The organism is Neptunicoccus cionae (assembly GCF_002860325.1).
Lineage (GTDB): Bacteria > Pseudomonadota > Alphaproteobacteria > Rhodobacterales > Rhodobacteraceae > Amylibacter > Amylibacter lutimaris.
In genome coordinates this window covers 170,554-228,224 of the sequence record NZ_PKOJ01000001.1, presented here as the reverse complement: position 1 = coordinate 228,224, position 57,671 = coordinate 170,554, and the positions used below count along the sequence as shown (strand labels likewise).

52 protein-coding genes (1 of these 52 running past the window's edge) are annotated in these 57,671 nt (G+C 55.1%); 29 read left to right on the top strand and 23 right to left on the bottom strand.

What is annotated here, in order from left to right:
* Positions 1–140: 140 nt before the first annotated feature.
* From hemJ to C0U40_RS01050, 7 genes are all read left to right on the top strand, one after another.
* Complete coding sequence (hemJ, locus tag C0U40_RS01080; protein ID WP_101653914.1) at positions 141–593, top strand: protoporphyrinogen oxidase HemJ; 453 nt, start codon at positions 141–143, stop codon at positions 591–593.
* A 141-nt stretch (positions 594–734) separates the two neighbouring features.
* On the top strand, positions 735–2,006 hold the full coding sequence (gene rho / locus C0U40_RS01075) for a transcription termination factor Rho (protein WP_101653913.1): 1,272 nt from the start codon (positions 735–737) through the stop codon (positions 2,004–2,006).
* 57 nt (positions 2,007–2,063) lie between these two features.
* Complete coding sequence (gene mnmE, locus C0U40_RS01070; RefSeq protein ID WP_101653912.1) at positions 2,064–3,341, top strand: tRNA uridine-5-carboxymethylaminomethyl(34) synthesis GTPase MnmE; 1,278 nt, start codon at positions 2,064–2,066, stop codon at positions 3,339–3,341.
* Between the two features lie 15 nt (positions 3,342–3,356).
* Entirely contained in the window at positions 3,357–5,234 is a 1,878-nt protein-coding gene (gene mnmG / locus C0U40_RS01065; RefSeq protein ID WP_101653911.1) for a tRNA uridine-5-carboxymethylaminomethyl(34) synthesis enzyme MnmG, read from the top strand.
* Positions 5,231–5,869, top strand: a complete 639-nt coding sequence (rsmG, locus tag C0U40_RS01060; protein ID WP_101653910.1) for a 16S rRNA (guanine(527)-N(7))-methyltransferase RsmG — start codon at positions 5,231–5,233, stop codon at positions 5,867–5,869. Before mnmG ends, rsmG begins: the two co-directional genes overlap by 4 nt.
* Positions 5,856–6,674: a ParA family protein gene (locus tag C0U40_RS01055; protein WP_286134725.1), complete on the top strand. Its 819-nt coding sequence runs from the start codon at positions 5,856–5,858 to the stop codon at positions 6,672–6,674. The genes rsmG and C0U40_RS01055 overlap by 14 nt, the downstream gene beginning before the upstream one ends.
* Positions 6,675–6,692: 18 nt before the next feature.
* Positions 6,693–7,601, top strand: a complete 909-nt coding sequence (locus tag C0U40_RS01050; RefSeq protein ID WP_101653908.1) for a ParB/RepB/Spo0J family partition protein — start codon at positions 6,693–6,695, stop codon at positions 7,599–7,601.
* Here the strand turns inward: C0U40_RS01050 and C0U40_RS01045 are convergent.
* From C0U40_RS01045 to rph, 4 genes are read right to left on the bottom strand one after another with little or no spacing between them, the layout of a single operon-like run.
* Positions 7,576–7,929, bottom strand: a complete 354-nt coding sequence (locus tag C0U40_RS01045) for a YbaN family protein (protein WP_101653907.1) — start codon at positions 7,927–7,929, stop codon at positions 7,576–7,578. The genes C0U40_RS01050 and C0U40_RS01045 overlap by 26 nt on opposite strands.
* Complete coding sequence (hemW, locus tag C0U40_RS01040) at positions 7,929–9,101, bottom strand: radical SAM family heme chaperone HemW (RefSeq protein WP_101653906.1); 1,173 nt, start codon at positions 9,099–9,101, stop codon at positions 7,929–7,931. Before hemW ends, C0U40_RS01045 begins: the two co-directional genes overlap by 1 nt.
* A complete protein-coding gene (gene rdgB / locus C0U40_RS01035; RefSeq protein WP_101653905.1) occupies positions 9,091–9,702 on the bottom strand; it encodes an RdgB/HAM1 family non-canonical purine NTP pyrophosphatase in 612 nt (203 codons plus the stop codon). The genes hemW and rdgB overlap by 11 nt, the downstream gene beginning before the upstream one ends.
* Before the next feature lie 3 nt (positions 9,703–9,705).
* Positions 9,706–10,419 (bottom strand): ribonuclease PH, encoded by a 714-nt coding sequence (gene rph, locus C0U40_RS01030; RefSeq protein WP_069298460.1) that lies wholly within the window; start codon positions 10,417–10,419, stop codon positions 9,706–9,708.
* Between the two features lie 122 nt (positions 10,420–10,541).
* Between rph and hrcA the strand changes: the two genes are divergently transcribed.
* Genes hrcA through C0U40_RS01015 form a run of 3 tightly spaced genes read left to right on the top strand, consistent with a single transcriptional unit; the run spans position 10,542 to position 12,629 of the window.
* Positions 10,542–11,612, top strand: coding sequence for a heat-inducible transcriptional repressor HrcA (gene hrcA / locus C0U40_RS01025; RefSeq protein ID WP_286134724.1), 1,071 nt, complete (start codon positions 10,542–10,544; stop codon positions 11,610–11,612).
* Entirely contained in the window at positions 11,613–12,233 is a 621-nt protein-coding gene (grpE, locus tag C0U40_RS01020; protein WP_101653903.1) for a nucleotide exchange factor GrpE, read from the top strand. It abuts the gene before it with no gap.
* A 3-nt stretch (positions 12,234–12,236) separates the two neighbouring features.
* A complete protein-coding gene (locus C0U40_RS01015) occupies positions 12,237–12,629 on the top strand; it encodes a glyoxalase superfamily protein (RefSeq protein WP_101653902.1) in 393 nt (130 codons plus the stop codon).
* Positions 12,630–12,636: 7 nt separating this feature from the next.
* Here C0U40_RS01015 and mutS read toward each other — a convergent pair whose 3' ends face one another.
* On the bottom strand, positions 12,637–15,258 hold the full coding sequence (mutS, locus tag C0U40_RS01010) for a DNA mismatch repair protein MutS (RefSeq protein WP_101653901.1): 2,622 nt from the start codon (positions 15,256–15,258) through the stop codon (positions 12,637–12,639).
* A 170-nt stretch (positions 15,259–15,428) separates the two neighbouring features.
* Here mutS and C0U40_RS01005 point away from each other — a divergent pair, with 170 nt between their 5' ends.
* Positions 15,429–17,690 carry an NADP-dependent malic enzyme gene (locus C0U40_RS01005; protein WP_101653900.1) on the top strand — a complete coding sequence of 754 codons (2,262 nt, stop codon included), beginning with the start codon at positions 15,429–15,431 and terminating at the stop codon, positions 17,688–17,690.
* 109 nt (positions 17,691–17,799) lie between these two features.
* Here the strand turns inward: C0U40_RS01005 and dnaJ are convergent, their stop codons facing one another.
* Together dnaJ and dnaK are read right to left on the bottom strand one after the other, a co-directional pair.
* Complete coding sequence (dnaJ, locus tag C0U40_RS01000; protein WP_101653899.1) at positions 17,800–18,954, bottom strand: molecular chaperone DnaJ; 1,155 nt, start codon at positions 18,952–18,954, stop codon at positions 17,800–17,802.
* A 69-nt stretch (positions 18,955–19,023) separates the two neighbouring features.
* On the bottom strand, positions 19,024–20,952 hold the full coding sequence (dnaK, locus tag C0U40_RS00995) for a molecular chaperone DnaK (RefSeq protein ID WP_101653898.1): 1,929 nt from the start codon (positions 20,950–20,952) through the stop codon (positions 19,024–19,026).
* 210 nt (positions 20,953–21,162) lie between these two features.
* Between dnaK and C0U40_RS00990 the strand changes: the two genes are divergently transcribed.
* Entirely contained in the window at positions 21,163–21,774 is a 612-nt protein-coding gene (locus tag C0U40_RS00990) for an alpha-ketoglutarate-dependent dioxygenase AlkB family protein (protein ID WP_101653897.1), read from the top strand.
* Position 21,775: 1 nt separating this feature from the next.
* On the opposite strand, the gene C0U40_RS00985 is transcribed toward C0U40_RS00990, so the two are convergent.
* Positions 21,776–22,600, bottom strand: coding sequence for an ABC transporter permease (locus C0U40_RS00985; RefSeq protein ID WP_286134723.1), 825 nt, complete (start codon positions 22,598–22,600; stop codon positions 21,776–21,778).
* Between the two features lie 121 nt (positions 22,601–22,721).
* Here C0U40_RS00985 and cysQ point away from each other — a divergent pair, with 121 nt between their 5' ends.
* The 8 genes from cysQ to C0U40_RS00945 all read left to right on the top strand — a co-directional run bounded on the left by cysQ (position 22,722) and on the right by C0U40_RS00945 (position 32,034).
* Positions 22,722–23,519: a 3'(2'),5'-bisphosphate nucleotidase CysQ gene (gene cysQ / locus C0U40_RS00980; protein WP_101654756.1), complete on the top strand. Its 798-nt coding sequence runs from the start codon at positions 22,722–22,724 to the stop codon at positions 23,517–23,519.
* Between the two features lie 3 nt (positions 23,520–23,522).
* Positions 23,523–24,308, top strand: a complete 786-nt coding sequence (locus tag C0U40_RS00975; protein ID WP_101653896.1) for a 3-deoxy-manno-octulosonate cytidylyltransferase — start codon at positions 23,523–23,525, stop codon at positions 24,306–24,308.
* Complete coding sequence (locus C0U40_RS00970) at positions 24,305–25,549, top strand: glycosyltransferase family 2 protein (RefSeq protein ID WP_101653895.1); 1,245 nt, start codon at positions 24,305–24,307, stop codon at positions 25,547–25,549. Before C0U40_RS00975 ends, C0U40_RS00970 begins: the two co-directional genes overlap by 4 nt.
* 115 nt (positions 25,550–25,664) lie before the next feature.
* Complete coding sequence (gene galU, locus C0U40_RS00965; RefSeq protein WP_101653894.1) at positions 25,665–26,558, top strand: UTP--glucose-1-phosphate uridylyltransferase GalU; 894 nt, start codon at positions 25,665–25,667, stop codon at positions 26,556–26,558.
* 70 nt (positions 26,559–26,628) lie between these two features.
* A complete protein-coding gene (locus tag C0U40_RS00960; RefSeq protein WP_101653893.1) occupies positions 26,629–27,855 on the top strand; it encodes a glycosyltransferase family 4 protein in 1,227 nt (408 codons plus the stop codon).
* A 16-nt stretch (positions 27,856–27,871) separates the two neighbouring features.
* Positions 27,872–28,882 carry a glycosyltransferase family 2 protein gene (locus C0U40_RS00955; protein WP_101653892.1) on the top strand — a complete coding sequence of 337 codons (1,011 nt, stop codon included), beginning with the start codon at positions 27,872–27,874 and terminating at the stop codon, positions 28,880–28,882.
* Between the two features lie 2 nt (positions 28,883–28,884).
* On the top strand, positions 28,885–30,579 hold the full coding sequence (locus tag C0U40_RS00950) for a DUF5927 domain-containing protein (protein ID WP_101653891.1): 1,695 nt from the start codon (positions 28,885–28,887) through the stop codon (positions 30,577–30,579).
* Entirely contained in the window at positions 30,580–32,034 is a 1,455-nt protein-coding gene (locus C0U40_RS00945; RefSeq protein ID WP_101653890.1) for a sulfotransferase family 2 domain-containing protein, read from the top strand.
* 9 nt (positions 32,035–32,043) lie between these two features.
* On the opposite strand, the gene C0U40_RS00940 is transcribed toward C0U40_RS00945, so the two are convergent.
* The 6 genes from C0U40_RS00940 to C0U40_RS00915 all read right to left on the bottom strand — a co-directional run bounded on the left by C0U40_RS00940 (position 32,044) and on the right by C0U40_RS00915 (position 35,862).
* On the bottom strand, positions 32,044–32,508 hold the full coding sequence (locus tag C0U40_RS00940; RefSeq protein WP_101653889.1) for a PTS sugar transporter subunit IIA: 465 nt from the start codon (positions 32,506–32,508) through the stop codon (positions 32,044–32,046).
* Positions 32,509–32,535: 27 nt separating this feature from the next.
* The gene (gene hpf / locus C0U40_RS00935) at positions 32,536–33,105 is read right to left on the bottom strand and encodes a ribosome hibernation-promoting factor, HPF/YfiA family (protein ID WP_101653888.1); all 570 of its coding nucleotides are present in this window, start codon (positions 33,103–33,105) and stop codon (positions 32,536–32,538) included.
* 243 nt (positions 33,106–33,348) lie between these two features.
* A complete protein-coding gene (lptB, locus tag C0U40_RS00930) occupies positions 33,349–34,101 on the bottom strand; it encodes an LPS export ABC transporter ATP-binding protein (protein WP_101653887.1) in 753 nt (250 codons plus the stop codon).
* On the bottom strand, positions 34,098–34,592 hold the full coding sequence (locus C0U40_RS00925; protein ID WP_101653886.1) for an LptA/OstA family protein: 495 nt from the start codon (positions 34,590–34,592) through the stop codon (positions 34,098–34,100). Before C0U40_RS00925 ends, lptB begins: the two co-directional genes overlap by 4 nt.
* Positions 34,593–34,606: 14 nt before the next feature.
* Positions 34,607–35,146 carry an LPS export ABC transporter periplasmic protein LptC gene (gene lptC, locus C0U40_RS00920; RefSeq protein ID WP_145991874.1) on the bottom strand — a complete coding sequence of 180 codons (540 nt, stop codon included), beginning with the start codon at positions 35,144–35,146 and terminating at the stop codon, positions 34,607–34,609.
* 104 nt (positions 35,147–35,250) lie between these two features.
* Complete coding sequence (locus C0U40_RS00915; RefSeq protein WP_101653884.1) at positions 35,251–35,862, bottom strand: ribonuclease D; 612 nt, start codon at positions 35,860–35,862, stop codon at positions 35,251–35,253.
* A 173-nt stretch (positions 35,863–36,035) separates the two neighbouring features.
* Here C0U40_RS00915 and C0U40_RS00910 point away from each other — a divergent pair, with 173 nt between their 5' ends.
* The 4 genes from C0U40_RS00910 to modC all read left to right on the top strand — a co-directional run bounded on the left by C0U40_RS00910 (position 36,036) and on the right by modC (position 39,066).
* A complete protein-coding gene (locus C0U40_RS00910; RefSeq protein WP_286134722.1) occupies positions 36,036–36,419 on the top strand; it encodes a winged helix-turn-helix domain-containing protein in 384 nt (127 codons plus the stop codon).
* A gap of 68 nt (positions 36,420–36,487) precedes the next feature.
* A complete protein-coding gene (modA, locus tag C0U40_RS00905; RefSeq protein WP_101653882.1) occupies positions 36,488–37,273 on the top strand; it encodes a molybdate ABC transporter substrate-binding protein in 786 nt (261 codons plus the stop codon).
* Positions 37,274–37,282: 9 nt separating this feature from the next.
* A complete protein-coding gene (gene modB, locus C0U40_RS00900) occupies positions 37,283–37,975 on the top strand; it encodes a molybdate ABC transporter permease subunit (RefSeq protein WP_101653881.1) in 693 nt (230 codons plus the stop codon).
* A complete protein-coding gene (gene modC / locus C0U40_RS00895; RefSeq protein WP_101653880.1) occupies positions 37,972–39,066 on the top strand; it encodes a molybdenum ABC transporter ATP-binding protein in 1,095 nt (364 codons plus the stop codon). The genes modB and modC overlap by 4 nt, the downstream gene beginning before the upstream one ends.
* 62 nt (positions 39,067–39,128) lie before the next feature.
* Here modC and C0U40_RS00890 read toward each other — a convergent pair whose 3' ends face one another.
* From C0U40_RS00890 to ectA, 4 genes are all read right to left on the bottom strand, one after another.
* A complete protein-coding gene (locus tag C0U40_RS00890) occupies positions 39,129–40,586 on the bottom strand; it encodes an aspartate kinase (RefSeq protein ID WP_101653879.1) in 1,458 nt (485 codons plus the stop codon).
* A gap of 128 nt (positions 40,587–40,714) precedes the next feature.
* Positions 40,715–41,098, bottom strand: coding sequence for an ectoine synthase (locus tag C0U40_RS00885; protein WP_101653878.1), 384 nt, complete (start codon positions 41,096–41,098; stop codon positions 40,715–40,717).
* A 5-nt stretch (positions 41,099–41,103) separates the two neighbouring features.
* On the bottom strand, positions 41,104–42,402 hold the full coding sequence (ectB, locus tag C0U40_RS00880; RefSeq protein ID WP_101653877.1) for a diaminobutyrate--2-oxoglutarate transaminase: 1,299 nt from the start codon (positions 42,400–42,402) through the stop codon (positions 41,104–41,106).
* Positions 42,403–42,449: 47 nt separating this feature from the next.
* Positions 42,450–42,980, bottom strand: coding sequence for a diaminobutyrate acetyltransferase (gene ectA, locus C0U40_RS00875; protein ID WP_286134801.1), 531 nt, complete (start codon positions 42,978–42,980; stop codon positions 42,450–42,452).
* A gap of 263 nt (positions 42,981–43,243) precedes the next feature.
* Between ectA and C0U40_RS00870 the strand changes: the two genes are divergently transcribed.
* Entirely contained in the window at positions 43,244–43,744 is a 501-nt protein-coding gene (locus tag C0U40_RS00870; protein WP_101653875.1) for a MarR family winged helix-turn-helix transcriptional regulator, read from the top strand.
* A gap of 21 nt (positions 43,745–43,765) precedes the next feature.
* On the opposite strand, the gene C0U40_RS00865 is transcribed toward C0U40_RS00870, so the two are convergent.
* Entirely contained in the window at positions 43,766–44,194 is a 429-nt protein-coding gene (locus C0U40_RS00865; protein WP_101653874.1) for a phasin family protein, read from the bottom strand.
* A gap of 104 nt (positions 44,195–44,298) precedes the next feature.
* Entirely contained in the window at positions 44,299–44,982 is a 684-nt protein-coding gene (locus C0U40_RS00860; protein WP_180957584.1) for an arylesterase, read from the bottom strand.
* Between C0U40_RS00860 and C0U40_RS00855 the strand changes: the two genes are divergently transcribed.
* The 3 genes from C0U40_RS00855 (at position 44,981) to C0U40_RS00845 (ending at position 48,977) form a co-directional block, all read left to right on the top strand.
* Complete coding sequence (locus C0U40_RS00855; RefSeq protein WP_101653873.1) at positions 44,981–45,679, top strand: ABC transporter ATP-binding protein; 699 nt, start codon at positions 44,981–44,983, stop codon at positions 45,677–45,679. The genes C0U40_RS00860 and C0U40_RS00855 overlap by 2 nt on opposite strands.
* Positions 45,676–48,192: an ABC transporter permease gene (locus C0U40_RS00850; RefSeq protein WP_101653872.1), complete on the top strand. Its 2,517-nt coding sequence runs from the start codon at positions 45,676–45,678 to the stop codon at positions 48,190–48,192. The genes C0U40_RS00855 and C0U40_RS00850 overlap by 4 nt, the downstream gene beginning before the upstream one ends.
* A gap of 197 nt (positions 48,193–48,389) precedes the next feature.
* On the top strand, positions 48,390–48,977 hold the full coding sequence (locus C0U40_RS00845; protein WP_286134721.1) for a lytic transglycosylase domain-containing protein: 588 nt from the start codon (positions 48,390–48,392) through the stop codon (positions 48,975–48,977).
* 32 nt (positions 48,978–49,009) lie between these two features.
* Here C0U40_RS00845 and C0U40_RS00840 read toward each other — a convergent pair whose 3' ends face one another.
* Entirely contained in the window at positions 49,010–49,696 is a 687-nt protein-coding gene (locus C0U40_RS00840; RefSeq protein WP_101653871.1) for an Hpt domain-containing protein, read from the bottom strand.
* Between the two features lie 337 nt (positions 49,697–50,033).
* Between C0U40_RS00840 and C0U40_RS00835 the strand changes: the two genes are divergently transcribed.
* Positions 50,034–50,645 carry a response regulator gene (locus C0U40_RS00835; RefSeq protein ID WP_101653870.1) on the top strand — a complete coding sequence of 204 codons (612 nt, stop codon included), beginning with the start codon at positions 50,034–50,036 and terminating at the stop codon, positions 50,643–50,645.
* 111 nt (positions 50,646–50,756) lie between these two features.
* Here the strand turns inward: C0U40_RS00835 and C0U40_RS00830 are convergent, their stop codons facing one another.
* The gene (locus tag C0U40_RS00830) at positions 50,757–56,498 is read right to left on the bottom strand and encodes a DUF11 domain-containing protein (protein WP_101653869.1); all 5,742 of its coding nucleotides are present in this window, start codon (positions 56,496–56,498) and stop codon (positions 50,757–50,759) included.
* A gap of 92 nt (positions 56,499–56,590) precedes the next feature.
* Positions 56,591–57,671, bottom strand: partial view of a hypothetical protein gene (locus tag C0U40_RS00825; protein ID WP_286134720.1) — the end only. The gene runs 1,565 nt beyond the window's last position; only the last 1,081 of its 2,646 coding nucleotides appear in the window; its start codon lies off the right edge, out of view; it ends in the stop codon at positions 56,591–56,593.

The following is a 57,671-nucleotide window of genomic DNA, read 5'->3' as shown; positions in this document are numbered from 1 at the left end:
AGAAATTTAATCCACAGGTTTCGGGATTACCTACTCCATAAACATCTTCTTTAAATATTATATATTTATTGAGTGTGTATCGAACCGGTGTGTAAAACCACTCTGTCCCGTGAAACTTAAAATTGGCTTAAGAAAAGATAATGACTGATCTTCTGGCGACGGTTTACCCGTGGGTGAAAACCCTTCATATCTTATCCGTGATCAGCTGGATGGCGGGCCTGCTGTATCTTCCCCGACTGTTTGTGAACCACGTGGAACACGGACCTGTCGGATCAGAGACGAGTGAAGTCTTCAAAGGCATGGAAGTCAGGCTTTTGCGGATGATTATGAATCCGGCAATGATTGCCACATGGGTTTTTGGCCTGATGTTGGCATTTACGCCGGGAATAGTGGATTGGGGTTCATTTTACCCTTGGGTGAAAGCCGCGATGGTTCTGGGAATGACCCATTATCATCACTGGCTTGGTAAACGGCGGAAGGAGTTCGCAGAAGACCGGAATACACGCAACGCACGATCCTACCGGATCATGAACGAACTGCCGACCGTGCTGATGATTGTCATCGTCACAATGATCGTCGTTCGACCGTTTTAAGGGAAAATTGACACAGCACCGGTTTTCCCATACAAGGCCGGAAAACAGCCTGGTTTCCCCAACCGCTTTATAGGCTGCAACCCCACAGAACACAGAAGTTTCACGCATACCGGACCGGTGGGCGTCATAAGGATATTTCACATGGAACCGGAAAAAGTTTCCCTGTCCGAACTCAAGGCGATGAGCCCGGCTAACCTGCTGAAACAGGCAGAAGAGCTGGAGATCGAAAACGCGTCCACCATGCGCAAGGGCGACATGATGTTCGCCATTCTCAAGGAAATGGCCGAAGACGGTGCCGAGATTTCCGGCGACGGTGTATTGGAACTGATGCAGGACGGTTTCGGCTTTCTTCGTTCCCCTGAATCCAACTATCTGCCCGGTCCGGAAGACATTTATGTAAGCCCCGATCAGATCCGCAAACATTCCCTGCGGACAGGAGATACAGTGGAAGGGGTCATTAAGGCACCGGACGAAAGCGAACGCTATTTCGCGCTGACAAAAGTGACCACGATCAACTTTAGCGATCCCGAGAACGCCAAACATAAGGTGCATTTCGACAACCTGACGCCGCTTTACCCTGAAGAGCGTCTGAAAATGGAAGTCGAAGACCCTACAATCAAGGATAAGACACCTCGTGTGATTGATCTGGTTGCGCCAATCGGGAAGGGGCAACGTTCCCTGATTGTGGCACCGCCGCGCACGGGTAAGACGATGATCCTGCAAAACATCGCAGCCAGCATCGAAAAAAACCATCCGGAATGTTATCTGATCGTGCTTCTGATCGACGAGCGGCCGGAAGAGGTTACCGACATGCAGCGTTCTGTTAAGGGTGAGGTTGTATCCTCCACTTTTGATGAACCGGCTGCACGCCACGTTGCTGTGTCAGAAATGGTGATCGAGAAGGCAAAACGTCTGGTCGAGCATAAGCGGGACGTTGTTATCCTTCTGGACAGTATCACACGCCTTGGGCGCGCGTTTAACACGGTTGTACCGTCCTCTGGTAAGGTTCTGACCGGTGGTGTGGATGCGAACGCCCTGCAACGCCCAAAACGCTTCTTCGGGGCGGCCCGTAACATTGAAGAGGGCGGCTCTCTGACGATCATCGCGACTGCATTGATCGACACAGGTTCCCGTATGGACGAAGTTATCTTTGAGGAATTCAAAGGGACGGGTAACAGCGAACTGGTTCTGGATCGTAAAATCGCAGACAAGCGGGTCTATCCGGCTATCGACATTCTGAAGTCTGGTACACGGAAAGAGGAACTTCTGGTGGATAAAGGGGATCTGACGAAAACGTTCGTTTTGCGCCGTATTCTGAACCCGATGGGTACCACAGATGCGATTGAATTCCTGCTTGGGAAAATGAAGCAGACGAAGTCAAACTCGGAATTCTTCGACTCCATGAATACCTAACCATCACTGGCGAAGCCGGCTTCGCCATAATTAGCCTTTTGATTCAAAGGTTTATTTATGTCAGATACGATCTATGCCCTTGCCACAGCGCGGGGAAAGGCCGGCGTTTCCGTGATTCGAATATCAGGAGACGCCGCTTTTACTGCTGCAAAAGAGCTTTGTAGTTCTTTGCCTCAAAACCGTGGCCTGCGTCTTTTGAAGTCGGCGGATGGCGTTGTATTGGATCAAGCTCTGGTTCTGGTTTTTGAAAAAGGCGCCAGCTTTACCGGGGAGCCTGTCGTCGAATTTCAATGTCACGGAAGCCCTGCCGTTGTTGAAGCGGTTCAGGAAGCCTTGTCAAAATCGGGCGCTCGTTTGGCCGAGCCGGGAGAATTCACCCGCAGAGCCCTTGAGAACGAGCAACTGGATCTTAGTCAGGTTGAAGGGCTCAGCGATCTGATCGAGGCAGAGACCGAAGCCCAGAGGCGGCAAGCCTTTGCGCTGATGGATGGCGGGTTAACAGAAAAGGTCGAGAGGTGGCGCAGGGATCTGATCCGTGCTGCGGCATTGATTGAGGCAACCATCGATTTTGCTGATGAGGATGTACCTGTAGACGTCAGCCCCGAAGTAGGGGAGCTAATCGAATCGGTCAAGGTTGATCTGGAGCAAGAGATTGCCGGAAGTTTTGTGGCAGAGAGAGTGCGCGACGGATTTGAAGTTGCCATTGTCGGCCCGCCGAATATCGGAAAATCCACGCTTTTAAACGCACTGGCAGGGCGTCAGGCTGCGATTACGTCAGAAATTGCGGGAACGACTCGGGACGTGATCGAGGTGCGTATGAACCTTGAGGGCATTCCTGTGACGGTGCTGGATACCGCTGGTTTGCGAGAAACCGCCGATACAATTGAAGCTCTGGGTGTGGAGCTCGCCCGAAAAAGAGCAGATGCCGCAGACCTGCGCATCTTCCTTACAGAAGACGGGGAAGGCAAGGGTTTTGGTGTTGAAATACAAGGCGATGACCTCGTTCTTTTTGGAAAATCCGATGCAGGTCGCGTGGATGGAATCTCTGGTAAAACCGGCGCAGGGCTGGACCGGATGATCCGTCATATCACGACGGTTCTTGGCTCCCGCGTGGCTATTACCCGTTCTGCCGTCCGCCAGCGGCACCGTATTGCGATGGAGTCGGCGACGCTGTATATGAAAGCAGCGCAAGAGCTGATTGCGACAGATGGCGAGAGCGAATTGATCGCGATGGAGTTGCATGCGGCGACCCACGCGATGAATGCGATTATTGGTCGCGTAGGTGTTGAAGATCTTTTAGACGAAATTTTCGCCAGTTTCTGCTTAGGGAAATAGGCGCGAGCAACGGGAATGTTTCACGTGAAACAATGTGATTTTGATGTTGTGGTAATTGGTGGCGGCCATGCAGGGGCAGAGGCTGCCCAGGCGGCGTGGCGTATGGGTGCGCGTACAGCGCTGGTAACCCATAGCTTCAAGAAGATCGGAGAAATGTCCTGTAATCCGGCCATTGGCGGATTGGGTAAGGGCCACCTTGTACGAGAAATAGACGCTCTCGACGGAGTGATGGGACGGGTTGCAGATCAGGCCGGGATTCAGTTCCGGCTTTTGAATCGTCGGAAAGGGCCGGCGGTACAAGGGCCCAGAACTCAAGCGGACCGCGCCCTGTATCGGGCTGCGATGCAGCGGGAGTTTGAAGCGCGGGACGGGCTGGAAGTTATCGAATCAGAAGTCACAGATTTCATTGTAAAGGGCGACGCTGTCCGCGGTGTGGTTCTTCGCGACGGGAGCGAAATCAATGCGGCCGCTGTAATCCTTACGACTGGTACGTTTCTGCGCGGCGTTATTCATATCGGTGATGTCTCAAAACCTGGCGGGCGGATGGGCGACCAACCGTCCCTCGATCTTGCGAATCGGATGGATAGCTTTGAGTTGCCGATGGGGCGGCTCAAAACCGGAACTCCTCCACGACTTGACGGGCGTACCATCAATTGGGACGGGCTGGAAACGCAACCGGCTGATGATGATCCAAGCCTGTTTTCTTTCCTTTCCAAAAAGGCGGTAGCTCAGCAGATTTCCTGCGGGATCACCCATACGAACCCTCGCACCCACGAGATTATCGAGAAAAATCTCGAACGATCCGCGATGTATGGAGGACATATTGATGGGGTAGGGCCACGGTATTGCCCGTCCATCGAAGACAAGATTGTACGCTTCGGTGAAAAGGACAGTCACCAGATATTCCTTGAACCGGAAGGTTTGAATGATCCGACGATCTACCCGAATGGCATTTCTACATCCCTGCCAGTTGATGTGCAGGAAGCTTATGTCACTTCGATCGCAGGTCTGGAAAAGGTTAAAATCCTTCAGCCCGGTTATGCAATTGAATACGATTACGTCGATCCCAGAGCGTTGGACTCCACGTTGCAGGTGCGTTCGGTACCGGGCCTGTTTCTGGCGGGACAAATTAATGGTACCACAGGATATGAAGAAGCGGCTGCCCAAGGGCTTGTGGCTGGCGTCAATGCAGCGCGTGCGGCACAGCAAGCGGAGCCTGTTCACTTCAGCAGGTCTGAAAGCTACATCGGCGTTATGATTGACGACCTTACCACCAGAGGCGTGACGGAACCCTATCGTATGTTTACATCGCGGGCGGAATACCGGCTTTCCCTTCGGGCGGATAACGCGGACCAGCGCCTCACACCTAAAGGTATTGATTTAGGTTGCGTCGGGGCCGAGCGTGGCGAGGTATTCGACCGGAAGATGGAACAGTTGAATGCAGCGCGAAACGAACTTACGAACCGGACAGCCACACCGAACGAGGTTGCCAAATCCGGCATCAAGATAAATCAGGACGGGGTGCGCCGAAACGGGCTGGAGCTCTTGTCCTACAAGGATGTATCGCTCGCAACGCTTTCCAACTTGTGGCCCGATATGACGGATTTTGAACCTGCCATCGCGCAGCAAGTTCAGAACGATGCTATGTACGCCAATTACATCCAGAGGCAGGCCTCTGATGTCTCGGCTGTTCGGAAGGACGAAAAGCTGCAAATCCCGGTTGATTTTCAGTTTGCGGGAATTTCAGGGCTTTCCAAAGAACTCCAGTCAAAGTTGGAGGTAACACGACCGGAAACTTTGGGGCAGGCGGCGCGTATTGACGGGATGACTCCGGCCGCATTGACGCTGCTGCTTGGGCGAGTGAAGCAGTTTAATTCGGCGAAATCAGCATGATAAATCAGAATGCTGATTTGTCTGAAGTTTGCCAGCATTTCGATGTTTCACGTGAAACATTGGAAAAGCTGGAGCTGTATTCAAATGCGTTACTAAAGTGGAATCCCACAATCAATCTGGTGAGTAAATCAACGCTGGATGCAGCTGCTGTTCGCCACTTCGCGGATAGTATGCAGCTTTGGCAGTACCGGAAAGAATTTGGAACCTGGGTCGATATTGGATCCGGAGCCGGCTTTCCGGGGATGGTGCTTGCAATAATTGCTTCGGATCAGGCGCCGGAAAGTGCATTTCACTTTGTTGAAAGCGACGCAAGGAAATCAGCGTTCTTAAGAAATGTTTCACGTGAAACAGGCGTTAAGGTCAAAGTTCATACCCAACGTATTGAGGATTTCGACGCGGTCGAGGCCGATATTGTGTCAGCCCGCGCTCTGGCCCCGTTGGGTGATCTGCTTTCCCTTTCGAAAACTTTTCTCAAAAAAGACGGGATATGCCTTTATCTGAAAGGCCAAAATTGCGAACATGAGGTAGGTGGGGCGAGTCGGTTTTGGACATTCGAAGCGGAGCAATTCGCCAGCGAAACCGATGTAAATGGAACGGTTTTGCGGGTCAGGGATATCGAGCGTGTCAGAACATAGCGGCTTGAAGCCGGTTAAAATACTTTCAATCGCCAACCAAAAAGGCGGGGTTGGGAAAACAACAACAGCCATAAACCTTGGAACAGCGCTGGCTGCAGTCGGGAAGCGGGTGTTGTTGTTGGATCTTGATCCGCAGGGGAACGCGTCGACGGGTTTGGGAATTGATCCCACCAAACGCACGGTTACCATGTACGACGTCTTGGTCGAGAAAAAGCCCATCAAGGAGGCGATTATGCGGACGCAGGTTCCAAACCTGTTTCTTATGCCTTCTTCCGTTGATCTAAGCTCTGCTGATGTAGAACTGGTAGATGATCAGCGTCGCATTCTCCGGTTGCGAAAATCTCTGGAAGAACTGAACAGTTTCGACGACGAGTTTGATTACGTTCTCGTGGATTGCCCGCCGTCGCTAAACCTTCTGACGCTGAATGCATTGGCGGCGAGCCAGTCGGTGATTGTGCCTTTGCAAGCCGAGTTCTTTGCGCTTGAAGGTCTTTCCCAGCTGATGCTGACGATTCGGGAAGTGCGCCAGAGTTTGAACCCTGTTCTCAAGATCGAAGGCATTGTTCTGACGATGTTCGATGGCCGGAACAATCTGTCCCAGCAAGTAGAGCAGGACGTTCGAGAGAATCTTGGTGATCTAGTTTACACGACGATCGTGCCTCGGAATGTGCGCCTTTCCGAAGCGCCTTCGTTCGGGATGCCAGCGATCCTGTATGATCACAAGAGCAGGGGGAGCGTGGCCTACCAAAAACTCGCGGCGGAGTTCCTGAGGCGGGAAAACCGACGTGTACAAGAACCGACCTAACGGGTGAGGAATACTAAAATGAGCAAGAAGAATGAAAAAAGAGGTCTCGGCCGTGGATTGTCCGCGCTAATGGCAGAAATTAATGAACCGACTGCAACGCAAGATGTTGCAGGAGAGGGGCCGCGCAGCAGCGAAAAAATGGTCCCGATTACGAAAGTCCATGCAAATCCGGATCAGCCAAGACGTACGTTTGATCATGTTGAGTTGCGCGATCTGGCCAAATCGATTCTGGCCAAAGGAATCATTCAGCCACTGATTGTGCGTCCTGATCCGAACAACGAAGGTGAATACCAGATCGTAGCAGGGGAACGTCGCTGGCGTGCGTCCCAAACTGCGAAGATCGACGAGGTACCGGTTGTTATCCGGGAAATGGACGACCTGGAAGTTCTGGAAATCGCGATTATCGAGAATATCCAGCGCGCTGATTTGAATCCGGTTGACGAGGCATATGGCTATCATCAATTGATGGAAAAATTCGGCCACACCCAAGAGAAACTGTCAGAAGCGCTTGGAAAGAGCAGGAGCTATCTGGCAAACTCGATGCGTTTGTTGAATCTGCCAACGGGTGTGCAGGATATGCTTGTAGATGGTCGGCTTACGGCCGGACACGCCCGCGCCTTGGTTCCAGCAGAAAACGCTTTGGAGCTTGCCCGTCAGGTTGTTGATAAGGGTTTGTCGGTCCGCCAGACTGAAGCTTTGCTGAAAAAAGGCCAAACGCCGCCAAAACCCAAAACGCCCAAGATGGCAAAAGACAGCGATACTATATCGTTGGAGACCGATCTTTCAGCAAATCTTGGTATGAAGGTGAGCATAGATCATAAGGCGGGAACGGAAGGCGGTTCGCTTACAATCAAATACGGATCGTTTGATGATCTGGACGCATTGTGCCAAATGCTATCCGCTACCCGTTCGGCCGGGTCCATATAAAAAGCATAACGCAGCACAGCACTGCCAGCTGCGTTATATATGCCCATAAAGGTACATTCAGGAAATAGGTCAGGATCGGACTTGCAGCTATGCAAACAGTTGCTGCGATCTTGGCCGGTTTCCGGATTGCCCCTTTCTCGTTCCAATCCCTGATAGGTGGCCCGAAGCGCGGGTGCTGGGTTAACCAGTCGTGAGCCCGTTGCGACGATCTTGCAAAGCAGAAAGCCGCCAGTAATAGAAACGGTACAGTCGGCAACAATGGAAGCACGGCGCCGATAAGCGCGGCGAGCACACTTAAGACGCCGAAAATGAACCAAATCCCGCGCATTATTCCGCCGCCCCGGTCAACAGTTTTCCCAGTATCGCGTTCAATACCATCTTGCCTTGCGGTGTGGTGCGCAGATGCGAATTGCTTTGTGTAAGAAATCCGTCGCGAACGAGTTCACTCGCAGCGTTCAGATCAATTCGATCCGGTGAAAGTTGTTGAAGGCGTTCCAGATCGCAGCCTTCCGACAGGCGAAGGGACATCATTGCATATTCCGCAGCTTGATCCTCTGAAGAGATTTCTTCAGCGATGCGGTTTGCTGTACCATTCTGCGCGACTTCATCCAGCCAGTGTTCAGGCATCAGAGGCGATTCCGTCGCAACTCTTCCGCCACCCAGTGAAAGACGTCCGTGCGCGCCCGGGCCGATGCCGGCATAATCTCCGTAACGCCAGTAGATCAGATTATGCTTACATTCCGCGCCTTCTCGGGCATGGTTCGAAACTTCATAGGCGATCAGACCTTTTTCTCCGCATATGTCCTGCGTTAAATCGTAAAGGTCCGCCGACAATTCATCTGTTGGAAGCCCGCGAAGCCTGCTGCGGGCGAAGAGATCCCCAAACCGTGTGCCTTGTTCAATGGTCAACTGGTACAAAGAGAGATGATCTACCGCCATATCGATGGCTCGCGTTAATTCATCCCGCCAGTCGGAGAGTGTTTGATTTTGACGGGCGTAGATCAGGTCAAAGCTGACGTTGTTGAAATATTTTTTCGCAACGTCAAAGGCTTGGCGGGCTTCTGATACGCTATGCATCCGTCCGAGTGCACGTAAATCTGCGTCATTCAGCGCCTGAATACCCATAGAGATACGGTTAACACCTGCGTCCGAAAAGCCTTGGAAGCGGTCAGCCTCGACCGAAGTCGGATTGGCCTCCAGAGTAATCTCTGCATTAGGAGATAGAGTCCAATACTGGCCAATTGCCTGAATAATAGTGTCTACAGTTTCCGGAAGCATGAGACTGGGTGTCCCGCCGCCAAAGAAAATAGTGTCTACAGTGCGGTTGGGGATCAGGGCAGCGGTGGTTTTGATCTCCGAGACAAAAGCCCTGACCCATGCGGTTTGGTCTACAGATTGGCGAACATGTGAATTAAAATCACAGTATGGGCATTTGGCAGCGCAGAACGGCCAGTGTACATAAACGCCAAAGCCGGCGTGTTGCCAATCTTCAGTCGTCAAGACATCCCGCTTTCAGTTTGGCAAAGGCGACGGTGCGGTGGCTCATCGCGGCCTTTTGGGCGGGGTCCATTTCCCCGAATGTTTCTTCGTGTCCGTCCGGAACGAAGATCGGATCAAAACCGAAACCCTGATCGCCCCGCATGGGCCAAGAGATCCGTCCTTCAACCGTGCCCTCAAAAACTTCATCGTGACCGTTCGGCCATGCAACACAAAGGGTTGCGCAAAAGCGGGCTGTGCGTGGCTCGGCTGCTTTCTTTTCTTCCAGCAGAGACCAAACTTTGGTCATCGCCATTGGAAAATCGCGACCATTCGGCGTTTCGGCCCAGTCGGCTGTATAAACACCCGGTTGTTTGTCGAGCGCATCTACTTCGATACCGCTGTCATCGGACAGGGCAGGGAGGTTCGCTGCTTGTGCCGCGAAATGCGCTTTGATGCGTGCGTTGCCTGCAAAAGTGTTTTCAGTTTCTTCCGGTTCTTCCAGTCCCAGATCACCGGCGGAAACAACTTCGATGCCGTAGGGTTTTACCAGTTCGGCAATCTCGCGCAATTTCCCCGCGTTATGAGACGCGAGGACAATTTTCTTTTCACTCAGCTTGCGCATGGATCAGGCCACAGCCGCTTTTTGTGCTGCAACCAGATCATCCACACCTTTTTCCGCAAGGTCCAGAAGCGCGTTGAATTCATCGCGGCTGAAGGTAGCGCCTTCGGCGGAGCTTTGGATTTCGATCAGTCCGCGGGACCCAGTCATCACAAAGTTGGCATCGGTTCCGGCTTCGCTGTCCTCGGCATAGTCGAGATCGAGAACAGGTTGGCCAGCGTAAATGCCACAAGACACCGCCGCCACGTGATCCGTCAGCGGATCTTCCTTGATTTCACCGGCTTTCAGCAGTTTGTTCACAGCCAGACGCAGGGCGACCCAGCCGCCTGTAATGGACGCACAGCGGGTGCCGCCGTCTGCCTGGATAACGTCGCAGTCGATGGTGATCTGGCGCTCGCCCAGGGCCACGCGGTCAACACCGGCCCGCAGGGACCGGCCGATCAGACGCTGGATTTCCTGTGTGCGGCCGGACTGTTTGCCAGCAGCTGCTTCGCGGCGGTTGCGGGTTGTTGTGGCGCGGGGGAGCATGCCGTATTCCGCAGTTACCCAGCCAAGACCGGAGCCTTTGATCCAAGGTGGCACGCGGCCTTCAAGGGAAGCGGTGCACAAAACATGGGTATCGCCGCATTTGATCAGGCAGGAGCCCTCGGCGTGTTTTGTTACGTTGGTTTCGATAGAGATTTCGCGCAGTGTGTCTGTGGTTCTGCCGGAAGGGCGCATGGGTATATTCCTTTTGTAATTGGCGCGGTAATATCTGTTTCAAAGATAGGGCGCAAACCCCGATTGACCAAGCGGGGCAGAGTTCCTACCTATAGTCCGTTCCGATGAAATGGATAACACGCGTGACAGAACAAGTATCACATCCTCTGGATAATTTGAACGCCCGCAGCCGCGAGGTGTTTCGCCTGCTTGTGGAGTCCTATCTGGAGAGCGGCGAGCCTGTTGGATCGCGCACCCTGACGCGCAGCCTGTCCGAAAAAGTATCGGCCGCGACGATCCGCAACGTGATGCAGGATCTCGAACATCTTGGGTTGCTGGATAGCCCTCATGTTTCGGCTGGTCGTATTCCGACCCATATGGGTCTGAGGCTTTTTGTGGATGGTCTGCTGGAGGTGGGCAATCTTTCTACAGACGAACGGCGCTCTATTGACGCTTCCATGCACAGCAATTCGGAAGACCTGACAGGCGCGCTGGATCGGGCCGGATCGCTTTTGTCCGGTCTCACTCACAGTGCCTCGGTCGTACTCGCGCCAAAGACAGAAGCGCCTATCAAGCATATCGAATTTGTGTCTCTTTCGCCGGATAAGGCTCTTGTCGTTTTGGTCATGGCTGACGGGCAGGTGGAAAACCGTATCTTTACGCCACCGATTGGCCAAACGCCTTCGGCGATGAGAGAAGCGGCAAACTTCCTGAATGCGGTTCTGGCCGGTCATACGGTGAGTGATTTGAAATCGGTGGTGGAAACCGAAATCACCCGTCGTCGTCAGGAACTCGACAGTCTGGCGCAAAAACTGGTTGAAGCGGGTGTTGCCGTTTGGGCTGAAGAAAAAAGCGGAACGCCGGATCGCCTTATTGTGCGGGGACGCTCCAACCTTCTGGAAGATACAGCAACCGAAGCGGATCTCGACAGGATCAAAACCCTGTTTGATGATCTGGAACGCAAGCAGGATATCGCCCAGTTTCTGGACCTGACAGAGCAGGGCGAAGGCGTGCGCATTTTTATCGGTTCAGAGAACAAACTTTTTTCACTTTCGGGGTCGAGTCTTGTTGTCTCTCCCTATATGAACGCTGATCGAAAGGTCATAGGTGCTGTCGGGGTGATCGGACCAACCCGGCTGAACTATGGCAGAATTGTCCCAATCGTTGACTACACGGCGCAACTGGTAAGTCGCATGATGTCTAACAGAAACTGAATGGCGAAGAGCATGGGTAAAAAACACGAAGATTTGGATGCATCGTTGGATCGCTTCCTGGATGAGGATGAGTTTCCGCTGGATAAAATCGACGAGGAAGAATCCGAAGAAGAGTTCGAGGAAGTGGATCTGACCGCAGAGCCTGAAGAGGTGGATCCTGTGGAACAGCTTCAGGCGGAAGTGGCACAGTTGAAGGACCGTTTGATGCGTGCGCTGGCCGAGCAGGAAAACCTGCGAAAGCGGGCGGAACGGGACCGGCGTGATGCAGAACAATATGGCGGCCAGAAACTTGCACGGGACTTGTTGTCTGTGAATGACAACATGAAACGGGCGCTGGAAACCGTGACCGACGAACAGCGTGAAGCCAACAAAGGTTTGATCGAAGGTATCGAGCTGACCCAGCGTGAATTGCTGTCTGCTTTTGCCACCCACAAAATTGTGCCGGTGTCCCCTGCTGTCGGCGACAAATTTGACCCGAACATCCATCAGGCCATGTTCGAAGCGCCGTTCCCTGATGTGAAGGCCGGCCATATCCTGCAAGTCATGAACGAAGGTTTCATGATCGGAGACCGTTTGCTGCGTCCGGCCCAAGTGGGTGTATCTTCCGGCAACGGGAACTGACACATGAAACAAGGTGTGCGCTCCATGCCCGTCCTGCCTGCGGCCGATCTGGCGGCAGGCGTGGCGTTTTTCACAGGCAAGCTTGGTTTTGAACTTGCCGGTCAGTGGAAAAACGAAGATGGCACACCGAATTTCGCGATTGTACAGCTCGGGGGTATTACGCTCGGGCTGACAGCATCAGACCGTCCCGCTTCTGACGGGGAATGGGCGGCCTATTTCTATCTTGAAGACATTGATGCCTTCACCGATCAGGTTCTTGGCCGTGGCGTGAAGCTGCTGCGCGGGCCAGAAGAAAGCTTTTACCACTGTAAAGAGGTGGAACTGGCAGATCCTCATGGCAATCGCTTGTGTTTTGCACAGGATCTGAAACCCGGCGCGGATGGTCCGGGGCTCTGACCTGCGCCTAGCGACCAAGCGTTTCCTTTAACTGATACACCAGAGCCAGCGCTTCTTTGGGTGTCAGTTCGTCCGGCAGAACCACTTCCAGCATTTCCTCGACTTTTGACTGTTCTACAGGCTGCGGCGGCGCTTGTGGTTTCACGGCAAACAATGGCAGGTCTTCGAACAGGGTCTTGGCCTTGTTGCCGTCCTCTCTGTCGCCCTTCTCAAGCGCCTCCAGCACCACACGTGCCCGTTCGACCACACTGGCAGGCAGACCGGCCAGTTGTGCCACCTGCACCCCGTAGCTGCGGTCTGCGGCGCCCTGACGGACTTCGTGGAGAAAGATAATATCTCCCTCCCATTCCCGCACCGCAATCGTCGCGTTCATCAAATGGTCAAGCTTGGATGAAAGCTGTGTCAGCTCGTGATAATGGGTCGCGAACAGCGCACGGCATTTGTTGCCCTCATGCAGATGTTCCAGCGTGGCCCAGGCGATCGACAAACCGTCGTAAGTGGCCGTTCCGCGCCCGATTTCATCCAGAATAACCAGCGCGTTCTGATCCGCTTGGTTGAGAATCGCGGCGGTTTCCACCATTTCAACCATGAAGGTAGACCGTCCCCGTGCCAGATCATCCGAGGCCCCGACGCGGGAAAACAACTGTGAAACAAGCCCGATTTCTGCATGTTCCGCAGGCACATAAGACCCCATCTGCGCCAGCACGGCGATCAGTGCGTTCTGCCGCAGGAAGGTGGATTTACCGGCCATGTTCGGGCCGGTCAGCAACCACAGGCGTTTGCTGTCTTCGGCATCCGACAGATCACAATCATTGGCCACAAAACTGCCGCTGGCCTGTTTGCGCAGGGCCGCATCGACAACGGGATGGCGTCCGGCGGTGATTTTGAAGCGGCGGTCATCAGAAACCGCAGGGCGGGTCCAGTCCTCGCTTAGCGCCAGTTCAGCCAGTGCCGCCTGCAAATCCAGTTCCGCGATGGATTTTGCCGCCTGCCCGATTTCTGCACCCCGTGAAACAATCTGTGCTGAAAGTTCCTTATAAACCTCCTGCTCGATCTCCAGCGCCCGTCCGCCTGCGTTCAGAATCTTGGTTTCCAGTTCCGACAGTTCCAGCGTGGTAAAACGGACCGCGTTTGCGGTGGTCTGGCGATGGATAAATGTGTCGGACAGAGGGGCGGTCAGCATTTTCGGCGCGTGGGTTGCGGGCGTTTCAATGAAATACCCCAGCACGTTGTTATGTTTGATCTTAAGTGCAGTGACACCAGCCAGTTCCGCATAGTCTTTCTGCAGCCCGAGGATCACTTTGCGCCCCTCGTCCCGAAGGGTGCGGGCTTCGTCCAGATCGGTGCGGTATCCGCTTGCCGTGAAACCGCCGTCCCGTGCTAGAAGGGGTGGTTCCTCTACCAGACGTTCGTTCAGAAATGCAATCATCTCGCTGTGGCCGTCCAGCGCCTCTCGTGCGGTGGCCACCAGACCGGGCAGATCGGTTTCCCCGATCAGACCAAAAATAGCCTGCGCCGAGGTGAGACCGTCCCGAATAGCAGCGATGTCCCTTGGTCCGGCCCGTTCCAGCGACAGGCGGGTCAGGGCGCGGTCCATATCCGGTGTCTTGCGCAATGTTTCACGCAAATCATTTTTAACCTGCTGGTTATCTACAAAAAAGCTTACAGCATCCAGCCGGTCTCGCACAGTTCCCAGATGCCGAGAAGGATTGTTCAGCCGCGTTTCCAGCAGCCGTGCACCGGACCCTGTGATGGTTTTGTCGATCACTGAAAGCAAAGCACCTGCGCGGTCCCCGCTGATGGTGCGGGTCAGTTCCAGATTACGCCGTGTCGCGGCGTCGATCCGCATCGAAGTGTCTGTCGCCTCGGCCACGGGCGGTTTCAGCAAGGGCAGTTTGCCCTTTTGGGTGATATGCAGATAATCCACAATCGCCCCCATCGCCGCCAGTTCCACGCGGGAAAAGCTGCCAAAGGCATCCAGCGATTTCACGCCGAACAATCCGGTCAGCCGCTCCCCAGCCGCAGTACTGTCGAAGCTGGCGCGGGCCAGTTCGGTCACAGCGGCGCCGGTTTCTTCAACAGTTTCACGCAGCCAGTTTTCAGGGCTATCAGCCACCAACACCTCGCGCGGGGCCAGACGCGCCAGCAGTGGCGAGAGTCCGACGGTCGGGCAGCTTTGCACGTGGAAATCACCGGTAGACACATCAACCCACGCCAGCGCCGATCCGTCACGGATGCTGGCAAAGGCGCAGAGGAAATTATGCTGGCGGGCATCCAGCAGGCTGTCTTCGGTCAATGTGCCCGGTGTCACCAGCCGCACCACGCCCCGTTTCACAACCGATTTTGAACCGCGTTTTTTTGCCTCTGCAGGGTCTTCAAGCTGCTCGCAAACGCCGACGCGAAACCCCTTGCGGATCAGCGTAAGCAGATAGTTTTCCGCCGCATGGACCGGCACGCCACACATGGGGATGTCCTGCCCCTGATGCTTGCCCCGTTTGGTCAGGGCAATGTCCAGCGCTCCAGCCGCCATCACCGCATCGTCAAAGAACATCTCGTAAAAATCGCCCATGCGATAGAACAGCAGGGCGTTGGGATATTCGGCTTTTATCTCCAGAAATTGCGCCATCATTGGCGTCACTGCGCCTGTTTCTGCTGCCACGGCCCGTTACTCCCCGTTGAAATTTCGGGGAAGATACCCAAGGGGACGAGGCGTGAAAAGGACAAACGCGCAGGAGTGTTGTGTGAGGGCGTCGAACTCGGTAACACTGGCCTTCCACAGCGCAAGGACCGACCCGAGACATGACCAAGAACAACCGAATTACCGACGCAGAGGCGCTGGCCTACCATCTGGAACCGACACCCGGCAAACTGGAGGTGGTGCCCACAACCGCCATGACAACACAGCGGGATCTGTCGCTGGCCTATTCCCCGGGTGTTGCGGTTCCCGTACAGGCCATCGCGGATAATCCCGAAGTGGCTTATGACTATACCAGCAAGGGCAATATGGTGGCGGTAATCACCAACGGTACGGCCATTCTGGGGATGGGGAACCTTGGTGCGCTGGCCTCCAAACCGGTGATGGAGGGTAAATCCGTCCTGTTCAAACGCTTTGCCGATGTGAACTCCATTGATCTGGAACTGGATACCGAAGATCCCGATGCCTTCATCAACGCTGTGAAACTGATGGGCCCGTCCTTTGGCGGGATCAATCTGGAAGATATCAAAGCACCGGAATGCTTTATTATCGAACAACAGCTTAAAGAGTTGATGGACATTCCGGTGTTTCACGATGACCAGCACGGAACCGCGGTTATCTGTGCGGCGGGTCTGTTGAACGCGCTGCACATCAGCAAGAAGAAGATTGAGGATGTGAAAATCGTTCTGAATGGGGCCGGTGCCGCTGGCATTGCCTGTGTGGAGCTGATCAAGGCGATGGGCGCGCGGTCTGAAAACTGCATCACCTGTGACACCAAAGGCGTGATCTATCAGGGCCGGACCGAGGGTATGAACCAGTGGAAATCGGCCCATGCGATAAAGACCGAACTGCGCACGCTGGAAGAGGCGATGGTGGACGCGGATGTGTTCTTGGGCGTGTCGGCCAAAGGTGCCGTGACCGAGAAAATGGTGGCCAGCATGGCCCCTAATCCGGTGATTTTTGCAATGGCCAACCCCGATCCCGAAATTACGCCCGAAGAGGCCCGCGCCGTGCGGCCCGATGCGATCGTGGCAACAGGGCGTTCGGATTACCCCAACCAGATCAACAACGTGCTGTGTTTTCCTTACCTGTTTCGCGGGGCGCTGGACATCAACGCGCGGGCGATCAATGACGAAATGAAGATTGCCTGTGCTCAGGCGTTGTCCGATCTCGCCCGTCAGGAGGTTCCGGACGAAGTGGCGATGGCTTATGGCAAGAAGCTGGTGTTCGGACCGGATTACATCATCCCGACACCGTTCGATCCCCGCCTGATTCACGTGATCCCGCCGGCTGTGGCAAAGGCGGGTATGGATACGGGTGCTGCGCGGCGGCCGATTGTGGATATCGAGGCCTATGAACTGGCGCTGAAATCCCGTCTGGATCCTGCGGCCTCTATCCTGCAATCGCTTTATGTACGCGCCAAGAACGCGCAGGCGACGATGATTTTTGCCGAGGGCGACGACGAACGGGTGTTGCGTGCGGCGGTGGCCTATACCCGCAACGGCATGGGCAAAGCGGTTGTTGTGGGGCGTGTGGATGAAGTCCGCGAGAAACTGGCAGCGGCTGGTATGCCCGATGCGTTTGACGAAATCGAAGTGACAAATGCCGCCCTGACGGATGAATTGGAAACTTACAAAGCGTTTCTTTACAAACGGTTGCAGCGCAAGGGCTATACCGAGAAAGACGTGCATCGCATGGCTTCGCGTGACCGGCATGTCTTTTCGGCGCTGATGTTGGCCCACGGGCACGGCGATGCAATGATCACAGGTGCGACCCGAAAGTCTGCGCAGATCATGGAACTTTTGAACCATGTGATTGATGCCAAACCCTCTGACGGGGCGGTCGGTGTGACGGCGGTTCTGTTGCGCGGACAGATGGTGTTTGTCTCTGATACGTTGTCCCATGAATGGCCCGAAGCAACTGATCTTGCGGATATTGCAGAACGTTCTGCCAGTGTCGCGCGGAATATGGGTTTGGAACCGCGGGTGGCTTTCGCCAGCTTCTCCAACTTCGGCTATCCTGTGTCAGAACGGGCCAGCAAAATGGAAGACGCTGTTGCAGTTCTCGACGAGCGCGGTGTTGATTTCGAATACGACGGAGAGATGACCGCCGATGTGGCGCTGAATGCGGAGCTTATGAAACAGTACCCGTTCTGCCGTTTGTCCGGACCGGCCAATGTGCTGGTGGTGCCTGCACGGCACTCTGCCTCTATTTCGGTAAAGATGCTGCAACAGATGGGCGGCGCGACAGTGATCGGCCCGATCCTTGCCGGAATCGACCAGCCGGTGAAAATCTGTTCGGTCACTTCTACCGTAAACGACATTCTGAACATGGCTGTCATGGCCGCCTGTCGTGTCGGTGGCTAGGGATAGCACGGCTTTTCCCGCTCAGCTCGACGAGAGAGCACAAAAAAAACGGCCCCGAAATACCATCGGGGCCGTTTTTTAATCAACTTTATTGTTTAGAAATAAAGGGTTAGCCCTTCATTCCTTCCCAGAAAGTTTTGACCTTTCCGAAGAAATTAGTGCTCTCTGGGCTGTTGTCTTCAGACAAATCTTCAAACTCCCGCAGCAGTTCTTTCTGCTTGGAGGTCAGATTCACCGGTGTTTCCACGGCCAGTTCCAAGAACAGGTCGCCCGACTGGTTCGACCGCAGTGCCGGCATACCCTTGCCGCGCAGGCGCATCTGTTTACCGGACTGGCTGCCTGCAGGAACCTTCACGCGGGATTTTCCTCCGTCGATGGTCGGGACTTCGATCTCTCCGCCGAGGGCCGCTGTTGTCATGCTGACGGGCACGCGACAAAACAGGTTTGAGCCTTCCCGTTCAAAGATCGGGTGATCTTCCACTTCGATAAAGATGTAGAGATCGCCGGTTGGACCGCCGCGCATTCCAGCCTCACCCTCACCGGCGAGCCGGATACGGGTGCCGGTTTCAACACCAGCAGGAATGTTTACACCCAAAGAGCGTTCGCGCTGTTGCAAGCCGGAACCGGAACAGGCGCCACAGGGATTGGTAATAATCTGGCCACGCCCTGCACACGTCGGGCAGGAGCGTTCTACAGTGAAGAAACCCTGCTGCGCGCGCACTTTCCCCATACCCGAACAGGTCGGACAGGTTGCAGGTTCTGCGCCACCTTCGGCACCGGAGCCGTCGCAGGTGTCACAAGCCACTGAAGTAGTGACCGAGACATTCTGCTGCTTGCCGGTAAAGGCTTCTTCAAGAGAAATCGTCAGATTATAACGCAGGTCGGACCCGCGGGTTGCCCGCTGGCCGCCGCCACGCCGGCCGCCGCCACCCATGAAATCGCCGAACAGATCGTCGAAAACATCGGAAAACGCCGAACCGAAGTCCGCACCGCCGCCCGGATGGAAACCGCCACCGCGACCGCCGCCGCCCATGCCGCCTTCAAACGCAGCGTGGCCGTAGCGGTCATACGCAGCTTTCTTGTCTCCGTCCTTCAGGACGTCGTAAGCTTCGTTGACTTCTTTAAATTGTGCTTCTGCGTCGGGGTTGTCTTTGTTGCGGTCCGGATGCAGCTCCATCGCTTTCTTGCGATAGGCTTTTTTCAGTTCCTGTTCAGACGCGCCTTTGGAAACACCCAGCAGGTCGTAGTAATCACGCTTTGCCATGTCGCCTCCGCGTTAACGCAGGCCGGGGGAATTTACCCCCCAGCCGCACGTTTGGCTGTCGGTTCACGATTAACGGTCGTTTTTACCCAGATCTTCGAAATCTGCGTCCACGATGTCATCATCAACCGGCTTTGGTTCGTCTTCACCACCGAAACCGCCTTCGCCGTCACCGGAGTTGCCAGCTTCTTCAGCTTGCGCCTTATAGATGGCTTCGCCCAGCTTCATGGCTGCTTCGGTCAGATCCTGCGAACGGGCCTGAATGGAAGAAGCATTGTCGGTTTCCAGCGTTTCTTTCAGCGCCTTGATCGACAGTTCGATCACTTCTACAGTGGATGGATCCACCTTGTCAGAGTGCTCTTCCAGAGACTTCTCGGTGCCGTGGATCAGGCTTTCAGCCTGGTTCTTGGCTTCGACAAGCTCTTTACGCTCCTTATCCGCTTCGGCGTTCTCTTCCGCGTCGCGTACCATTTTCTCGATGTCTTCGTCGGACAGACCGCCGGACGCCTGAATGGTGATCTTGTGCTCTTTGTTGGTGCCTTTGTCCTTTGCGGACACGGACACGATACCGTTGGCATCAATATCAAAGGTCACTTCGATCTGTGGCAGGCCACGTGGGGCAGGCGGGATGTCTTCCAGATTGAACTGGCCCAGAATTTTGTTGTCTGCAGCCATTTCGCGTTCCCCTTGGAACACGCGGATGGTTACAGCGTTCTGGTTATCCTCGGCTGTCGAGAAGATCTGAGACTTCTTCGTCGGGATCGTGGTGTTGCGATCGATCAGGCGTGTGAACACACCACCCAATGTTTCGATACCCAGGGACAGAGGTGTCACGTCCAGCAGAACAACGTCTTTTACGTCGCCTTGCAGAACACCTGCCTGAATGGCAGCGCCCATGGCCACAACTTCGTCAGGGTTAACGCCTTTGTGCGGCTCTTTCCCGAAGAATTTGGTCACTTCCTCGATCACTTTTGGCATACGGGTCATACCGCCAACCAGAACGATCTCGTCCACGTCGCCTTTGGACAGGCCCGCGTCTTTCAATGCGTCCTGACAAGGTTTCATGGTGCGTTTGATCAGATCAGCTACCAGAGATTCCAGCTTGGCACGGGTCAGTTTCATAACCATGTGCAGCGGCTGGCCGGTTTTACCGTCCATAGAGATAAACGGCTGGTTGATCTCTGTTTGAGAAGAGGAAGACAGTTCGATCTTGGCTTTCTCGGCGGCTTCTTTCAGCCGTTGCAGCGCCATCTTGTCCTTGGACAGATCAACACCGTTCTCTTTTTTGAACTCGTCAGCAAGGTATTCAACGATGCGCATGTCAAAGTCTTCACCACCCAGCGCAGTGTCGCCGTTTGTGGATTTTACTTCGAACAGGCCTTCATCGATTTCCAGAACGGAAACGTCGAATGTACCACCACCAAGGTCATAAACAGCGATGGTCTTGCCACCTTCTTTGTCCAGACCATAGGCCAGTGCAGCGGCTGTCGGTTCGTTGATAATGCGCAGGACGTTCAGACCGGCAATCTTACCGGCATCTTTGGTGGCCTGACGTTGTGCGTCGTTAAAGTAGGCCGGAACAGTGATCACTGCTTCGGAAACTGTTTCGCCAAGATAGCTCTCGGCGGTCTCTTTCATCTTGCCAAGGATAAAGGCAGACACTTGGGAAGGGGAGTATTTCTCGCCTTTGACTTCAACCCATGCGTCGCCATTGCCGCCGTCTACGATTTTGTAGGGCAGGTGCTTGGCGTCTTTCTTGATCGCAGGATCGTTTACGTTCCGGCCGATCAGACGTTTGATTGCAAAGAGTGTGTTTTCAGGGTTGGTAACGGCCTGCCGTTTGGCGGCCTGTCCGACAAGACGTTCGTCGTCGGTGAAACCAACAATAGAAGGTGTTGTGCGTGCACCTTCGGCGTTTTCCACGACTTTCGGTTGCGAACCGTCCATGATTGCAACGCAGGAGTTCGTGGTCCCCAGATCAATACCAATTACTTTAGCCATCAGACTTCCTTTCTTGCGGCGATTATGGAGCCTGGCCCGCATTCGGCGCCGTCGCTCCATCCCATGTGTCAGCCCCTCCCATCAGGGGCGGCTTAGCATTGACGGTATATAGGAGGGTGATTGCCTGTCTGCAAGCATGTCGGCGCGGAAAATTGCCTCTGTTTCTTTTGTTTTCTTGGCTGTTGCGGGGCTGCATTATAGAAAACGGGCATGAAACTCGTGAAACCGCTCAATCTGCGGGGATTTGAGATTTACAAATCCCTGCTGTCGCTGCCCGACCAACAGGCCATTCTGGAGGACATCCGTGCTGTCATTGCGCAGGCGCCGATGTTTTCGCCCCTCACGGCTTGGGGGAAACCGATGTCTGTGCGCATGTCATCTGCAGGGAAACATGGCTGGTATTCGGACCGGAAAGGGTACCGCTATGAACCGGTACACCCCGATGGCACGCCCTGGCCGCCGATCCCGCAATCTGTTCTAGATGTCTGGAACGCGGTATCGGGAACCACCCGCCAGCCGGATTGCTGCCTGATTAACCACTACACCGAAAAGGCTCGGATGGGGTTGCATCAGGACAAAGATGAACAGGATTTCGACTATCCGGTGGTATCCATCTCGTTGGGGGACGAAGGCCTGTTCCGCATCGGAGGCACGGAGCGCAAGGACAAGACCGAAAGCATCTGGCTGGCTTCGGGAGATGTTTGCGTGATGGGCGGCGCGGCGCGTCTGGCTTATCACGGGATCGACCGCATCCGGTTCGGCAGTTCCAGCCTGTTGAAGAACAACGGACGTATAAATCTGACCTTGCGGGTCGTGGATTGATTTATTGCCGTTTGCCCCAGCTTTCGGACACGGTTTTGCGGCTGAAATGTTCAAGCATCATGCCGACACAAATCAGGACCAGCGACAGGTAGATTGCATAGTCGAGTGTCGTCTTATGGGGGGTGTAGTTCACAAAAGCCGCGCCGCGAGCCTGATCAATGGTGTGAAACAACGGGTTCCATGTGAAAAAAACCAGCGTGCTGGCGGGCAGGGCGTTGGCCAGGAACATCTTGCCGCTGAAGATCATATTGGCCCGCTTGTAAATCTGTTCGATGATCTTGATCGTCGAAGGTGCAAAGGGGCGCAGGGACAGAAAGATAATCCCGATGGCCACGCCGGAAAACCACGCGATGAAAAAGCACAGCGCGACCCGTTTCAGATTATAAACGGTAAAGGGCTCGACCAGAACATTGGCGACAAAGGTGATTACCAGAACGGCCAGTAGTTGCACATACAGCGATGATAAAGCACCGGATACAATCATCATAAATGTGGTCACCGGCGCATGTTGCAGCATCGGATTGACCGGACCACCACCACTCACCGCGCTGATTGCCTTGTTGTGGGTCAGGTAAAGGAAAACCCCGGTCAGAACATAGAGGATGAAGCTGCCCCGCACCGCAACGCCGCGCAGGCCCAGAAATGTGATCATGACATAGAAAAAGATGACGATCATCGCGGATTGCAGGATTTCCATCAGCAGAGCCTGAACTGCGTTGCCTTTGGATTTACGCACCTCGCGCACAGTGGTGTGGTACACCAATGTCAAAAACTCGAAACCGCCCATGGCGATCCGGGAAAAAGAGGAATTCTGAACGGCGCTCATCTGCTTGCCCAAAGTTAGCGGGTTTTAATCACTGCTTGCTGTTTTTCGTTGTAAGGACCATAAGGCTTCGGAATTAAATCCGCAAGAAATCGCTGTAGGGCGGCATCATAAGGGCATGAAAATGAATAAAACGGAAATTTCTTCAGTCATTCGCAAGCTGGCGATCGAAGCTGGTGAAAAGATCATGGAAATCTACGGCACCGATGATTTCGAAGTTAAATCTAAGTCGGACGAAAGCCCCGTTACGCTCGCAGATGAAACCGCAGATGCCCACATCTTTGCCGGCCTGCGCGCCGCTTTCCCAGATGCAGCGATTGTAACCGAAGAACAATCGGACACGCATTCAGAAGCTTCCAACACATTCTTTATTGTCGATCCGCTGGATGGCACCAAGGAATTCATCAAACGCCGCGGCGATTTCACGGTGAATATCGCCTATGTCGAAGACGGTGTTCCAACGATGGGTGTGGTGTATGCCCCAGCCAAGAAACGCTTGTTCCTGACAGATGCCAACGGCAAGTCTTTTGAAGAACAGGGTGATCACAAGGCGGATGTTGCCGGTGAAATGAAACCGATTTCTGTTTCAACCCCTGATGAATCTGCGCTGATCGTCGTGGCTTCCAAATCCCACCTCACTGATGAGACCAAAGATTATATCGGTAAATACAATGTTGCCGACAGCCGCAGCGCCGGGTCTTCGTTGAAGTTCTGTCTTGTGGCAACAGGCGAGGCGGATCTTTACCCCCGTGTTGGCCGCACAATGGAATGGGACACCGCCGCAGGGCAGGCGGTACTGCTGGGCGCAGGCGGCAAAGTTGTCCGTTTTGACAACCATGAACCGCTGACCTACGGCAAGCCAATCTTTGAAAACCCTTATTTCATCGCCTATGCTCCCGGAATAACGCTGCAAAAGGCCTGATCCATGTCCACACTGGTTGTTATCCCCGCCCGCTATGCCTCTACCCGCTATCCGGGAAAGCCGCTTGTGGAATTACGCGGGGCAACCGGCGTGGCCAAAAGTCTGATCCGCCGCAGCTGGGATGCGGCGATGAAGGTGCAGGGTGTGGACCGCGTTGTGGTTGCCACTGATGACGACCGGATCAAAGACGCGGCCGAAGCTTTCGGGGCAGAGGTGGTGATGACCTCCTCTGCCGCGCGCAACGGCACCGAACGCTGCGCTGAAGTGATCGAACAGCTTGGGGACGGTTATGATATTGTCGCGAACTTGCAAGGTGACGCACCCTTGACGCCGCCGTGGTTCGTGGAAAAGCTGGTTGAGGGTTTGCAAAATGCGCCCGAAGCCCATGTCGCGACGCCGATCCTCCTTTGTTCGAAAGAGGCGCTGGCTTCTTTCAAGGAAGACCGCCGGAATGACCGTGTCGGTGGCACCACTGTGGTATTTGATAAGGACAAGCGGGCGCTGTATTTTTCCAAGGAAGTCATCCCTTTCGCACCCACACTGGATGTGCCGGTTTACCATCATGTTGGTGTGTACGCCTATCGCCCTGCGTCCTTGCGTGATTACGCAGCCTTGCCCGAAGGTCCGCTTGAAAAGCTGGAAGGGCTGGAACAGTTGCGTTTCATGGAAAACGGGTTGCATGTGCAATGCGTTGAAGTGGAAAATCCGGGGCAGGAGTTTTGGGAGCTGAATAACCCTGAAGACGTACCCCGCGTTGAAAAGTTTCTGGTGCAATTAGGTCTGGAATGAGCTTCGCCCCCCGTGTCAGCCTGATTATTGTCAGCCGGCACAGACCGGAAGCACTGAAACGGGTCGTTTCTTCTCTGCGGTTTCAAAGCTATACAAATTTTGAGGTCATTCTGGTTTCGGATGCGCCGGACCGCAGTTTTCTTGCGGATATTCCGGCGTCTGAAAACATGCTACATATCCCCTTTGATCAGGCGAACATTTCGGCGGCCCGAAATGCCGGTCTGGCCCACGCACAGGGCGAAATCGTCGCCTTTTGCGATGATGACGCCGTGCCTGATCCGAATTGGCTTAAGGCCCTTGTGCAGCCGTTTCGGAACACAGAAATAGCAAGCGCAGGCGGCTTTGTGCGGGGGCGCAACGGGTTTTCCTATCAATGGAAAGGACTGACAGGCGACAGGCTGGGCGAGGATCAGCCGTTGGCGATCGATCCCTCCGCGTCCTTTGTGGAGGTCCGTTTTGACGGCGGCCGGTTCGCCAAACTGCAAGGCACCAATTGTGCGTTTCGATTGGATGCATTGCTGGGCATTGGCGGGTTCGACGAAGGGTTCCGCTTTTATCTGGATGAAACAGATGTCTGTCTGCGGCTGGCACAGGCCGGTTACAGCGCGGCTTTTGTCAACGCCGCCGAAGTTCACCACGGATTTGAGCAAAGTGCACACAGATCAGCCAATCGCGTGCCCCTGTCGCTTTATGAAATTGGCGCCAGCAAGCGCAGGTTTCTAGATAAACATTGTATAAAAGACGCTGTTTTACCTGCAAAGCAGCGATTTTTTGCCGATCAAAAACAAAGACTTCTTCGACTTATGGTGGAGGGAAGGCTTGAGCCACGGGACGTTCCTGTCCTCATGGACACCCTGCAGAACGGGCTCAACGAAACCCGACAAGGGACGGATTCACCTCCTGTGAGGGCGGATAGGGTATTCAAACCCTTGAAGTCGCGCGAAAATCCGCCAGGTGTAGCCCTCGCAGGCGGATTGTTCGCGACCTCCGCGCTGTTCGCGAGAGCACAGGATCTGGCCAAAAGCGATGCACCGGTGATCGTCTTTCGCCTTGCACGAAACAGCTTGTTCCACCGTCGCTATTTTGACGTAAGAGGATTTTGGGTGCAAACTGGGGGGATCTTTGGGAAATCATCGCGAGAGGATTCTGTGTTCCGCTGGTGGACTCTTTCCAAGCGAACACGTAGAGAACTGATTAAATTTTATGCTGAATTCGGAGTGACCGAGACCCAGATACTTTAGGAATTTCCGTATTTTGGCCATACTCGTCATAAATTGGCCATCCTAGAATGTAATTAACAATGAACGATTAACAGCCGCCGCACGTTGTATCGCGGTAAAGTTAAAGGGGCTAAATGTGAAGAAAACAGTAACCAAAGCGATTTTTCCGGTAGCTGGACTCGGGACACGTTTCCTGCCTGCAACGAAGAGTATTCCTAAGGAAATTCTTTGTCTTGTGGATAAACCGCTCATCCAATACGCAATTGATGAAGCGCGGGATGCTGGTATTGAAGAATTCATCTTTGTCACTTCGCGCGGCAAGGGTGCGCTTGAGGACTATTTTGACAGCGCACCACAATTGGAGCAGGCGCTGCGGGCAAAAAACAAATCCAAACTGCTTGATACGCTGATGAAGTCTACAATGGACAGCGGCGAAATCGCCTATGTACGCCAGCGTGAAGCGCTTGGTCTGGGGCATGCGGTTTGGTGTGCGCGCCGTCTGATCGGGGATGAACCGTTTGCCGTGATCCTGACCGACGACGTGATCGCATCCGAACGTCCCGTGCTGCAGCAGATGGTTGAAGCGCATGAACAGACAGGCGGCAATATTGTTGCTGCAATGGAAGTCGCGCCAAGCAAGGCATCTGCCTATGGTTTGCTGGATATCAAAGAAGACATGGGCTCTCTGGTTTCGGTCAAAGGCATGGTGGAAAAACCTGCACCAGAAGACGCACCGTCCAATCTGGCCGTGATCGGACGCTATATCCTTACGCCGAAAATCATGGAGAATCTGGATACTCAAGACCGTGGTGCCGGCGGGGAAATCCAGCTTACCGATGCTATTGCGAAAGAAATTGCCAAGTCTGACAATGTCTTCGGATACCGCTTTGAAGGTACCCGTTATGATTGCGGGTCCAAGGCGGGTTTCCTACAGGCAACGGTTGCTTTCGGTCTGGCACGTGGCGATCTCAGTCAGGAGTTCCTCGATTATCTGATCGAAACTGTTGAATGCCGCCGCGCCGCTCAATAATCGACGTGTTGAAATCGTTTCAAAGCCGGGGCGTAAACTGCTCCGGCTTTGTTGTGTCTGGCAGGTGAAAATGGGGCGGTATCTTCTTGATGTTACACGGTTCATCTCTCGTATCGGGCGGGGAAACCCGACAGGTATAGATCGTGTCGAGATCGAGTATATCCGCGAAGTTGCGCGACGGGACGCAGAAAGCCTTGCATTTGCACGATTGGGGAGAAGTTTCGCCGTCCTTCCTATCGGCGCGGTGCTCACAGCGCTGGACCGGCTGGAAAACGGAACCCAACTCGGGCGCTGGGGCTTACAAGACGCGTTTCGTTTGAAGCTTCCAAAGGCACAGCGGAAGGCACGCCAGTTTTTTCGCGCCTCTGCTCTTTTTGCGGGGCGTGATCTGGAAACGGTTCTCCGCAAGGTTGATCTGGGGGGCGTGGAATACGTTAACGTCGGCCACAGCAATCTCTCTGTGCAGGTTTTTACCGCCCTGCGTGGCGCTGGCGTCGCGCGTATAACTGTAATGGTTCACGATATGATACCGCTCGATTTTCCCCAATTTACCCGCGCGGGTATACCGGAGCAATTTACCCTGCGGATGAAGGCTGTGGCACAGTTTGCGGACCGGATTGTCTGCAATTCCGCACACACCGAAGACCGCGTGAGACACTTCTTTAGCGGCTGGGGAGCGCAATCAGAGACTGTGGTGGCGCATCTTGGCGTTGAACCCCTGATCCCGCAGGATATGCCACCCGTTGACCCGCTGTCCTTTGTGGTGCTTGGCACGATTGAGCCGCGCAAAAACCATCAGGTTCTGTTTCAGGCTTGGGAGGAACTGGCAGGTATGCAACCGGCCGGACGGATGCCCCGCCTGCATGTGGTTGGCAAACGGGGTTGGGACAATGCGCCTGTATTTGAGTATCTCGACACGTCAGTTTCGGACAACGGACCGATTTTCGAGCACGCCGACTTGCCGGATGCAGAGCTTTCCAGTTTGATCGCCGGCAGCGCCGCCCTGTTGTTTCCAAGTTATGCCGAAGGGTACGGTTTACCGGCCCTTGAGGCTGCCCAATTGGGGGTTCCGGTGATCTGTTCGGATATTCCGGTTTTTCATGAAATCCTGGGAGAGGCTGCAACTTATCTGCCGGTCGATGATCCTGCGCGCTGGGCCGAAACCGTGCGGAGTGTTGCAAATAGGACCCCCGAATCTCACGTTAGACGGGAAATCACTGATTTGCCTCAAGGAATCCCCACATGGAAATCACACTTTCGCCACGTTTTCGGGGATACTGATCCGAGCCATTTTTAAGACGAGTAGTGCAGTCATGGGCTTGTGGAGTCGGTATAGATTACGGGTGGAGCGTCGCCGCAGGCGCATTCGCGCGATGCGCAAGCGTCGCGAGTTGACCTGTGTCTTTGATCGTACAGGCCAGATAAATCCCCGCGATATTCTGGTGTTTTCGACCCTGCGAAACGAAAAGCCCCGCCTTGCCTATTTCCTGAAATATTATCGCGATCTGGGCGTAAACCATTTCTTCTTTGTGGATAACGACAGCACCGACGGAGGTCGGGAATACCTCGCCGATCAACCCGATGTTTCGCTCTGGACCACGACAGCTTCTTACAAACGCTCGAAATTCGGAGTGGACTGGCTGAACGGTCTCAAGAACAAATATGCTCACGGGCACTGGGTTCTTGTGGTCGATGTGGATGAACTTCTGGTCTATCCGTTCTGTGACACCCGCTCGCTGAGGGCGCTGACGGACTGGCTCGATGCCAGTTCGATCAAGTCGTTTGGCACCATGCTACTGGATATGTATCCCAAAGGAAAAATCCAGCATGCCCGCATTCGCGAAGGGCGCAACCCTGTAAAAACCGCGCCCTATTTCGATGCTTCCAACTATTTCATCGAACGGAACAACAAATACGGCAACCTGTGGATACAGGGCGGCCCGCGGATGCGCAGTTTTTTCAGGGACCGGCCGGCCTATTCCCCCGCGTTGAACAAGACTCCGCTGGTGAAATGGGCGCGAGGCTATGTCTATGTCAGTTCCACCCATACGCTGCTGCCAAGGGGGTTGAATCTGGTTTACGATGAATGGGGCGGGCAGAAACCTTGCGGCGTTTTACTGCACACCAAGTTTATGAACACCTTCTCTGAAAAGGCCGAAGAGGAAATGAAGCGTAAGCAGCATTACGCAGCCAGCCGCGAATATCGCACCTATCTGAACCGGATGGACGGGGATCTGAAACTGTGGACGGAACAGTCCAGCACCTATGAAAACTGGCAGCAGCTTGAAGAGCTTGGGCTGATGTCGCGCGGGAACTGGATCTGATCATGCGCATCGGTTTCGTCGTTCTCGCTCACACCGATCTTTACCGCGCAGCGCAAATGGTGCGTCATTTGTCGGAGCAGGACTGTGCCGTGGCGGTTCATATCGACAAGAAAGTGGAACCGGCAGAATTTGAAGCCTTTCAGAACGATCTGGAAGGGCTTGATAACGTTATCTTTCCAAAACGAACTGCCTGTGAATGGGGGGAGTTTTCGCTGGTTCAAGCCACGCTCGACAGTGCCGAGGCCCTGCTGAAGCGGTTTGAGGATGTCACCAACGTTCAGCTTATCAGCGGTTCGTGCCTGCCCATTCGGCCTGTAAAACAGCTCAAGCGTTTTTTATCCCGAAACATGAAGACGGATTTTATTGAATCCGTCTCTGTGAAGAACAATTTCTGGGTCAAGGACGGTCTGAACGAAGAGCGGTTTACCATGTATTTCCCCTTCTCGTGGCGGACACAAAGGTGGCGGTTTGACAAGTTGGTTGCCTTGCAGCGGCGTCTTGGAGTCAAGCGAAAGATCCCCGAACCGCTTGTCCCGCATATCGGGTCGCAGTGGTGGTGTCTGACAGCCAAAACACTGCGTGCCATTCTCGACGATCCGAAACGCCCCTATTACGATGCATATTTCAACTGGGCATGGATACCGGACGAAAGTTATTTCCAGACACTGGCACGGCTCCATTCCGACAAGATCGCGTCCCGTTCGCTGACGTTCTCCAAGTTCGATTATCTGGGCAAGCCGTTTGTGTTTTACGATGATCACCTGAAAGATCTGACCCAATCCGATTGCTTCTGGGCCCGGAAAATGTGGGTCGGTGCCGACAGGCTTTATGATAGCCTGCTTGATCCGAAGCGGGCCAATCAGTCTATGTCTCAGGCTGATCCCAAAGCATTTGATGCCAGGTTCGAGGAGGCCGACCAACGGCGGTGTGAAGGCGGTACAGGCCGTTTTCACCAAGGGCGGTTTCCTTACGACCGTGCGGAACGCACCGGTGTTTCCGAGACGCCTTACACAGTCTTTGTCGGGTTCAAGGGATTGTACCGGGAATTTCCCGATTGGATTGAAAACGCAACAGATGCGTTGTCTCATGGCAGTGTGTTCGCCCGCAGCCATGTTGGAGCGCGGGCACCGGAAGAAAATTTCGCTGGCAATCTCCCGGCCGTTCCGTCCATTCGCAACCGCAACCCGAAAGGGTATCTGGCAAACCTGCTTTGGCCAGCGCGGGACCGGCATCAATGCCTGCTGTATGATTTCCGCGACAACCCGCGAATTCTGCAAACATTGGCCCATGATCCGATGGCCCATATCGTTATGATCCGGCATTCGTGGTTGCTCAGCCTGTTAAACCGTCCGGCAAGTTTTGAAAATCAGGTGTCGAATGCGCGGCGCTTCCACCGGATCGAGCAGCGCTTTCTGCGGGAATTTGCCAAACCCAAAGTCGTAGCGCACCTTCACACCATTGCGCTTGAAAATGCAGTGCATCATCCATCCCGTGCGTTGGAGCAGGCAATCGCCCATATTCCTCGAAACGAAAAACACCCGTTGAAACTTATGCCAGAGCGCGAAAATGTAGAGGGACTGGAGAACCTGACCCGCAAGCTGCGTGACCGTGGGCTGATGATCGAGTATGAATTTCCGACGCGGTCCAAGACCAAAAAACAGGACGCGGCTTTTGAACGGCCGTATGTGGTGAAGTAAATGGCAGGTCCATTCAAGTATTTCGTATTGCTGGCAAACATGCGCACAGGATCAAACCTGTTCGAGCAGAATATCCAGTTGTTCGACGGGTTCTCCTGCCATGGCGAACTGTTCAATCCCCATTTCATTGGCTTTCCGAATACGACCACCGCCTTTGGGGTAACAATGACGGAGCGGGAGTTGAAGCCGCAGAAGTTGATCAACCGGATGGTGGCGAAAGAAAATGATACATTGCCGGGCTTTCGTCTTTTTTCGGATCACGATCCCCGTGTGCTTGAACACTGCCTGAATGATCCGCAATGCGCCAAGATTGTCCTGACCCGCAATCCGCTCGACAGTTTTGTGTCCCACGCCATCGCCAAGGCCACCGACCAGTGGAAACTGACGGATGTCAGCAAACGCAAACTGGCGAAGGTGCGGTTCGATTTTCTGGAGTTCAAATCCTATCTGACACGGTTGCAGACCTATCTGACGCAGATCAGGCACAGCCTTCAGAAAAGCGGGCAAACTGCGTTTTATCTGGGGTATGACGATCTGAACGATGTCGAGATTTTTAACGGTCTGGCGCGGTTTCTGGGGGAAGAGGTGGAGCTCAAGCAGCTTGGTGACAAGATCGTCCGTCAAAACCCCGAAGGGTTGGAAGAGAAGGTCGAGAATTACGCCGAAATGGTAGAGCAGCTGCGCCAGCTTGATCTTCTTAATACCGATGCTGTTCCAGTTCTTGAACCGGTGCGGAATCCGGGATCGAAGAATTTTGTTGCGGGCAACGACGTGCCCTTGTTGTTCATGCCGATGGCGCGGGACGAATTGCCCGAAGTTGCCAACTGGCTGGCGTCCCATCAATCCGGTTCGGGTGCCGTGATGGGTGAAATGAACCAAAAGCAGCTCAATACATGGCTGTCGGATACTCCTGTCCGCCGCTCTTTCACGGTGATCCGGCATCCGCTGGAACGGGCCTATGAAGCCTTTTACAATCATATCTTCTGTTCCGGCGACAAGATGTTTCCGTGGATACGGACAGCGCTGGAAAACCATTATGGCGTTGATCTGCCGGACAAGCGTACGACTTTGGAACCGAACCGAACGGTGCTGGAAAACTCCGGCTATTCTGCCGAAGCCCACGGGCGGGCGTTTCTGGGGTTTCTTGATTTTCTGAAGGGCAATCTTCAGGGGCAGACACGGGCGCGGGTGGATCAATCCTGGGCGTCGCAGAACTCTATTTTGCAAGGCTACGGAAGGCTGACCTTTCCGGATGTGCTGATCCGTTATGAAAACCTTGAGGAAGAATTGCAGCGGATCGAGAGCGATATGGGGCTGGATCCCAAGCCTCTGCAAAAGGCGGCTGCCCCCTACTGTTATGATCTGGGTGAGATCTATACTGTCGAGATGGAAAAGCGCGCCAGAGATGTCTATGCGCGCGATTACCAGATGTTCGGCTTTTCAGACTGGGGTTAAGGTGGCGGCTCAGGCCGCCTTTGAGGTCGTCAGTTCTGTCAGGATGGAATAGAGCGTCTGCGGATCGCTGTTGGCGCGCAGTTTGCTGCAATTGTCTTCGCTGCGCAGCGTTCTTGATACCATCGCCAGCGCCTTGAGATGTTCGGGGCTGTCATTGGCCGGGGCCAACAGTGTAAAGATGAGATCCACCGGCTGGCGGTCAAGACTGTCGTAGTTGACGGGTTTTTCCAGCCGGTAAAACAGGCCGACAATCCGGTCCAGCGTTTCAAAGCGGGCGTGCGGAATGGCAACGCCACGCCCCACGCCGGTTGTGCCCAGATTTTCGCGGGCTTGCAGAGCAGAAAACACCTCGTCGGCTTTCATGTCGTAGACGGTTTCAGCCTGTTCCGAGAGAGTTTGAAGAAGTCGTTTCTTGCTGGAAGCACCTGCTGCGAAACGCACAGCTTTTGCATCCAATATTTCGGCCATTTTCATAACATGCCTCTGCTCTGCAATCCGGTTCTATTCCGGATCAATCCACCCGATGTTCCCGTCGGAACGTTTGTAGACCACATTTACCCTTTTTTGCCCTTCATTCTGAAACACCAGAACGTTTTCTCCGGCGAGTTCCATCTGCATGACGGCCTCTCCGACGGACAGGGATTTAATCTTGGTCTGTGTTTCGGCAACAATAATTGGCTGAAGCGTATCAGGCTCAGCAGCATCATCCCCAACGTCTTCTTGAGCGAGGATATACGATGGAGCGCCGAATGTTTCAACTGGTGTCGAACGGTGGGAATGGTGATCTTTCAACCGGCGCTTGTACCGGCGCAGCTGTTTCTCCATTTTTTCGCCACAGGCATCGAAGGAATCATAAATTTCATTGGCATGTGCTTTGGCGTTTACCGTAAGTCCGGTTGACAGATGCACAGATGATTCGCAGACGAATTCATGTCTGTCTTTGGAAAACGTGATACTGGCCTCGGTAGGTCGCTCCGCGTATTTCTCAACAATCGCACCTAGCTCTTGTTTGACGTGGACCTGCAGTGAATCACCAATATCGATTTGTTTTCCGCTGATTTGATACCGCATGAAAGCTCCTTTCAAGAGATTACAGAGCAAAGCTCTGGCCGGGTGACGGTCACCCGCTTGATCGCCCTGTGCATTGCGCACAGCACAAACGGGTCAGACTGCGGCAAAGCTGCGGTACTGAGTAATATGCGCCGGAATTGAAGGGACGATCATAGTAATAATGTTAGTGCCAAGTTCTGCATCTGGCAACTTTTATACGTCACAAATTTGCGATAGTCGGATCGGGTGGCGAATTGCAGCCTGTCAGATGCGAAACTCTTCGCCAAGATAGACGCGGCGCACATCGTCATTACGGACGACTTCATCCGGTGTGCCCGACATCAAGACGGTGCCGTTATAAAGGATATAGGCGCGGTCGATGATTTCGAGTGTTTCACGCACGTTGTGATCCGTAATCAGCACGCCGATATCACGGTTCTTCAGTTGGGCAACCAGCGTACGTATGTCGCCAACGGCAATCGGGTCCACACCGGCGAAAGGCTCGTCGAGCAAAACGTAGTTGGGATTTCCGGCAAGACATCGGGCGATTTCAACGCGGCGGCGTTCCCCGCCTGACAAGGCAACTGCGGGGCTGTCCCGCAGATGTGTGACGGAAAACTCTTCCATCAACTGTTCGGTCCGTTCACGCCGTTTCGGTTTTTCCGGTTCCCAAAGCTCGACAACCGAGCCAATGTTCTGCTCTACATTCATGCCGCGGAAAATGCTGGCTTCTTGTGGCAGATAGCCAAGCCCGATCCGCGCGCGGCGGTACATCGGAAGGTTGGTCACATCGCGACCGTCAATGGTAACCGTGCCAGTATCTGCAGCGATCAGACCGGCGATAGAATAAAAGCTGGTGGTCTTGCCTGCCCCGTTCGGCCCGAGCAGGGCCACGACTTCACCGCGGTTCAGGCGCATGGAAACGTCCTTGAGAACCTTTCGCTTTTTAAAGGCTTTGCTCAGTCCAACCACAGAGAGGCCGGTGGACCGCGGATCGGGAGTACTGGTTCGGGTCATTGATCGGTCTTGGGGACAAACACTGTTTTTACGTTACCGTTCATGGTGCCCCGGTTGGTGTTGAGATCAAGCGAGAGCGCATCACCCGAAATCGCGTTAACCCCTTGCACAAGCACGACATCACCGGCGAGGTTTACGGTACCGCTACCGACAATATAGGTGCCGCTCTGGGCTTCGGCGATTTCGGTGCCGTTGGTAAACATTACGTCGGTCGTGGCTTCGATCCGTTCAATAGCGCTTTGGGCGGCGTTGTAATGCACACGAATTTTGTTGGCAGAGAAGATCAGGTTCCCCTGCACGACACGGGCGTTTCCCTCAAACGTGGCAGAGTTGGAATCCTGTTCTACAGTCAGGCTGTCTGAGGTAACTTCTACCGGTTGATTACCGTCAACTTCAATCGGGCTGAGCGCAATGCCGGTGCCTTGCGCGTGTGCCAGACTGACCGATCCGAGCAGGACCACGGCCAAAAGACATCTGGATAAATTGCGCATAATTCCCCCCGATCCTATTTTTTCTTGGGTTTGTATATCAGTTTAACGCCATTGTTAAACATAAGAACCGCCCGACCTGCCGGATTAACGTCCAGATCCTGACGTAGCTCCATTGCTCCGGACTCTATAGAGCCGATGGGCCCTTCGGCATGTACCGGCCCGTTACTGGTGATATTGCCGGTTTCAAAGTTCACTTCCAGATTGCTGCTGGTCGCTGTGTAACCGTTTGTCGTGTGCAGATCGACATTCTCTGTCAGGGCGGCCGTCGATGCGACAAGGTCCAGCGCGCCCGCTCCGGCGTTTGTGCGCATGGTATTGCCGTTCTTGAAACTGATGGTGGCACGGGGCTGGTTCAGTTCCACATGCTGCGGCTTTACCCCGTCGGGCAAGGCCCATTCCGCCGAGATCGAAAACGCATCGCCGGATTTTGTTACGCCGGAGAAATGCGGGTTGGTGATCTTTTGCCCGACCGCCAGTTCTGCCAGCGTTGCATCAGCAATGATCAGGCCTTCGCGCAGCTTGCTGGTGTTGGAGAGCACAAAGATGCTCGCCATCAGCAGAAGCGCCAGAATGGGGAAGGCCCATTTCAGCACTCTGACAAGGCGCGAATACCCGTCGCGCTCTGCTATTCCAACAGTGGGCTCCTGACTCTCCAAGGTTAATGCGCGAAGATGTCGGTTTCAGGCCAGCCCATCAGGTCCAGCGCACCGCGGTGGGGGAGAAAATCAAAACAGGCTTGTGCAATCTCTGTGCGACCCTCGCGTGCCAGCCGCTTGTCCAGTTCATCTTTCAAACGGTGCAGGTAAAGAACATCCGAAGCCGCATAATCCAGCTGCGCCTTGGTCAGCTCTGCTGCGCCCCAGTCGGAACTTTGCTGCTGTTTGGAAATATCAACGCCGAGCAGTTCCTGTGTCAGGTTCTTCAGCCCGTGCCGGTCTGTATAGGTGCGTACCAGTTTTGATGCGATCTTGGTGCAATAGACAGGCGAGGTCCGAACGCCAAAGCGGTTTTCCATCACGGCAATGTCAAAGCGGCCAAAGTGGAACAGTTTCAACTGTTCGGGATTGGCGAGCATCCGGCACAGGTTGGGCGCTTCGGTCTGATCCTGCGCGATCTGCACCATATGGGCGTTGCCGTCACCTGCCGAAAGCTGCACCAGACACAACCGGTCGCGGTTTGGGATCAATCCCATCGTTTCGCTGTCAATTGCCACAACCGGACCCAGATCCAGATCGTCGGGCAAATCGCCTTGGTGCAGGTAGTTTGTCATAGGCTTCCCTTAACTGATTTGCAGAGCATGACGCCCAATACAGATAATAGTCGTATTCCACAAAGGTTAAAGTCGGGTGGCGGGAACATGCTGATAGCCTTAAAGGCGCAAAACCGCCAATTGAGCTTGCTGTTGAGTGCGGGGTGCGGGATGATCCCGTTATGAACAAAACAATGCCAACACGAACGGATGTCCCCGAACTTAATGCCAGTTTGCGGCTGCGGGTGGTGTTTGACGATGGCGTGCGGCTTGGTCCGGGCAAGGCGGATTTACTGGGGCTGATTGCCGAACACGGTTCCATTGCTGCGGCAGGGCGGGCCATGAAGATGAGCTATAAACGCGCGTGGATGCTGGTTGAGGAAATGAACACAGCCTTTCAAAATCCCCTGGTAGAAAGTTCCCGCGGCGGCAGTCAGGGCGGCGGTGCGCATCTGACTGCGACAGGCCAAGAGGTTCTGACCGCCTATCGCGGGATGGAGCAACGACTGACCGAAGCGGCCTCGAAAGAGCTGACGTTTCTGACAGGCTTGCGTGTCGATGTGTCCGGTGGGAAATAACGATTGTCAAAGCTGCCAGCCCCGTGCGATATTTCCCGCTGTACCTATCGCTAGGCAAGGATAAGCAAATGCCCCGTAGCCGGAGCCTGCACGGATGTTTCAGACGACTGGCTGGTGTTGCCCTTGGTCTCGCCGTGGTGTTCGCGCCAGAGCGCGGCACGGCAGAAACGTTGACGGTGTTTGCCGCGGCCAGCCTCAAAAATGCGATGGATGTGCTGGCGCAGGACTGGGCTGCAGAGACAGGCCACACCGCAAGTGTTGCTTTTGCAGGGAGTTCCACTCTGGCCCGACAGATCGAACTTGGCGCCCCTGCGGATGTGTTCATCTCGGCTAATACAGACTGGATGAACCGGTTGGAAACACGCGCACTGGTGGCTACAGGGACACGGGTTGATCTGCTGGGCAACACGCTGGTTCTGGTGGCACACGGAGAGCACGCGCCCGAAGTTCCGCTTAACCTGCTGGCGGAAACGCTTGGCACCGATCATCTGGCGATGGCGCTGGTTCATGCTGTGCCTGCGGGCATCTACGGAAAGGCCGCGCTGGAGTATCTAAACCTGTGGCAACACGTTGAAAAACAGGTGGTTCAGGCGGATAACGTGCGGGCCGCGCTAGCCTTTGTTGCCACCGGAGAGGCCCCATTCGGGATCGTCTATGCCTCTGATGCGGTGGCGGAAAGCAGGGTTTCGGTAGCGGCCCGTTTCCCGCGCGACAGCCATGCGCCCATCCGCTACCCTGCTGCTGCGATCAAGGAAGGTAAAGAGGACTTGGCCGCCGAATTCCTGACCTATCTGCAAAGCCCCCCCGCGCAAGCAGTCTTTGAACAACAGGGGTTTGAGACACTTGAACGCTAGGATCGCCCGATGGATTGGTTAAGCCCGCAGGAATGGGACGCTGTTGCGCTGTCGCTGCGCGTGTCTTTCTGGGCCACGCTGTGCAGTTTGCCCTTTGGCATTTTTATCGCTTACGCCCTGTCCCGCTGGCAGTTCTGGGGCAAACAGGCGCTGAACGGTCTGGTGCATCTGCCCTTGATCCTGCCCCCCGTGGTGACGGGTTACCTGCTGTTGCTGAGCTTTGGCACGCAAGCACCGCTTGGCGGGTTACTTCAAAACCTCGGCATTGTGTTTGCGTTCCGCTGGACAGGGGCGGCGCTGGCGGCGGCGGTGATGGGGTTTCCCCTGATGGTGCGGGCAATCCGCCTGTCGCTGGATGCGGTTGATCCGAAGCTAGAGCAGGCGGCGGCGACACTCGGGGCATCGCCGCTGTGGATATTTGTGACTGTAACCCTGCCCCTGATCCTGCCCGGTGTGATTGTCGGCACGATCCTCGGCTTTGCCAAGGCGATGGGGGAATTTGGCGCGACGATCACCTTTGTTTCTAACATCCCGGGCCAGACCCAGACCCTGCCGTCCGCGATCTATGCGTTCTTGCAGGTGCCCGGCGGCGAAAGCTCCGCCCTGCGGCTGGTGGTTGTCTCGTTGATCGTGGCCCTGTCTGCATTGATCCTGTCAGAGCTGCTGGCTGCTCGGGTTGCCAGAAAGGTACGGGGCACATGACGCTTTCTGTCACCGTGAAACACCGCTTTTCCGGCTTTGATCTTGATGTAGGCTTTGACGCGCCTGCGGGGGTGACGGCGCTGTTCGGGCGCTCCGGTTCGGGAAAAACCACTGTTGTGCAGACCATCGCCGGATTGCTGCGCCCCAAGGCAGGGCAGGTCACAGTGAACGGCACGACCTTGTTTGACAGCGCCACAGGAGTCTGGGTGCCGCCCGCCAAACGGCGCATAGGCTATGTGTTTCAGGAAGGGCGGCTGTTTCCCCATCTTAGTGTGCATCAGAACCTGCGGTACGGGGCGTGGTTTGCCAAACGCAGGCAGGGTGCTGCATCGTTCGATCATGTGGTTGACCTACTGGGAATTGCGCCGTTGCTGGACCGCCGCCCTGCCGCTTTATCAGGGGGTGAAAAGCAGCGTGTGGCGATCGGGCGGGCGCTGTTGTCTGCGCCCGATCTGTTGCTGATGGACGAACCCCTTGCCGCACTGGACGAATCCCGCAAGCTGGAAATCCTGCCCTATCTGGAACGGCTGCGGGACGAGACTGCGATTCCGATGATCTATGTCAGTCACACAGTCGCGGAAATTGCGCGGCTGGCGACAACGATTGTGGTTCTGAATGACGGTAAAATGTTGTGCAGCGGTCCCGCCTCGGAAGTTCTGGGCGATCCGGCTATCCCTTTCCCCCTTGGCGTGCGCGGTGCGGGGGCCTTGTTGACGGCACAGGTGGTGGCCCATCACGACGACGGGCTGAGCGAACTGGCAATCGGGGCGGGGCGGCTTTACCTGCCGCTGATCAATGCCGCTGCCGGCGCGCGGATCAGGGTGCGAATTGCCGCGCAGGACGTGGTTCTGGCGACCCGCAAGCCGGATCATATCTCTGCGCTTAATATTCTGAAAGGCACGGTTGCTGAAGTGCGCGAAGGGGATGGGCCGGGGGTTATGGTCTCGGTTGAGGTGGACGGGCAGACCGTACTGGCGCGTATCACCCGACGATCCCGTGATGCGCTGGGCCTGCGCGTGGGAATGACCTGTTACGCCATCACCAAATCCGTCGCTGTGGCGCGGGATGACATCGGGGTTTCCGGAGTTTAGGGCCAATCCAAGACCCTTGAGATTGCAAAAGGCGCAGCGGGTGATGCTGCGCCTTTCTTTTATCAGGCAACCAGTCGTGGTTCGCTTTTCGCCTTGGTCTGTTCGGGCTTGGCCTTGGCCTCACCTTCGATCAGGCATTTGTGCAAGACACTGACGGCGGCGTCGGCATCTTCGCGCATGGTGACGATCTGAATATCCACATTGCGCGGGCTTTGCTGCACGGCAATCGGAATGATTCCGGCTTCATCCAGCGCGGCGAGCCCTTTGGCCAGTGCGCCAAGCCCGCCGAGATCGCGGCCGATGGCGGCAACAACCGACAGACTGCGTGCGGTGATAGAGGCGGTCGGATATTCCGCCACCAGATCGCTTTCGACCCGTTTCACGTGTTTCAGCGAAGAATCCACGTAATGGGTGATCGCATTGGCGTTGGAGGATTTCGCCACGATACTGACCTTGTGACGGGTCAGCGCCTGAAGGATCGTCGCGTCATAACCTTTGACCCCGACCATATCCTGTTCGAACACTTCCAGCGCAAAGACATCCAGCGCGGTGACGATTTCCACCTGCGGGGTCTTTGCGTCTGAATCGTCAATCAACGTACCCGGATCGCCCGGATCAAACGCATTGGTCACGCGCAGCGGGATCGAAGACTGGCGCAGGGTTTTGGCCGCCGAAGGATGGATCGCCTCCATCCCCATATTCGAAAGCTGGTCCGCCACGTCATAGTTGGTGTGACCCAGTTTGCGCACGTTTTCCAGACCGACAAGGTTCGGGTCGGCTGAGGACAGGTGGAATTCCTTGTGGATGATCGCTTCATCCGCGCCGGTTTGGGCGGCGATACGGCTGAAGGTGACTTCGGAATAACCCCGATCATACAGGGACATCAAACCTTCGGAACATTGCGCATAGCCTGTGACGATGGGCAGTTCGCTGCTGACATCCACATCCTTCATCCCTTCGGCAATGCGCTCTTCAAGCGTGACTTCCCGTTCATCGCGCCAACCGCCAAGATCCACGAAACGGGCGTTCACACCAGCACGGCGCAGTAGCAGGGTGGTGACAAAGGCGGAATGGCTCTCGCCCAGACCGGAGAGCAGTTCGCGGGTGATGCCCATGTGTCGGCTGAGCCGGAAATGCCCGTAAGAAGACAGGCGTTGCAGGTCGATCAGACAGGAACGCGCGCCCTCGATCCGTTCGCGCACGAAGTCATCTGCCTCGCGTATATCGGCAGCGGCGCTCAGCACTTTGCGGTGGGCCGCGTTCATGGCGTCCATCACGCGATTAAGTGTATCGGACCAGCCCAGATCGCTGCTGTCATTGGCAAAACGGGCATAAACCCCCGGTTCGCCGGTTTTTTTGTGCTCCAACAGCAGGTTGGTAATCCCGCCATAGGCCGAAACCACAAAGATGCGGTTGTAGGGGTTTTCGCCCCCGTTAAGGAATAAAGTATCGAGCAGTTCAGCAGAGCGGGACATGGAGGTGCCGCCGATTTTCTCTACGGTGTGTGCGTGTTTAATCATATTATCCGCCCCCGTTTTGACGGGAACGCCTTCAAGTCTGAGTGGGAAAAGCGCCGTAAACCGAGCAACAGCCGCACCGCTGCGCGGCTGTTGGTTGTGGCGTATCGGGCCTTAAAGGGCCGTTTTTTTTAGTCCGCAGGAGCGTAAGAGCCATCCTCGCGGTGGACTTCGGTGCCAGTTACCGGCGGGTTAAAGCAGCAGGCCATGACCAGTTCTTCTTCCGCGCGCAGGGTGTGTTTGTCATGCAGGTTCAGCGCATACATCACACCGGGGCGGATTTCATGGGTCTCGCCGGTGGCCAGATCGGTGATAGAGCCTTTGCCGGACATGCAATAGACGCTCTCAAAGTGGTTCTTGTAGTGGAACGTATGTTCCGAACCTGCCTCCAGATTGGTGATGTGGAAGGAAAACCCCATACCATCATCGGCCAGCAGCAGACGGGTAGAGGTCCACTGTGCGTCTTTGACTTCCTTGTCGGTGTTTTTCAGGTCTTTCAGGTCACGTACGATCATATTCTTTACTCCGCAGCGATTTTTGTTTGTGTAGTCGCGTTGAGGCAACTGCGTGCTGCTTCAACGAGGGTTTCGAGCCCTTGGGTGAATTGTTCTACCGGCGTTGTCAGCGGGGCAAGCACTTTGACCACCTCGTCCTGTGCGCCCGAGGTCTCGATCACCAACCCTTGGGTGAAGGCTTGGGCGCAGATCGCCGCTGCGAGTTCGCCGCATGTCACGTCTACACCCTGCATCATGCCGCGACCCTTGAGCCGTGCGCCCGGAACCATATCAGCGATGATTTGCAGGTGGCCTTCCAGAATCTCGGCCTTGGCCGCCACATCCTTTTTGAACGTGTCGTCTGCCCAGAATTTTTCCAGTGCAACCTTGGCGGTGACAAAAGCGTGGGTGTTGCCCCGGAAGGTGCCGTTATGTTCCGCCGGTTTCCAGATATCCAGTTCCGGTTTGATCAGCGTCATGGCAAAGGGCAGGCCGAAACCCGACAGGGATTTGGCGAGTGTGACCATATCCGGTTCAATGTCCATTTCATCAAAGCTGAAGAAATCCCCGGTGCGGCCGATACCGGCCTGAATGTCATCGACGATCAGTTTTGCGCCCACGGATTTGGCTAGACGCGCGATGCCTTCGACCCAAGTGCGGGAGGCCGCGTTCAAGCCGCCTTCGCCCTGTACCAGTTCAAGGATGATCGCCGCCGGTGCATCAATACCGCTGCTGTCGTTGGTCAGCATGTTTTCAATAATGGCCAGCGTGTCCACGTCATCGCCAAGGGAACCTTCAAACGGCAGGTGGGTCACGCCGTTCAGCGGTACGCCCGCACCACCCCGTTTGCCGGAGTTGCCCGTCAGGGACAACGCGCCAAGGGTCATGCCGTGAAATCCGTTTGTGAAAGAGATCACATTGGTGCGGCCCGTCACCTTGCGGGCCAGTTTAATCGCGGCCTCTACCGCATTTGCGCCGGTCGGTCCGGTCATCATCACCTTGTGGTCCATGCAACGGGGGGTCAGGATCAGGCGTTCGAATGTTTCCAGAAACGCTGCTTTCGGGCCAGTGTACATATCCAGCGCATGGGCAATGCCATCGCTTGTAATGTGATCCACCAGTGCGGCCTTCATGTCCGCGTCGTTGTGACCGTAGTTCAGGGAAGAACACCCCGACAGGAAGTCGGTGTAAGTATTACCCTTCGCATCGGTCAGCGTAGAGCCGGAGGCAGTGGTGAATACCGTGTCAAAGGCGCGGCAGTAGCTGCGCACTTGGGATTCGCGGCGTTCAAAGATGGTCGTGTCGGCTGAAATATCAGTCGTCATAGCAGTTTCCTTTTGTGTTGGAGAAAATCCGGAGAAGGGGCGGCGTGTTACGCCGCAGCACCCAATGCGCCGGATTCGGGCAGTTTGATTGTCACCATATGCTCGGTGTCATGTTCGCCCTGAAAATGGGTCTCTTTTTCGAAATGGGCCTCATGGTCCAGTTCGGCATCTTGTGCATCGGCAAAGCTGCGGAACAGCGCCCAGCTTGCATCGTTGTCTTTGGTGATTGTGGTCTGCATCCGGATCACATCCTTGCATTCCTCGCGCGAGAGCAGGCGTTTCAGCATGCGCTTTGCAAGGCCCAGACCACGGGCTTTTTCGGATACGGCAACCTGCCAGACGAAAAAGGACTCGGGATCTTTGGGCAGCACATAGCCGGAAATCCAGCCCACAGGAACGCCGTCCAGTTCAGCCAGAATACAGGTATCGCGGAAATGGTCGCACTGGATCAGGTTGCAATACATGGAGTTCTCGTCCAGCGGCTTGCACGCCCCGATCAGGTTCCAGATCGCCGCGCCGTCTTCAGGCTCGGGTTTGCGGAACTTAACGTCATTACGACGCGATTTGAACGGATGAATGTCTACCACGGGATACCTCGACAACTGCTTCATTTTGATTGTTAGTTATACGAAGCTTATTTTTAAAATCAATTAGGAAAGGTAATTAATTCTGACCCTGATTATACCTATAAATTACAGAGGCTTGTGCCGAAAAATGGGAAAATCTGCTCAAAATTTGTACATTTTGTAAAGATTATATTTTGTTAACCTAACTACCTAGCCCGCTTGCAGAACCGACTCGGACCAGATAATCTGACCCGATCATTTCGATTGGAAACTCCGTGGACAGAACCGATACTTCCCTGATTGCCCTACGCCGGATTCTGCGCGCGACAGAGCTTTACGGTCGTGCGCTCGCGCAGACGGCAGGTCTGACACCCGTGCAAATCCGCGTGCTACAGATTGTACTGGGCGCAGGGAGTATTACGCCGAAACAGATTTCGGTTCAGATGGGCGTCAGTCCTGCAACGATCTCTACTTTGCTGGACCGCCTGGTCGCAAAATCCATGATCGAACGGCAGCGCTCGGATGTTGACCGGCGGCAGACCAACATTGTTCTGACAGAGCAGGGGCGTCAGGCCGTTGAGGGTGCGCCTGATCCGTTGCAGCAGAAGTATGTGACAGAGTTCGAGGCGCTGGAAGATTGGGAACAGGCTATGATTGTGGCATCGCTGGAGCGTGTGGCTGCGATGCTGAACGCATCTGGTATGGATGCGGCGCCGGTTTTGGATGTAGGGGAAATCCAGCGGTCCCATCCGCCGGTGAAACCCGGCGGAAAGTAACCGTTCATTCAGAGGCCGGGCCTACTTTTTCTTTTTGGTGCCTGACAGTTCGTCAACACTTTTAAGGACACGTTCTTTCAGCAGGTCCATCGCTTCCTCATTGCCCTGCCGCACAATATCGGCCATCTCGGTCGTTGTGGTGACAGTAGCGTCGAAAGTTCGTTTTGCCAGATCCATCTGCGAAGACATCATAGCCGAAGGATCGGCGTCTTTGGCAGAGTTCTTAAAGGTCTCGGAAATATCGGCGAGGGTTTGTTCCAGAGCTTCCCGCTGTTTCAGGGCCGCAGTTTGGGCGCTGCTTGTGCTTTTCTGGGCTGCGGATTGCAGCGCCTGAAAATTGCGACGGTGATAATCCATCATACTGCTGACATCCGGCGCAGGGATCTGCATGGATTTCCCGAAGTTCTGGAACATGTCAATAAACGGATTTTTATCTTCTTTTTTCGGCATAATTAACCTCCTGTTACCAGGGGCCGGAGTGCCAGCCCCAGTTTACACTCTAGCGGCGGGTTGCCAATGCAGACAAGCGATCTCTGACAACCCGTCGTATTTGTTCAGTTTTCAGCCTGCACCAGTGCCAGCACCATCGGACCGATAGAGGGCACAATTGTAGCCAAACCGGCAGGGTTGGGGTGGATGCCATCGCCTTGCATGTATTTTGCCATCCCGCTTTGGGTTTTGGCGGCGGCTTTCAAACCTTCGAAGAAATCTGCATACAAGGGAATGTCATATTTTGCAGCAAGATCTACGTACATCCGGTTAAAGGCCGTCTGGTAGTCAGCGCCGAAATTTCCACCGGCGGTAATTCCCACAAGCAACATAGGAATTCCGGCTTCTTGTCCCTTGGCCAGAATGCGGTCCAGATTTTCACGACTGGTCTGAGGATCGACGCCCCGCAGGTAATCATTCCCGCCAAGGGCTACGATCATCGCATCCACATCGTCCGATAAGGACCAGGCAACACGGGACAATCCCCCCGCTGTTGTGCTGCCGGAAACACCGGCGTTGATCAATTTTACGTCAACACCCTGTTGCCCGATCCAGTTCGCCAATTGTGGCACAAACCCCTGTTCCCGTGGCAATCCGTAGCCCGCTGTCAGGCTGTCACCAAGCGCGAGAATAGTTTTTTGATCGGCGTGAAGCGCGCCTGTGGACAGGATCAGGGCCAAAGCGGTGTTGCGTAGCACCCGTGAACCACCATATCCATAGTCAGACACTTTGCGAAAGACCTGTGCCATGAACAATACCGTCCTCTCCCTCAGCCGTGCCAATCTGTCTCTGGAGGGCAATGCGGGACCAGTCGATATCCTGCATGACATATCGCTTGAAGTGGCGGCCGGGGAAACATTGGGCCTTATCGGGCCGAGTGGGTCAGGCAAATCATCGCTCCTTATGCTGATGGGCGGGCTGGAACAGGCGACCTCCGGTACGATCATGGCCCTCGGGCAGGATCTGACGGCGATGAACGAGGACCAGCTCGCGCGCTTTCGCAGGGATAATATGGGGGTGGTTTTCCAATCTTTCCACCTGATACCGACAATGACCGCGCTAGAAAATGTCGCGACACCGCTGGAGTTGTCCGGGGTAAAGGATGCTTTTGAGCGTGCAGAGGCCGAATTGAAGGCAGTGGGGCTTGCTGCGAGGGTGGATCATTACCCGAGCCAGATGTCCGGCGGTGAACAACAGCGGGTGGCTCTGGCCCGCGCCAGTGCAACACGTCCCCGCATTTTGCTGGCGGACGAGCCGACCGGCAATCTGGATGAAACCAACGGTGCGGCGATCATGGACCTGCTTTTTGACCTGCGCGACCGTCACGGAGCGACCCTGATCATGGTGACACACGCTAATGAACTCGTGACGCGCTGCGATCGGGTGGTCCGCCTGCGGGACGGCCGGATTGATCCCGTGCAGCAAAGCGCCGAGGCTGCACAATGAGCCTGCGGATTGCGTCCCGTTTTGCACGGCGGGAGTTGCGTGGAGGTTTGCGGGGGTTTCGTGTGTTTCTGGCCTGTCTCGCGCTGGGCGTTGCAGCTATTGCAGCTGTGGGCACGGTGCGTTCGGGGATCGAGGCTGGTTTGAAACGGGATGGTGCTGCCTTGCTGGGCGGCGATGCCGAGGTTCAGGTTACGTACCGCTATGCCAGCGCTGAAGAACGGGCGTGGATGGAGCGCATATCCGAACGGATGTCTGAAACCGTTGATTTCCGGTCGATGGTGGTTGTGGACGGTCCGAACGGAGCAGAGCGCGGCTTGACCCAGATCCGCGCTGTTGACGGGGCCTATCCCCTGATCGGTGCTGTGCAGCTCGAACCCGAAGTGCCACTGGAACAGGCCTTGGCAGGACAGGGTGCCGTGATGGAACGGGTGTTGTCGGACCGGCTGGGCCTGAGCGTGGGGGACAGCTTCCGGCTGGGGGAACAGGAATTTACACTTAATGCCCTTTTGCTGCGCTATCCGGATAATGCTTCGGGCGGATTCGGGCTCGGGCCGCGCACGATTGTGCGCACCGCTGCGCTGGAAGGTTCCGGGCTTCTGGCCGAAGGGTCGCTTTATTCTACAGAATACCGTCTGGACCTGCCCGACGGGGCGGCGCTGCAATCCCTCAAGGAAGAAGCTGAAACCCTGTTCCGCGACAAGGGCCTGCGCTGGCGGGACAGCCGGAGGGGCGCGGGGGGCGTACAACGGTTTGTGGAACAGATCGGTGCGTTTCTGGTTCTGGTTGGCCTGTCGGGCTTGGCCGTTGGAGGTGTGGGGATTTCCTCTGCGGTGCGGGCCTATCTGGCAGGAAAAACCGGCGTAATCGCCACGCTCAAGACTCTGGGTGCCACAAAGCGCACAATTTTTCTGACCTATTTTATTCAAATTGGCGTGCTTACAATTCTTGGTGTGACACTGGGCCTGCTGATCGGTGGCAGCCTGCCGGTGTTGCTTGCCCCGCTGATCGAATCCCAACTTCCGATCCCTGCCGAATTTGCGGTCTACCCTGCCCCCATGATGGAAGCAGCGGTTTACGGAATATTAACCGCGCTGATCTTCACACTTTGGCCGTTGGCGAAATCCGGTGAAATCCGTGCAGCAACGCTGTTCCGGGAGGCCTTTACCGGCACCAACACCCTGCCTGCACCGGTCTATCTGGTGGTGATGGCAGCGCTGGTTGCATCTCTGCTTGGGCTTGCCGTCTGGTTTTCCGGAACCGTTTTTCTGACGCTCTGGACAGCGGGGGGAATAGCGGCAGCGCTGGCATTGCTGGTGCTTGCCGCTTGGGGCATTCGCGCACTGGCCCGCCGGTTGCGGCGGCCTGCACGGGGCCGTACCGGCCTGCGGCTTGCACTCGGCGCAATTGGTGCGAAGGGCGGAGAGTCCACTTCGGTCGTGCTTTCTCTGGGGCTCGGGCTCAGTGTTCTGGCGGCTGTCGGTCAGATCGACGGAAACCTGCGCAATGCGTTTTCAAGCGAACTGCCGGAAGTCGCGCCGAGCTACTTCTTTGTAGATATCCAGCCTGACCAGATCGACGGTTTTCGCGCCAGACTTGCAGAGGATCCGAAGGTTAACGATGTGGAAAGCGCCCCAATGATGCGTGGCGTCATTACCCTGATTAACGGGCAGCCGGCCGAAGAGGTCGCGGGCGGGCATTGGGTCATTCGCGGGGATCGCGGACTGACCTATGCGGATGCGCAGCCCGAAGGCACGACTCTGACAGAGGGTGAATGGTGGCCGGAAGGTTACACCGGACCGCCGCAGATGAGCTTTGCAGCCGAAGAAGCGGCAGAGATCGGGCTGGGGCTGGGAGATGAGGTGACGGTCAATGTCCTCGGGCGCGACATCACCGCTGAAATCACCAGCCTGCGGGATGTAAGCTGGGATGATGCCGGCATCGGATTTGTGATGACGCTTGACGCCAACACTTTGGCGGGTGCGCCTCACAGCTGGATTTCTACTGTTTATGCCGAAGAAGAAGCCGAAGCCGCGATACTGCGGGATCTGGCTACTGCCTACCCGAATATCACAGCGATCCGGATCCGTGACGCGGTGGCGCGGGTTGTAGAACTGGTAGGCGGAATTGCTGCTGCCACGCGCTATGGCGCAGCAATGACACTGGTTACAGGGTTTCTCGTGCTGATCGGTGCGGCGGCTGCCGGAGAAAAGGCGCGGGCTTACGAAGCAGCAGTTCTGAAAACGCTGGGTGCCTCACGGGCACGGATCATGGGCAGTTTTGCCTTGCGCGCCGCTTTGCTGGGTTTGGGCGCAGGTGCAATTGCGCTGGTTTCCGGACTTCTGGGCGGGTGGGCCGTAATGACCTTTGTGATGGAAAGCGACTTCAAGGTGATATGGAGCAACGCGCTTTTGATCATTACCGGCGGTGTGCTGGCCTCGCTTCTGGCCGGTTTGGCCTTTGCGCTTCGCCCGCTTTCTGCCACACCTTCCCGAATCCTGCGCGCAAGGGAATGACATAAACGGGCGCGCGCCAGCCGAGTCGCAAGCGCCCGCTGCCATTCCAGCACCAATACCCTGATTTTTCGTCTATCATCGCAATACTTTTGGATAGTCAGCCTACCCGTTTTTGCTGTTAACTATCCATTTCAAAAGAATTTTTTCCAACTTTGCTCTGGTATCTATGCATCAGAGACACGATTGGAGAAATTGCCTTGAAACAGATACAGAAACTTGGAATTTGCCTTGCCTTTGCGTTGCCAGCACCTGCTGTTGCACAGGATACTTTCGGGCTGAGTAAGACACGATTTGCCATATATCAGTCGCAGATTGATGTGCTGGAGCGGCGGGGCATCCTGAAACCTGCTGTAGAAGCCAAAAAAGCACCCGTGGTGCAGGAAGTCGTTGTTTCCACAAAGGGTAAGCTACGTGGACGTCACATGGCGACCTATCTGTCGTCCGCAAAAGCGGCTGCGCGCCGTCACAACGTGCCTGAAAACCTGTTTCTGCGGCTTATCCAGCAGGAATCTGCTTGGAATAAAAATGCCCGCTCTCCGGTTGGTGCGATTGGTCTGGCACAATTGATGCCTGGGACCGCTCGGGAACTGGGCGTGAACCCGAATGACCCTCACGCAAATCTCGAAGGCGGAGCCCGTTACCTGAGCGAACAATACAAGCGCTTTGGAAGCTGGCGTCTGGCGCTGGCGGCATATAACGCGGGTCCCGGGGCTGTGAAAAAATACAACGGTATCCCACCTTATAAAGAGACCCAGAACTACGTCCGGAAGATCCTCGGCGGATAAGCGGAACAGTCCGAAACCCCGAAGCAATCCGGTCAACGGAAGTAGGGTAATGCCTCCACCGCGTGTTTGGTCTGTTGCCATCGCCGCTGAGCAAGGGTTTCGCATAATGTGACTTTACTAGCATCGCTGCCGGTGCAGGAAAGTTCCAGTCGGGTAAGACGAGAGCGCATTTCTTTCGCACCGAATAATGCGCAGGATCCCCCGAATTTATGAGCGATAGACTGTATCGCAGCATGGTCCTGAATGACCATTAAGGAAGCGATGTTGGCAGTTGTTCTGTTGCCTTCGGCTAAGAAGGACCCCAGTTTTTCTTTCAGTCCTGCTGCGCCAAAAGCAAGCAGCAGTTCCTCTAGCTGGTTTTGGCAAAGAAGCGGCAGGCGCGTGCCTTTTGTTCGTTTCACACCGGTTTCAATCTTGCCAGAAAAATTACCAGGGCTGTGACCGCGGATTTTTAATCTGTTTGATGAAAGGCCTATGATGGCGGGCGTTGTCAGGGGCCGCCTTTTCAGATCGCAGAAAGCAAATCCTGTCCCTTGCCGCCAGTGTATCTTGTTTTTACCTTGTCCGGGCAAATCGCGCGGGGGGCTGTGGTACAGTTGTACGCACGCCGCTGCCTCAGTATGTTCTTTCCCGTCCGCCATCCCTAACCCTGAATTCTGTGCGAGTTCTTCAAAGCCTTCGCCCTTTCCGTCGTCTGCTGTTCGGGCGTTTCTAAACATTTCGATCAATGCACCCGTTTGATCAGGCGTTATTCCGCAAGGAAGTTAATAATCAAATAACAAGTGCGCAGTTGGCGTGAGAAAACCATTCGCCGTTTAGGGCTGATTTGGAAAATTGCAGATGGCTCAAATTGTTCCAGCAATCTGAAGCAATTGTTAACCTTTCTATGGATACAACTCACTTTGCAGGACGCTGAAAACTGCGTCGCAGCATTTGCCAGCAGTTGAGCGAACGTGTGCCACTGCAACCGGCGTCTTTGTGAAACATCAGGTCTGAAAAGACTGTGGTGAATTTCGGGACAGGCATCGGCGCAACGTGCAGTACGGGATGGGATAAATGAAAATATTGATAGCAGATGACCACGATCTGGTCCGTGATACGATTGCTTCCTACATCCGGTCCGAAGCGAATTTTGACGTTTCCTGTTCCGCCAATCTTCATGAAGTGTTGAACGAGATAAAGGAGCAGGGGCCTTTCGATTTAGTGCTTTTGGATTTTGACATGCCGGGAATGAACGGTCTGTCCGGTTTAAGCAAAGCGCTGGAGGCGAATGATCAGAAGCCAGTGGGAATATTTTCAGGCACGGCCAAAGCATCCATCGCCGAAGCGGCGCTGGAAGCGGGCTCTGCCGGATTTTTACCGAAAACGATGTCGGCCCGTTCCTTATTAAACGCTGTACGGTTTATGGCTGAGGGAGAAACTTTCGCTCCGGTAAGCTTCATGGCGAACAGGCAAGAGGGTGACCATGAATTTGATACTCTTTTGTCGACGCGTGAAAAGGAGGTTCTTACAGGTCTGTCCAAAGGGTTGGCAAACAAGGAAATCGCACGCGAGCTGGACTTACAAGAGGTGACTATAAAATTGCACTTGAAGACACTTAGTATCAAATTGAATGCCCGTAACCGCACCCATGCTGCAATGATCGCAAGGGATGCAGGTTTTATTTGACGGATCGGTGATCCGGATTGTTCTAATCAGAAAAGGCGGCACCGAAGGTGCCGCCTTTAGAGTGCAGGTCGGAAATTGCGTCATGCTCCCGCGTTTCCGAATTGCGCTCGTTCATTGGGACAGGAAATTGTCCAGCTGATCCCAGAGGTTCTCCGTCAGTTTTAGACGCAGTCGCAAATATAAACCTTTCTGAAAATGGCGGGTTTGGAATGGCAGTTGCTCTGTTGCGTGGTTATATCCGATTGAAACCATTGCGCCTTTTGCAAATACATATCCCGCCTCGATCCCGTAGGCCTGTGCAGCAAATCCGTCGTCGTCCCACATGTGATAAACGTTGCCGGACAGCTCCAGCTTTTCTGGAAGTGCGTCCCAAGTCACACCGGCTTGCAACAGTTGGGTCAGGCTTGATGTTTCAATGCCGCCAAGAGGAGAGCTGAGGCTGGAATACTGACCGGCATATTTACCGTTCACACGCAGGTCAGGGCGAATGTCCCAGGTTCCGGCAAGCGACCAGAGGTGTTGCGTCTCTTCGTTGATATCCCGATCCCGCTGGTATTCGTACCAGCCCAGAGCATTAAACCGTGCATCATCAAGTGGGCGGTAGGCCGCGCCGACACGCAGACGTTCCCGAATTCTTGCATTCTGGCCGGACCGTCCGTCGCGTGCATGGCGGCCTCGTGCGAGTACTGTCACGCCGGGGCTGATTTCACCGGCCAGGCCGATATCGGCATAAAATGTATTGCCGGTCTTTTCGAATGTCTGGTCCAGATTAGCCTCTGCGACCCAATCGCCGTCGCGCGATTCCCATGTCCCGCCAAGGGCAATGCTGGTCAGTCCCGAGTCCGGTTCCGAGAGGTTCAAAGAATGTTCAAGAGACATGTCGATCGCGGTGCGCTCATTCAGTTCGAGCCTTGTAGAAAAGCCCTGAACCAGAAGGTCGTCGCCCAGATCTCCCGGGTTTGTTGTAATCTCGGTGCGTCCGTCCAGCCAGTGGTTCACACGGTATTCAACACCGATATGGGCACGGGTCAGCTTGTCACCAAGATCACCGAAGGACAGTTCGAATTCACCAAAGACACGCAGGTCTTCACGAACACGGTAGTCTGCCGCAACAATGAATTTGCCCTGACCCTCGCCGGAAAGTGGTATTTCCTTCACGAATTTCATGACCATGCCAGGTGTGGATTCCGGACGCCAGACGGCTTCATCCTTGAAGTAGGTGGTGCTGTTCTTGCCCAGTGGTGTTTTTTCGACGACCATGCGGAAACCGGAAGCCCGTGTGAGTTTTTCGTTCACGACCCCACGCACGAGGATTTCGGCACCAAGAGTTTCCTGTTTGGTGGCGAAATCAGACTGGTAGTCTGCAGATGCGATTAAAGTTCTGCTGTCGCTCAGGCGTTTTTCGTAGTCGAGAGAAACCTGCGCCATGCCTGCGCGGACGTTTGAACCGAGGGGGGCAAATTTCAGTCCGGTGCGGGCGGCTTCAAAGCTGAAACGGGTGTCTTCGGAAACATAATCATAAGCGATGCGCCCTGCATATCCGCGTTGTCCGAACCCGTCCTCGGCCTGTGCAATCTCGGCTTCGAACGAGGCTTTGTCGCTGATCTTGGTCTGCAGGAAGGCAGAGTATATCTTGTACCGCTCTTCGGTGCCGGCTGCTCCGTCCGAATGGATGGCACGTGCGCCGATTGTCACCCGCTCGTTCAGCTCTGAAATTGCTTCCAAACCATAGAGCCAGTATTTTTCGCCGCTCTTGCCTTCCACGTTATAGGTGATCCGGAAAGAAACCGGATTACCCAGCGCATCGGCCTGACGCAGAGGGGTGTCAAAGACGATCGTGTCGAGGAAGAAGTCCAGAAGATAGTCGGACATGCGGCGCAGACGCGTTTCAGACAGGATCACACCGGTGTCGCGGTCCCGTACGATCACATCGACCTGATCGGAGCCTTCCTGATAACCGGTCAAATCTACTTCATAGGGGCCGGACACACCGCGCCCTTTGATTTCGAGCGTACGAATTTCCTGTGAAGTGCGGGCGGCAAATGCTGTGACCCGCGTCCGCTCGCCCTGCCAGTTGGCTTTTACGCCTGTGGTGACTGTGCGGAACCCGCCCAGTTCGAAAGCGGAAGAGCCCGGTTCTATCGCGATGTCGCCATAGACGAGAGAGGAAGCACCCCGCTCAAAGCTGACATACAGGTCGCTGGAGGATTGGCCGTCGTAACCGCGTTCGGATTCATCCCCGTAAACAGGGTAGCTTTCGTCGGTATTGATATCGCGGAAGAGCCGGTCGTCCTCATCACTGTCGCTGCTATAGCGCAGGGTCATGAGGGTTTCGCGCCCGACGCGGCCCTTCAGGAATACTTCGCCCCGCAGTCCGGTGTTGGTATCTTCAAATGCGCTAAACTCGCCTTTGTTAAGAAGTTGCGCGCCGGACTGGCTGGCAATCGTACCTTCCAGCACGCCGACCAGAATACGCTCTTCCAGATTTGGAGAAAACAGGATGGAGGCTTCAGCCCGACCGAGCGAACCGCTTTGCGCGCTCAGCAGGTCCGGTCCTGCCATTTGGGGCGGGATCAAGGAGACTTCGGCGATTCCGCTGTCGACGTAGATTTGCACGCCAGGCTGGTTGGCGCGGATGTCTTTTACATCCCAAATGCCCCGTCGCGCGTTCAGCGTCACCACGGTTGCTGCTTTTACAGGTTCGCCTTTGATATCCAGAATTTGCACCGTGAATTTCACCCGTTCCGTCGGGGAGGCAGACGCAGCTTTGGGGCCGACCAACCTGATTTTCTGTGCATCGCCCGGTGCGTAGACGCGAATTTCTGCGGATTTCCGGATGTTGCCGAAGGGATCTTTGCCGACCAGTTGCAGCAGGTTTTCACCGGCAACCAGTTTCACGGCCACATATTCGATGGCCTGCACATTGCCGCCTGTCCATGTGCTTCTTTCACCGATACGGCTGCCACCGATTTTCTGACCGTTGACGATCAGGTCGAGGCCGAGATCTGCCGGACCTTTAACACGCACGGACAGGGTGCGACGGGTCAACCGCTCCTGATCGGAGAGGGTCATGAAACCGATTTCCGAAGACAGGGATTTGATGACATCTTCCAGTGTCTTCTTCGTTTGATCGAGTGCTTCGCCTTCGTCGGTGGCAGTAAGGTTGCCGTCGTCGATTCTGGAGCCGCCGATGATCTGTGTGGAAGTGGCAAGACCGGCTTCACTGCGCACGGCTTGCGGAGTGTTGCTGCTGATATCGACCGGCAGTTCGGTAAAGCTGCGCAGCCCTTCGGTCTCTGCGTTGCGCAGGCTATCACGTCGGGCTGAAACTTCTTCCATCACGTCAGGTGTACAGCTTTCCAGCGGGAAATCCTCGGCTCTCACTTCACCCCGTTTCAGGGCAACGAGGCGGGAACCGGGCTGACGCATGTCGGCAACGCGGGATACAACAGGTTCACTGTTTTCAGGAAGGGTGCTGGTTTGCAGCGCGAGAACATGGGAGACCGGGCGCAGACCGAACAGGCTGTATTTGCCATCTGCGTCAGTCACAACCATCAGGCCTTCCTGAGTAATAATGCGAACACCAGCCACGCCGAGTTCGTCCGCAGAGTCGCGCAGGCCATTGCCGTTACAATCCATGAAGACCGAACCGAAGATCGCGCCTTTGCGGGAAAACACACCGTTGGTTGTGTCCAGTGCCACAGTAGCCTGTGCCGTATTGGACCGGCGGGTTTCGCCGGAACCGGCCTGTTTGCCAATCAGATAAGCGCTGTTCACACGGTTGCCGGAACGCGCAGACGGGGTGAAGCGCAGCACATAAGTCAGTTCTACCGTTTCCAGCGGCGGGATGTTTCCAAGAGCAAAGCGATGTGCGCCGGTGGCTTCAACCAATGGCTGGTCAATCGCCACGCCGTCAAGAAGGGCTGTGCCTTCGACATAAACGGCACCGCGGGGCAGGGCATCGACAAGAACCGCTTGCGTCAGAGCCTGGTTCATACCGTTTTGTGCCTGCACGGTATAGGTGACGAAATCACCGGTCTGAGCCTGTCTCTTGTTCGCGGATTTTTCGATGGACAATGGAACGCCGTAGAATGGATCAAGCGGGATATCCATTGGATAGACCGGACCGCCATCATGCCCGAAACGGACGCCGTAAGAGGCCTTTGCATCCACATTGCGGGTGTAACCGCGGAAATCCGTCCGCTCCGAAGCGAATGAATACTCCGCCGGAGGTAAAACAACGGTGGTGTAGCGGCCTTTGGAGATGTCTCCGAGAGCAAAGAAGCCTGTGGAATCGCTGACAGCTTCCGCCACGACAACGCCGGCGCGGTTCAGCAGCTGCACTGTCGCGTTTGAAATTGTTTCATTTGTCAGACTGTTAAAAACATAGGACCCGGGGCGCACCAGCAGCGTATCAAAAACAGTCTGCGCACGGCATTCGGCACGGGCTTGCAGGTTGTCACCGGGGGCAGACGCGATAACCCCATCACCGGAATTCGGGAAGGACATCTGCGCGATCGGCAGCAGGGTCGTTGTGAAGATGCCTGTGTTTGCGCCGGTTTCGGTTGCAGTTACGGATTCAACGTCATTGGTAATTGTGCTGGTGACTTCGATTGTCACAACATCCACCTCTGCCGAGACGTTGCAGGCACCGGACGTCAGCAGGAGACGTGTGTCGCGGTCCAGGTCCGAGGTATCGGCAGGGCTATCTGTATCAGGATCGATGAAATCCAGCGTGGAAGTTGCATCGGTGACACGGTCAAACGAGACAGTGTTCGATGGAATTTCTGTCAAATCGCCATCTGCAATCAGGTAAGTGACAGCAGTGTTTTCCACAGAGACCGGCCCGAGGTGGTCGGAGATCAGAACATCAAAGCTGACGTCTGTAGAGTGACCAATGGCATAGTCGCCCCGATGCAGGAAAGCCACCGCATCTACCGCTGACAGATCTTCCGGCATGGTGCTTTGGTAGCTGTGCTTGCCCTGACCGCGCAGGTGATATCCGGCAATCATTTTGCCGGCAGGAGATGCGGACAAAAGGGTCGTGTTCAGAGGAATGGCATCCCGAAGAACGATGCCGCGAAAGGAGACGCCGTCCAGAAGAATGTTCTGCCCGTCCAGCGCGCTGTAAGCGGAGACAACGGATTCTGCGTTGTTGCGCAGAGCGAGCGTGAAAGTCGCGATTTCGCCGGTCGGGGCATCACGACGGGTCAGTTTCTTGCGCAGTTGCAGCGCCTGATCCACGATCACAACCATGCCGAGACCTTCGCCTTCGGCCTTTACGGACTTGCCGGAAGTGGCAGAGATTGCTTTGACCCGCAGAGTGGACTCTTCGCTATCGTCAAGCAGGGCTGTGGCTGCCACGCGGAAGCGGTAGATAAGTTTTACCGTTTCGGACGCGGTGATTGGCAGTGTGTCGTCTTTGAAAATCTCGCGTTCGCCGGCGTCAATGACACCGTTACCGTTCGCGTCGATGAACAGAGCTGTGTCTGTCAGCATCGGAGTTTTTTCGGCGTTTTTGATCCATGCGCTATAGAGCAGGTCGACGTTGCCGGTGTTCGTAATTTCGTAAGCGTGTTCGGCAAAGGCGCCGCGGGACAGTCGCAGGTCGGTCAGACCGGTGATTTCCAGTGCGGGCACTTCGCGAACAAGAGCCTCTACAGGGTTGGACCGGACGGTTTCGCTGATACCCAGACCACGGTGGAAATACGTGGCTGAAGCGATGTTCCTGATGATACTTCCGCCAGGTGCAATCTCGGAGACTGCGGGGCCGGATACGCCGAGACCGAGGGCTGTGCCAAGGATCAGTGTGCGACAGGATTTAGTGATTTTATTGAATGCCGAGCAGAGCATTTTTTAAACCAGTTCTGACTTGAGGGAATGGATGAGATCTATGGGGGCTGGGTGCTCTCCCCGGGTTAGGGGCCCGGAGAGAGCGGTTTTGCCTATTCAGCGACCTTCACTGTGAACTCCAGACGGGCGTAGTCGCCGGGGAGAACAGTGTTGTGGAAGCTCTCAGCAGTTGTGCCGGTGATGGTCACAGAGCTGGAAGGTTCCGCAGGGTAGACACTGTAGGCACAGGCGCCGCCGCAAGATTCGATGGATGTGTATGCTGGAGCTACATCCTGAATTTTCACGTTGCCTGCATTCGTGGTGCCTGTGTTTTCCGCTTCGATTTTGTAGCGGATGCACTGACCAGGCTCGACGTCCTGACGCTCGGTTGTGAAGGTTCCGACTGTGCCGTCACAGTTGGCATCGATGTACTGCATCTTGGTCAGTGTGACGTCACCGGAAACGATGATGACACGGTCCTGAACGGCGTTGTTGGCTGTTTCGCTGTCGGTGTCACCACCGGAGTTCAACGCTGTTGCCACAGTCACTGTACCGATTTCGGACAGACCCGGAGTTGCAGTGGATGGTGTTTGGACACGATAGATCAACGAGATGGTTTCACCTGCGGCGATACCGTTGGAACCGGCGCCCAAGTTGTCGACCAGATCGTTAAAGTTATCGATCACAACTTCTGTCGGGTCCAGCGCACCGTTGCCGTTGGCATCCCAGAAGATCGCACCGGAGAAGTCGGTCAGACCGGTTTGGGTCAGCGCACCTTCAGTGATGTCGACGTTCGAGTTGTTGGTGATCTTGTGGACCATGTCTACTACGCCACCCGGGGATGCCTGTGCTTCCTGATCAGCTTCGATCTGCACGTCGATCACCTTGTTTACAGTCACCTGGTTGATGATGCGGTCGGACTGGCCGGTAACGGCAGATGCGACTTTGATATCAATCAGTGTATCGCTTGGCGGATACCCGTCAGTCGGCGTGATAACGACAATGAAGTCTTTGTTACCACCGGCCGGGATGGTGCCTGTGTTGGATACAACTGTTCCATCGGCGAGTTGGAATTCTACAGTCCAACCTGTCGGGATCGGCTGATCCAGAGTGATGTTGAAGCTGTCGGATGTTGGGCCGCCATTTTCTACATTCATCGGGAAGCTTACTGGCTTACCCGGATCAGTGGTTTTT

Bases quoted from the DNA above. Each gene is read 5' to 3' on its own strand.
- C0U40_RS00925 (WP_101653886.1), bottom strand. From the start codon at position 34,592: ATGCGCAATTTATCCAGATGTCTTTTGGCCGTGGTCCTGCTCGGATCG.
- lptB (WP_101653887.1), bottom strand. From the start codon at position 34,101: ATGACCCGAACCAGTACTCCCGATCCGCGGTCCACCGGCCTCTCTGTG.
- cysQ (WP_101654756.1), top strand. From the start codon at position 22,722: ATGAATAAAACGGAAATTTCTTCAGTCATTCGCAAGCTGGCGATCGAA.
- mutS (WP_101653901.1), bottom strand. From the start codon at position 15,258: ATGATGGCGCAATTTCTGGAGATAAAAGCCGAATATCCCAACGCCCTG.
- hpf (WP_101653888.1), bottom strand. From the start codon at position 33,105: ATGCGGTATCAAATCAGCGGAAAACAAATCGATATTGGTGATTCACTG.
- modA (WP_101653882.1), top strand. From the start codon at position 36,488: ATGCCCCGTAGCCGGAGCCTGCACGGATGTTTCAGACGACTGGCTGGT.
- mnmG (WP_101653911.1), top strand. From the start codon at position 3,357: ATGTTTCACGTGAAACAATGTGATTTTGATGTTGTGGTAATTGGTGGC.
- rsmG (WP_101653910.1), top strand. From the start codon at position 5,231: ATGATAAATCAGAATGCTGATTTGTCTGAAGTTTGCCAGCATTTCGAT.
- C0U40_RS00975 (WP_101653896.1), top strand. From the start codon at position 23,523: ATGTCCACACTGGTTGTTATCCCCGCCCGCTATGCCTCTACCCGCTAT.
- rho (WP_101653913.1), top strand. From the start codon at position 735: ATGGAACCGGAAAAAGTTTCCCTGTCCGAACTCAAGGCGATGAGCCCG.
- ectB (WP_101653877.1), bottom strand. From the start codon at position 42,402: ATGACGACTGATATTTCAGCCGACACGACCATCTTTGAACGCCGCGAA.
- C0U40_RS00850 (WP_101653872.1), top strand. From the start codon at position 45,676: ATGAGCCTGCGGATTGCGTCCCGTTTTGCACGGCGGGAGTTGCGTGGA.
- C0U40_RS00910 (WP_286134722.1), top strand. From the start codon at position 36,036: ATGCCAACACGAACGGATGTCCCCGAACTTAATGCCAGTTTGCGGCTG.
- modB (WP_101653881.1), top strand. From the start codon at position 37,283: ATGGATTGGTTAAGCCCGCAGGAATGGGACGCTGTTGCGCTGTCGCTG.
- C0U40_RS00990 (WP_101653897.1), top strand. From the start codon at position 21,163: ATGAAACTCGTGAAACCGCTCAATCTGCGGGGATTTGAGATTTACAAA.
- C0U40_RS00970 (WP_101653895.1), top strand. From the start codon at position 24,305: ATGAGCTTCGCCCCCCGTGTCAGCCTGATTATTGTCAGCCGGCACAGA.
- mnmE (WP_101653912.1), top strand. From the start codon at position 2,064: ATGTCAGATACGATCTATGCCCTTGCCACAGCGCGGGGAAAGGCCGGC.
- grpE (WP_101653903.1), top strand. From the start codon at position 11,613: ATGGCGAAGAGCATGGGTAAAAAACACGAAGATTTGGATGCATCGTTG.
- modC (WP_101653880.1), top strand. From the start codon at position 37,972: ATGACGCTTTCTGTCACCGTGAAACACCGCTTTTCCGGCTTTGATCTT.
- C0U40_RS01005 (WP_101653900.1), top strand. From the start codon at position 15,429: ATGACCAAGAACAACCGAATTACCGACGCAGAGGCGCTGGCCTACCAT.
- C0U40_RS01045 (WP_101653907.1), bottom strand. From the start codon at position 7,929: ATGCGCGGGATTTGGTTCATTTTCGGCGTCTTAAGTGTGCTCGCCGCG.
- hemJ (WP_101653914.1), top strand. From the start codon at position 141: ATGACTGATCTTCTGGCGACGGTTTACCCGTGGGTGAAAACCCTTCAT.
- lptC (WP_145991874.1), bottom strand. From the start codon at position 35,146: ATGGCGAGCATCTTTGTGCTCTCCAACACCAGCAAGCTGCGCGAAGGC.
- dnaJ (WP_101653899.1), bottom strand. From the start codon at position 18,954: ATGGCAAAGCGTGATTACTACGACCTGCTGGGTGTTTCCAAAGGCGCG.
- C0U40_RS00865 (WP_101653874.1), bottom strand. From the start codon at position 44,194: ATGCCGAAAAAAGAAGATAAAAATCCGTTTATTGACATGTTCCAGAAC.
- C0U40_RS00915 (WP_101653884.1), bottom strand. From the start codon at position 35,862: ATGACAAACTACCTGCACCAAGGCGATTTGCCCGACGATCTGGATCTG.
- C0U40_RS00950 (WP_101653891.1), top strand. From the start codon at position 28,885: ATGCGCATCGGTTTCGTCGTTCTCGCTCACACCGATCTTTACCGCGCA.
- C0U40_RS00835 (WP_101653870.1), top strand. From the start codon at position 50,034: ATGAAAATATTGATAGCAGATGACCACGATCTGGTCCGTGATACGATT.
- C0U40_RS00860 (WP_180957584.1), bottom strand. From the start codon at position 44,982: ATGGCACAGGTCTTTCGCAAAGTGTCTGACTATGGATATGGTGGTTCA.
- dnaK (WP_101653898.1), bottom strand. From the start codon at position 20,952: ATGGCTAAAGTAATTGGTATTGATCTGGGGACCACGAACTCCTGCGTT.
- C0U40_RS00885 (WP_101653878.1), bottom strand. From the start codon at position 41,098: ATGATCGTACGTGACCTGAAAGACCTGAAAAACACCGACAAGGAAGTC.
- rph (WP_069298460.1), bottom strand. From the start codon at position 10,419: ATGCGCCCTTCCGGCAGAACCACAGACACACTGCGCGAAATCTCTATC.
- C0U40_RS00985 (WP_286134723.1), bottom strand. From the start codon at position 22,600: ATGAGCGCCGTTCAGAATTCCTCTTTTTCCCGGATCGCCATGGGCGGT.
- C0U40_RS01050 (WP_101653908.1), top strand. From the start codon at position 6,693: ATGAGCAAGAAGAATGAAAAAAGAGGTCTCGGCCGTGGATTGTCCGCG.
- rdgB (WP_101653905.1), bottom strand. From the start codon at position 9,702: ATGCGCAAGCTGAGTGAAAAGAAAATTGTCCTCGCGTCTCATAACGCG.
- C0U40_RS00830 (WP_101653869.1), bottom strand. From the start codon at position 56,498: ATGCTCTGCTCGGCATTCAATAAAATCACTAAATCCTGTCGCACACTG.
- C0U40_RS00960 (WP_101653893.1), top strand. From the start codon at position 26,629: ATGGGGCGGTATCTTCTTGATGTTACACGGTTCATCTCTCGTATCGGG.
- C0U40_RS00955 (WP_101653892.1), top strand. From the start codon at position 27,872: ATGGGCTTGTGGAGTCGGTATAGATTACGGGTGGAGCGTCGCCGCAGG.
- C0U40_RS00945 (WP_101653890.1), top strand. From the start codon at position 30,580: ATGGCAGGTCCATTCAAGTATTTCGTATTGCTGGCAAACATGCGCACA.
- C0U40_RS00840 (WP_101653871.1), bottom strand. From the start codon at position 49,696: ATGTTTAGAAACGCCCGAACAGCAGACGACGGAAAGGGCGAAGGCTTT.
- C0U40_RS00890 (WP_101653879.1), bottom strand. From the start codon at position 40,586: ATGATTAAACACGCACACACCGTAGAGAAAATCGGCGGCACCTCCATG.
- C0U40_RS01015 (WP_101653902.1), top strand. From the start codon at position 12,237: ATGAAACAAGGTGTGCGCTCCATGCCCGTCCTGCCTGCGGCCGATCTG.
- C0U40_RS00940 (WP_101653889.1), bottom strand. From the start codon at position 32,508: ATGAAAATGGCCGAAATATTGGATGCAAAAGCTGTGCGTTTCGCAGCA.
- C0U40_RS00855 (WP_101653873.1), top strand. From the start codon at position 44,981: ATGAACAATACCGTCCTCTCCCTCAGCCGTGCCAATCTGTCTCTGGAG.